This is a genomic window from Mycobacterium sp. 1465703.0 (assembly GCF_001672975.1).
Lineage (GTDB): Bacteria > Actinomycetota > Actinomycetes > Mycobacteriales > Mycobacteriaceae > Mycobacterium.
On sequence record NZ_LZKU01000183.1, the window covers coordinates 1 to 56508 of the forward strand.

Here is a 56508-nt window from a genome sequence, read left to right on the forward strand (position 1 = left end):
TCATGCAGGCCGCGAAGGTCTGGCGCAACATCCCGTCGTGGGAGTTCCATCGCGCCAACGTCGACCCGAGACGGGCACAGGCGGTGGTGACCTGCGCGGCCGGCATGACCCGCATCCCATCCGGTGCCGGTCCCGGTGCCGGTGTCCCGTACTTCGTCACCAGCAGGCGCCACGAACGAAACGAGTCGGCGCCGGGCACCCGCTGCTCGATGATCGCCGGAATCAGCGCCTCCAGCACCAGCCCGGTGCGCCCCAGACGCAAGTGTGGAACCCGTTGATGCGCAGCGGCAACCGTGGGATGGCACGGCACGAAGTCGGAGTCGTCGTCCTCGAACCCCAGCATGGCGGGCAGCATGTCGACGAACTCGGGCGCGCCGCTGCCCCAGGCCTCACAGTGTGCGGCGTTGGGGGCCGCTCGGCTGATCCGGGCCGTGACGGGTCCGGTGGCGAGCAGGCTGGTGCGCCAGATCGAGCCATCGCCCGGGGCCCGGAAGCACGGGTCCCCGAGGCCGCGGCGAAGCGGCGCCAACGTGTGCCCGAAGCTGGCGGCTCCGGGAAACACGACCGTGCGTGTGCTCTGCACCTGATGATTCTCCGACTGCTCTGATTGACCGTGAACTACGTCCCACGTCAATATTGCGTTGTGATGACGCCGTTCGATGACCCGCAGGGCGAACTGGCCTGGATGTTCCTGCAGAGCACCAGCGACGGCGGCGATCTGGACGAGGGTTTCGCGCTGCTCAGTGACGACTTCACCTACTGGTCCCTCTACACGCGTACGCCCTGCGACAAACACATGTTTCGGCGGGGGGTCGAGCGGCGTAAGGAAGAACTCGAGCTGACCATCGATTTGGTGCGCTGCGTCAACGAGGGCGAGACCGTGGTTGTGGAGGCGCAAGCTACCGGCACCACCACCGATGGCGCCGAGTTCGACAGCCCGTTCGTGTGTATCTTCGACACTCGCGACGGGCTGATCGTCTCGATGCGGCTGTACAGCGACACCCGTGCGGTGGCAACCGCACTTCCCGGGTGGATCCCTTACTGAGCCGCGATGCTGATGTCGGCCTTGTCGGGGTAGAACGCGACATGTCCGGCAATCGCCGCGACCGCCGGATACGGCTGCTCGTAGGTCCAGATCACATCGTCGACGGTGTCACCGGCCGAAGTGGTCACGCTGTAGTAGCTTGCGCTGCCCTTGAAGGGGCAGTACGTGCTGGTGTCCGTCGGCGTGAGCCGGTCCTGTACCACGTCGGTGATTGGAATGTATTGCACCGCAGGCAAAGTGGCTTCGCGTAATTCCAGCGCCGCAGTGGTGTCCGCGATCAGTTCTCCGTTGACGCGTACCTGCACCCGTCCCTTGGTCGGCTCGATGGTGATCGGGTGCCCAGCGCTGGGTTCTTTGATTTCCGGGTGGGCCATGATGGTTCCTCCTTAGACGCCTACCGTCGTGCAACGCGCGTCCGCGGTCAAGGCTTCCCGTTTGGCCGACCGAATGCGTAGCGGTGGTATTGCGCCATGTTGGCAACCGAGCGAACCTGGGACATGACCTTGCCCAAGGCTCGGGATGAGCGGGGCAACTGCGCGAAGGTGTACGACTCAAACCATCGTTCCCAGGCCAGCAGCCGCACTCCCGGCACGGCTTGGATGATGTCGTCGGGCCCGTTGATTGCCCAGCGCAGCGTGGATCCGGACCGTCGCACCACCGTGTTCAGCCATTGCGACTTGATCCCGAGCCAATTGAACGCGTCGAACTGCAGCTCACCCGAAGCGAACCGGCCAACCACTCTGCGCAGTAGCGCGATGCCGTCCTGCTCGGTGAGATACATGGTCAACCCCTCCCCGATCATCAGCGTGGGGCGGTCGGCTGGGATGTCCGCCAGCCATCCCGCGTCGGTGACGGAAGCGGCGACGACGCGGTAGTGGTCGCGGCTCGGGTAAAGCTGGGTTCGCAGCGCCGCAACCTCGGGGTAGTCGACGTCGTACCACTCCACGTTCGGGCCGGGCTGCAAGCGGAAGAATCGGCTGTCCAGTCCGCACCCTAGGTGCAGCACGACCGAATGCGGGTGCGCGGCAAGGAATTTGCGCGTCCATTCGTCGAAGTGCGCCGACCGGGTGGTCACCGACGGCGCCCGCCGCGGTGTGATGGTCGTTTTCTTCCAGTCGTAGTCGATGCGCTCGACAATCTTCTTCGCATACCGGTCGCCCAGGATCGGTTTCGGGAAATCGGCGTCCAGCGCCTTGGCGTACAACGTCGCCAGCATGGTCTGCGGCGCCCCGCTCAGATCGACGGAAACTCGCGCGGTAGTCACACCGCGAGGCTAGTCCCACACCAAGTGTCCGCGCCGCGTCCTGAACAGCGGTCGGCGTGGTGTTCAGCCCGGAGTTGTGCTCCTGCCTTTGGCATCTCGCATCGCGGCCCAGAACCGGGCCGCCTCGCGGATCGACTCCTCGACCGGGCGCGGTTGCCAGCCCAGTTCGCGGACGGCCTTGCTGTGGTCGAGGGGAGCTTCGGCACGCATCATGCGCACCGACGCGAGGCTGAGTTCGGCGTCCTTGCCGGTGAGGCGGGCTCGCAGACTACCCAGCGCACCTAGGGCATACAGCGTCGGGACGGAGATCGAGCGCCGCGGCGCGGGCACCCCGGCCTCGTCGGCAGCGATCCGGACCACCTCTTTCAACGCGATCATCCGCTCGGAGATCACATACCGCTCGCCGATGCGGCCGTGTTCGGCGGCCAGGATCATGGCCCGGGCGGCGTCGTCGACGCCGACGACTTCCAGCGCGATGCCCTCCATCGTGAAGGGCAGCTTGCCGAAGACCGCGCCGGCGATGAACGCGCCATGCGGGGTACGGCCCCAGTCGCCGGGTCCATATGTCGTCGATACGCACATCGCCAAGGCGGGCAGCCCGGCCTCGGTGACGTACCGCATCACCAGGTTCTCCGCCTGGACCCGAGATCGGACGTAGTCCGACAACCCGCGGCTGCCGATGACGTCGTCTTCGGTCGCGACGTGTCCCTGGCGCCGGCCGACTGTCGCGTAGGTGCTGGTGAAGACGAACCGCCGCAGGCCGGGTTGGATGATGGCCAGATCGAGAACGTTGCGCAGTCCTTCGACATTGGTCCGAAACAGCGGCGAGGTATCGCGCAGCCACGCGCGGGTGTCGACGACGCAGTAGTAGACGTCGTCGACACCGTCCATCGCCTGCCGCAGGACGGCGGTATCGAACACGTCGCCGTGAAACCGGGTCAGCGCCAGGTCATCGATGGCGCGGGTATTGGCGTTCGGCCGCACCATCGCCCGGACCTCGGCGCCGTCGGCGACCAGTTGGCGGGTCACATGCGAACCCAGAAAACCGTTGGCGCCGATGACGAGTTTCGGTTTGGCGCTCACTGAGCGCCTCCGTACTGCTCCATGAACCGCGCGGCCTCCTCGTCGAGCGTGCCGAGCTGCTGCGCCTTGCGGCACCACTTCAACGTGGCCTGCACGAAGCGCAGCGGGTTGTAGATGTCTTCCTGCCGGCACCACAGGCCGTCGCCGGCGTAAGTGATGATCGAGATGTTCGTGGCGCTGATGACGCTGCCGTCGCCGGGATCTTTCATCGGGTTGTCGAGTTCCATGATGATCCGCCCGGTGGGCTCATCGACCACCGACCACAGCGACGGGAACGCGACCATGTGGCTGCCCGGAAAGCTGCCCATGGTCCGGCCGATCCACTCGCGGACTTCGTCGCGGCCGCGCATGGTGCCCGCCGCGTGTTCGATGTACACGACGTCTGGTGTGTAGTGCTGGACCCAGGCGTCCCAGTCCTGCGATTGCGCGGCCGCATCGACGGTCGCTTCGAATTTTTCGAAGGCGGCGGCCAGTTCGCTCCGGGAAAACTTCGGCGTACTCATACTTTGGCGGCACCGTTGCAGCTCATCGGCGGAGTGTAGCCTGGCGTCATTGTTGCCGGTTATGGAGGACGAACGATGACCAATCAGAAAGCGATTCTGGCCGGCGGCTGCTTTTGGGGAATGCAAGAACTGATCCGCAAGCAGCCGGGCGTCGTTTCCACGCGAGTGGGTTACACCGGCGGTGACGTTCCCAATGCGACTTACCGCAACCACGGAACGCACGCCGAAGCCATCGAGATCGTCTACGACCCAACGGTCACCGATTACCGCACAATGCTGGAGTTCTTCTTCCAAATCCACGATCCGACAACCAAAAACCGGCAGGGAAACGACCGCGGGCCCAGCTACCGGTCGGCCATCTTCTATCTCGACGACGAGCAGAAGCGGATCGCGCTGGACACCATCGCCGACGTCGAGGCGTCCGGACTGTGGCCCGGCAAGGTGGTGACCGAGGTCAGCCCGGCCGGCGACTTCTGGGAAGCCGAGCCCGAACACCAGGACTACCTGCAGCACTATCCCAGCGGGTACACCTGCCACTACATCCGCCCGGGGTGGAAGCTGCCGCGCCGGGCCTCGGCCGCGCAGTAAGTCAGCGCCGGCGCATCACGATCCGGCCGCCGTTCTTCGGGGTGAACGCCACCCCGCGGCAATGCCACGGCTCGTCTGGGGCATCCGTCGGCTCGATTTCCAAGCGGCGCAACACCGTTCGCAGCACCACTTCCATTTCCATGTTCGCGAACGCCGCCCCAACACACCGGCGTGTTCCCCCGCCGAACGGGATCCAGGACAGCGCCGACGGTTTCGTGTCGATGAAGCGTTGCGGGTCGAACCGCTTGGGATCGGGGAACACATCGGGGTTGTCGTGTATCTGCGCGATGCCGACGATGATCGAGTGGCCGCGCGGGATCACCCATTCGCCGAGCTGGAAGGTCTCTGGGTAAACGTGGCGACCGGCGAAATCGATGACAGTCCTTGCCCGTTGGACCTCCAGGATCGTCGCCTGACGCAGCTCGTTTCCGCCGTTGTCGGCCTCCTCGACAAGCCTTGCCAATAGTTCAGGGTGCCGGCTGATTCGCTCGAATGCCCACGCCAGCGTGGACGCGGTGGTTTCGTGGCCGGCGGCCAGCAGGGTGAGGAGCTCGTCGCCAATATCCTTGTGTGACATGGCTGAACCGTCGTCGTAGGTACTGCGCAGCAGCAGGGCCAGCACGTCGGTCCGCTGGGCGAAGTCCGGGTCGGCCCGCTCGGCGGCGATCAGCTTCTCGATGACGTTGTCGTATTGGTGCCGCCACTTGTCCAGCCGGCCCCATGGGCCGAACCGGGGGTAGCGATTCGGCTTCGGCAGCGCAGCAAGGCGTGAGCCCAGGGTGACCCACGGCGGGATGAGCCGGCGCAGCTCGTCCAGCTCGGCGCCTTCGGCGCCGAAAACCGCGCGCAGGATCGCGTTGAGCGTGATTCGCATCATCGGCGGCAACGTCGCGAATGACCTGCCCTCCGGCCAGCCGGCCATCTCGCGCAGTGTCTCTTCTTCGATGATGCGCTCGTAGTTCTTCATGCTCTTGCCGTGAAATGGCGGCGCCAGGAGCCGTCGCCGACGGCGATGGTCGTCGCCCTCGAGTCCGAATACCGATCCGGAGCCGAACAGTCTGCTCAAATTGGGCTGGATGTTGCCCAGTTCGTCTGGGCTGGTGGTGAAGATCTGCTTGGCCAACTGTGGGTCGCTGACCATGATGACGCGCCCCCACATCGGCAGGCACAGCGTGAAGACGCTGCCGTAACGCCGTGACAGTCGTCGCATCATCGTTCGTCGCGACATGGCAAAGCCCATGCCCTGCAACAGCTTCGGGCTCCGGGCCGCAGGAGGCAAGTGGACGGTGGCCGGCGCGGCGGCGACTTGTTGGCTCATGACGATGGCTTCTCTCAACATCTGCCCCGGCACCGGGGCGGTACGGCGATGTACCGCAGCTTATTCCCGGTACGGTACTCTGAAGTACCAAACCTGACAAGGTGCCGCACTCACCGAAAGGGGCGTCCGGGTGACACCAGCGGTGACAGCGACGTCCGCCGACGCGGTTGCGCCCGACGTGGCCGCCGAGCCGGATCCGTTTCGGCAACGGCTGCTCGACGGCCTGGCCACCTCGATCAGCGAGCGCGGTTACCGCGCCAGCACGGTCGCCGACGTGGTCCGCTGTGCACGCACGTCCAAGCGCACCTTCTACGACCACTTCGCCGGCAAGGAAGAGTGCTTTCTCGAGCTGCTTGCCGTCGACATCGAGAAACTGGGCGCGACAATCGCGGCGTCCGTCGATCCCGAAGCCGATTGGCACGTGCAGATCCGGCAGGCGGTCGACGCCTATGTGGGATACATCGAGGCCCGACCGGCCATCACGTTGAGCTGGATCCGTGAATTGCCCTCGCTGGGTGCGGCCGGCCGGCCGGTCCAGCGCCGCGGCCTGCAGTTGTTGACCAGCCTGCTGATCGACCTCAGCGCCACTCCTGGGTTCCGGCGGGCAACGCTGCCCCCGTTGACCGCGCCATTGGCCGTGATCTTGTTGGGCGGTCTGCGGGAGCTGACCGCACTTGCGGTCGAAGATGGAAAACCGGTCCGAGAAATCGTAGAACCGGCCGTGGATGCGTCGGTGGCCCTGCTCGGCCCGCGACATTAAGCTCGCCCGTTTCCGTAACTCAAGGTGTTGCAAGCCATTCCGCACCGCCATAGCGCTAGGCTCTCCGCAGACCCCAACGGTTCTGATATGGAGGATTCTGCGATGCGGCTCTCGGCCCGAAACCAACTCAGGGGAACGATCACCGAGCTCGAACTCGGAACCGTAATGGCGGTCGTCAAGGTGACGCTTGACGGCGGCGATCAGGTTGTCACGTCGTCGGTCACCAAGGAAGCCGCGACCGACCTCGGGCTCGAGGTCGGACAGTCGGCGACCGTGTTCATCAAATCGACAGAGGTCACCATCGGCGTCGACTAGGGTCACCGAAAACCTTTAGAGCGCTTACTTTTCGGCGAGCAAGGCCCGAACCCGATCCAGGACCAGGTCGGGCCGCTGATCGATGATCCAATGGCCGACGTCGTCGACCAGTTCGACCTCGAAATCGCTTATCCGCTCGCCATATCCATCGGTCAGGTCCGGTGTGATCACCGGATCCTTGGTACCGGTCAGCCAGCGGACTGGAACGTCGACGCGGGCATCGCGGTATTCGCCGCGCATCCATTGCCGCATCTCTTTGGTCTGGAAGCTGCGATACCACCGCGAACCGGCCTCCGCGTGGCCGGGCTGGCGCATGCACTCGATGTACATCCGGATGTCCTCATCGGGCAGGGTGAAGCCGCCACCAACCCACGAGCCGAGCAGGCGGACGAACCGGGAGTTGGGATTGCTGATCACCCGCGGACCGATGATTGGCAGCGAAATCGGGATCTGGTACCAGAAACGCCAGATATTCCGGAGCGTGGAAAGGCTCGAGTTCACCCAGGGCGCAACGGTATTCACCCCGAAGAACCCGGTCACCTTCTCAGGGTGGCGCAGCATCATGATGAATGCGACCGGTCCGCCCCAGTCGTGGGCCACCAGCTTGACCGTGGCGATACCCAAGCGGTCCAGCACGCCGGCCAGGTCTTCGGCCATCTCGGCCTTGGTGTAGCTCGAGCGCGGCGCCGAACTCCAGCCCGCGCCGCGCAGGTCCGGGCACAACACCCGGTAGCCGTCGGCGGCCAGCGGCCCGATCAGTTCACGCCATTCCCACCAGTTCTGCGGGAAGCCGTGCACCAGCATCACCGCCGGCCCGTTCGCCGGCCCGGCGTCCGCGACGTGGATCGTGACGTCGGTTCCCAGCTCGATGTACCGGTGTTCGACGCCGTCCAGCGAAGGCATAGTGACCATGTGTTGAAAACGTAGCGGCTCGGCAAGGGTTAGGCCAGAAACCGCTCGACATACGGCGCGAAGCGCTCCCGCAGGTTGTCTTCGTCCAGCCCGAACATCTCGCATGACGTTTCGACATTGCCCAGTCGGCCACGCTGGTGCCCGGTCAGGTAGCCGGTGATGGTCGTGCGCGCCTCGTCGGTGAACGGTTCGTCGGCCAGGGCGTAGACCCGCTCGGCGGCGCCGAGTTCGTCGGCCATGAAGTCGTTGAACCGGATATCGATCGAGCGGTCCGGGCCGATGGTGTCGCGGTCGCGGACGAGTGCGGTGAGCATCTGGTCGAGGCGGTCGATCCAGGAAGTGGCGATCTGCTCCACCGGCACCGGTGCGCGGTGCATGCGGGCCGAATAGGTGATCATCGCGATCATCGACAGCGCCACCGGCACCGGATCACGATGCGTGAACACCACAATGCTGTCTGGGAACACCCGGTCCAGGACCGGCACCTGCTCGAGATGCTGCGGCGACTTGAGCAGCCAGCGCCGCCCGCCGCGCAGGTACTGCATCGCCCGCAGTTGAGTGGCGAGGTACTGATAATGCGGCGTCTGGTCGTGGGCCCGGTAATAGTCACGCCAGCGCGGCACCTCGCCGAGGGTTTCGAACAGCATCGTGGACATGTCGTTGGCCAGCAGTTGGATCTCTTCGTGAACGTGATCGGTGGTCATCTCGTGCATCAGCGGGAAATACGGCATCACCATATTGACCACCCCGACCGCGACGTCCATTCGTGCCCGGCGCGGATCCGGCTCGGCGCCAGCCTCATTCGGTAACGGAAACGGCTCGTTGCTCTCCCAGTAGGGCATGGTGCGGAAGGTGGGTGCGGCCGCCAGCAGGTTGTGTAAGTGTGTGGTTCCGGTGCGAGGCAACCCGGCGATCACCACTGGCGAGCGCAGTTCGATGTCGGCAATTTCGGGATGCCTGCCCAATAGGTCGGTCAGCAACAGCCGGTTCTTGAGCAGCTGGAGCAGTTGTCCATAGAAGTTGACCACTCCGGCGTCGTGCAATCCGTCGATCTCGCGCAGCGCGGCGAGGTAGACCTCGAGTCGCTCACGGTAGTCGTTCGGCCCGAAGTCATGCAGACCCGTGTCAGCGCTGGCTTGCGCGTGCAACGCATCGGAATCCAACGGGCACTGCGGGGCCATCGCGGCCATCATGTCCAGAATCTGCTGACCTTCGACGCTGAATTGGGGCGAGGCGAGGTCGTCAAGGCGAACGGTCACGGCGACTTATGTTACTCTGAGTTTCGTAATGGTAGTGGATTTTGGCAGACCCCGTGATCCCCGAATCGACGCTGCGGTGCTTCGCGCGACGGTCGAATTGCTGGCCGAAACCGGCTATCCGGGCTTGTTGGTCTCAGCCATTGCCGAGCGCGCAGGTACCAGCAAGCCCGCCATCTATCGCCGCTGGCCCAGCAAGGCTCACCTGGTGCACGAGGCGGTGTTCCCGATCGGCGCCGGAACCGCTATCCCCGATACCGCAGCAACGCCCCACGGTCTGCGTGAGATGGTCCGCCGCACAATGGTTTTCCTCACCACACCGGCCGCCCGGGCAGCACTGCCGGGGCTGATCGGCGAGATGGCCGCGGATCCGACCCTGCATTCGGCCCTGCTAGAGCGGTTCTCCGGCGTCATCGGCGGGGGCCTCGCCGACTGGCTCGCGGCGGCCGCGGCGCGCGGGGAGGTGCGGTCGGACGTGACCGCCGCCGAACTGGCCGAGACCATCGCCGGTGTCACCCTGGTAGCTCTGCTCACCCGCGTCACCGAACTCGATGACGCGTGGGTCGATCGCACCACCACATTGCTCCTGAAAGGAATCAGCGCATGACGCACGACTCGACGGAAGCGTGGCAGGAACTGCTGAAAACTCTTGGCGAACTGGGCCATTCGTTCCTCGAGGGTGACCGTGCGGTCACCGACGACCGCCACGTCGCCGACGGTTACCGCATGCTCGCCGCCACACTGGGCGTAGCCCTGGACAGCTATCTGTTTCCCGAGCCGGGGCGACCGCAGTTCGTCGCGGTGAATACACCCTTCCGCCGCGACCGCCGCTGGGGCGGAGACAACACCGACGCCTACTACTTCATGTGCCCGGTCGATCCCGCCCGCCGATACCGAATCAGCGGGAACAAGGGTGACAGCGTGTACTTTTCGGTGACGGCCTATAACGAACCGGCACCGGGCGCCTGGTCCGATCGGGTCGTCGCGATCGTTCGCGACACCGATCTGGATATCGACGCCGACGGCAACTTCACCTTCGAGTTCCCCGCCACGCCCGACGCGGCCGTGCTGATGACCCGTGACTACCAAGCCGATCCGCTGACCGGGCGCCCGGTGACGTGGCGTATCGAGGCACTCGATGCAGCGGACCCCATCCGGCACGGCGACGCCGAAACCGCTGCGAGTTTGCGCGCCGCCGCCACCTGGTTGCGCACCATGTTCGCCATTGTGCCGCTGGCCGTGGGAAATCGGGTCGACCATCAGCATGCGCTCGGGCACGAAACCGCCCACGCCGCTAACGCTTTCGCCGATCCCTATCAGGTACCGGACGCCAACTTCGGCTGGTCGGCGCGCGACGCCTGCTATTCCTACGGCAGTTTCGTGCTCGACGACGACGAAGCGCTGGTCATCACGCACCGGCCCCCGTCGTGCAGGTTCTGGAACCTGGTGGTGTGGAACCAGTTCATGGCGACCTTCGGCGCGCAGGATGCCCGGTGCTCGATCAACGGCCACAGCGCCGTCCTGAACAGCGATGGCTCGGTGACGGTGGTCTTGTCCGCCCGCAACACGGCACACCCGAATTCGCTTACCACGCTGGGCTATCCGCGCGGCAACCTGGCATTCCGGTGGTTTTTGGCCGATGGCGTGCCCCAGCGACCCGAGGTGAAACTCGTCAAGGCGGCCGATGCGCCCACCGAGGTGAGCTGAGTCAGGAAATCCGCTGGACCAGCTCGATCGCCCGGCCCAATGTCTCCAGCTTGGCATCCAGCGTGTCGCCCGCGGGATACAGCCGCACGGTGTTGACCCCGGTATCGCGCCATACCACCAGGCGTGCCGAAACCATCTCCTCGGTCCCGATCAGGGTGGTGGCCAACACCATCTCGTCGGTCACCAGGGCGGCCGCCCCGTCCCGGTCGCCGCGTTGCCAGCGCTCGCGCACCTCGGCGGCGACATCGGCCCAACCTTGCCGGCTATAGGCCTGGTTGTAGAAATTGGTGCTCGACGACCCCATGCCGCCAAGACTGAACGCCAGCTCTTTCTTGCGGCCCGCGACCATACGCCGTAGTTCGTCTTCGTCTGCGGCAAAGGCGACTTCGGCACCCTGACAGATGTCGATGTCGGAGCGAGTCCGGTTCGCGGCGGCCAGTCCTTCATCGAGATGGGAGAAGTAGGCGTCGCCGGCACCTTCTGGTACGAAGCTGGTACCCAGCCAGCCGTCGGCGACCCGCCCGGTCAACCGCAGCATAGCCGGCGACAGGGCGGCCAGGTATATCGGGACAGCGTGCTCAGCCCGCGTCGACAAACGCATCGGCACCGCCTCGCCGCCGGGCCGCGGGATCGCGAATTCCCTTCCGGCATAGGAGATCTTCCCACCCGCAAAGGCCTGCCGCACGATGTCGATCGTCTCGGAGATCCGCGCCACCGGGCGGCTGAACGAGACGCCGTGCAGGCCCTCGATCACCTGCGGCCCCGAGGCGCCCAGACCAAGCAGAAAGCGGCCGTTCGACAAGTTGGACAGGGTGATCGCGGTCTGGGCGACCATGACCGGCGACCGGGTACCGACTTGAAAAACTCCGGAACCCAGCAACATCCGCTCGGTCCGCGCCGCCAGGTAGCCCAGCGCCGATGGCGCATCGGCGCCCCACGCCTCGGCCACCCAACAGACATCGAGACCCAGCTTCTCCGCCTCCACGACCAGCGCGACGACCTCAGCGACTTCGCTCGCGGCGCCGGACAACTCGACCGTCGTTGCGGTCCGCATCAATGCACCCCGTGTTCGGCCAGCCGTTTGATCGCCGCCAGGGTCTTTTCGATCGCGGCCTCGAACTCGCGCAGCCGCACGAAGACGATTTTCTGTTCCTTGTCGGGCATCGACTCGATGGCCACCGACAGGCCCGAGCGTCCGGGGCCCATCTGCATCCAGTAGTTCAGGGCGGTGCCACCGTCGCGGGGCACCAGCCTGAATCGCCACATCGCCGCGGGATTGTCGGGTTCGCCGACGGCCCAGCAGAATTCGTGTGGCTGATCGCAGGCGACGATCTGCGATGTGGTGCTCCATTGCCCGAACGCATCGTGCTCATTGTGCCCCACGAACCGAGCGCCGACCCGGGGTCCGTCCGATCCCTCGGCCCATTCCACGGCCTTCAGTTCGGTGCTGAATGCCGGCATCAGGGCGATGTCGGAGACCAGGCTCCAGACCCGCGCCGGGTCGGCGTCAATCCAGGTCGAGGATTCCACGGTCGGGGTATCCGCATAGCGCGCGCCGGTCCACTCCACGGACCTCATTGTCCCCCTGTCCCGGCGCGAGGCAATGCCGGGACAGGGCGGATTTACGCGGCGACCGGCTCGGGATCGATGGACGCCTGCGTGCCGGCTGTGCGCACCCACGAGTCCGGGAAGGTGAGCCGCACAATCTTGCGGACGACGGTGCCGAACTGGCGCAACAGCGGGCCGCGGTTGTACGGGATGCCGTAGCGTTCGCAGATCTCCTGTACCTCGGAGGCGATCTCGGAATAGCGGCGCGCCGGCATGTCGGGGAACAGGTGGTGCTCGATCTGGTGCGACAGGTTGCCGGACAGCAGATGAAAGAGCTTGCCGCCGGTCAGGTTTGCCGAGCCGAGGACCTGACGGAAGTACCACATCCCGCGCGACTCGTCCTTGGTCTCCTCGACGGTGAATTCCTGTGTGCCGTCCGGGAAGTGGCCGCAGAAGATGATCATGTACGACCACACGTTGCGCATCAGGTTCGCCGTGAGGTTACCGGTGAGGACGAACGGAGCGAAGGGCCCGGCCAGCAGCGGGAAGGCGACGTAGTCCTTGAGCGTCTGGCGGCGGGTCTTTTTCCAGATGGCCCGCAGGACGTCACGCTTGTCCTCGAGACGGATCTCGCCGGCGCGGATGCGCTCGGTCTCCAGCTCGTGTAGCGCGACACCGTACTGGAACAACACCATCAGCATGAACGCGTAGATCGGGTTGCCGAGGAAGTACGGTTGCCACCGCTGGTCCTCGCTCATCCGCAGAATTCCGTAGCCGATGTCACGGTCCATTCCCACGATGTTGGTGTGAGTGTGGTGCATGTAGTTGTGCGAGTGCCGCCATTGATCGGCCGGGCACGCCGTGTCCCACTCGAAGGTGCGACCGGAGATGGCGGGGTCGCGCATCCAGTCGTACTGGCCGTGCATGATGTTGTGGCCGATCTCCATGTTGTCCAAGATCTTTGACAGGCCCAGCATCGCGGTGCCTGCCAGCCATGCCGGTGGCACGAACCCGGCGAACAACAGCGTCCGGCCACCGACCTCGAGCGCGCGCTGTGCTTTGATGACGCGGCGGATGTAGTCGGCGTCCTGTTCGCCGAGTTCTGCCATCACGCGTTCCTTGATGGCGTCGAGTTCACGGCCCAATGCGTCGGCCTGTTCGGGGGTGAGGGTGATTTTGTCGTTCGACATTGCTTGTCCTCCAAGTGTTTTACTGTGTCGAACCACTGCGCCCGGCTTCGCCGCGCTGGCCGATCGCCACGGCGCTGTGATCTCTTGTCGTTACAGGGACAGGTCCACGTCACCCACCGGAACGGACACGCAGATCTGCACGTCTTCCTCGGGAGCGGTCGAGACCGCACCGGTGACCAGGTTGCGCACGGTGCCGGCGGTTTTACGCCGTGTGCAGGTGTGACAGATGCCCATTCGGCATCCGTTTTCGGGTGACAGGCCCGCCGATTCGGCCTGTTCCAATAGCGACCGCCCGTCGTCGACAGTGTCAATGCCGCTGTCGGAGAAGGTGACTCGTCCTCCCGACGGATTCGTTGGCGTGTCGAAGACCGGCGGCACGAAGCTTTCGGAGTACACGTTGTCGCAATGCGATCGGACGGCCTCGATCAGAGCCGTTGGTCCGCAGACGAATACCGCATCGGGTGATGGCATCGCGGCGGCCAGGTGCGCCGGGCCGAAACGCCCGGTGAGGTCGCCGTCATCCGATCGGGTGTAGCAGTGCAGTACCCGTACCGATGGCAATTCGGCCAGCTCGTCGCGGTAGCAGGCCTCGTCAGGAGTGCGCGCGTAGTGGATGAATGCGATCTCGCCGGGATAATCCCGGGCGACCAAGGTGCGCACCATCGACATCACCGGAGTGATTCCACTTCCCCCGGAGACGAAGAGCATGCGCCGCGGGCTCCGCGGTTCGCGGGCCGGCAACGTGAAGTCGCCGCCGGTGCCCGCCAGACCGACCACCATGCCGCGGTGGGCGTGTTCGTACAGATAGTTCGAGACCAGGCCGCCCTCGTGCCGGCCGATGGTCAATTCGAGGGTGGCCGCCCCTTCGGCATTGGCCGGCGAATAGCAGCGGGTGTGCCGTCGGCCGTCGATCTCTACGGTGAGGTTGACGTATTGGCCGGCCTCGAGGTTCTGAGCGGCCAAAAAGGTGTCGTTGGGGGTCAGAGTCAGGGTGACACTGCGGGGTGTGCTCCGGCGCACATCGGTCACTTTGGCGCGGGCTTCGCCCAGCGTCCACGTCGGCGCCACCAGCTCGGTGTAACGATCGACACCATGCGGCCCGGTCAGCAGGTCTAAGAGCTCTGAACCCAACACGCGCTGCCGAAAGGTCCGGGCGAGGACTCGGCCAGAAACGTGAGCGGTTTGAGTGAACATATGTACACCGTGCGACGGCAATGCCCATGCAGTCAAGGGTTTACCGCCTGGCTGTGGTAGGGTTCACACAGTGAACAGCCGTACTCCTAGCTCACGGGGACGGGGCTCTGGTCGCGAGCGGGCACGCGAAAGTCAGTCGCGTGAGGAGCGCAAGGAGGCGACGCGTCGGGCCATCATCGCCGCGGCGCTCAAGCTTTTGCAGGACCGCAGCTTTTCCAGCCTGAGTCTGCGCGAGGTGACGCGTGAGGTCGGGATCGTTCCAGCGGCGTTCTACCGGCACTTTGAATCGATGGAGGCCCTCGGCCTGGTCTTGATCGACGAGTCGTTCAGGAGTCTGCGCGACACCCTGCGTGATGCGCGCGCCGGCAAGCTCGACCCGAACCGGGTGATCGAATCTTCCGTCGAGATCCTGGTGGCCAGCGTCGCGGACCGGCGCGAACACTGGCGGCTCATCGGCCGGGAGCGCAACAGCGGCCTGTCGGTGCTGCGCTACGCCATTCGCACCGAGATCCGGCTGATCACCTCCGAACTGGCCACTGACCTGGCCCGATTCCCCGGGCTGAACAAGTGGACCACCGAGGATCTCAACGTGCTGGCGACTCTGTTCGTCAACGCGATGATCGTCATCGCGGAGGCCATCGAGGACTCCCAGAGCATCGAGGCGACCGAAGACATCCGCAGGCTCGCCGTCAAGCAGTTGAGGATGATCGCGACCGGCATCGCCGGCTGGCAAAGCACGCCCTGACGACGTCGACTGCAGTAAACAGCCGAGCACTGACTCACTCGTCGACGACGTCGTACAACGAGTCGCCGTCTTCCGGGGTGCCATCGATCTGGCCCCGGTGGGCGCGGCGCGGTCCGTCGTCGGCAGGCTCGATCGAATTGGCCACGTCGGGTTCCTCGGCCGCCAGCCGGTCATCGAGGGATTCGCCCTCGCGTTCTTCCCTGGCCGTGACGCCAAACCGGTTGGCCTCGCTCCAGCCCTCCGGGGGGTCGACGACGATGTCGCCGTCGTCGTTGCGCAATTCGTCCGAGTCGGTACCTTCGCTTGCGCTCAGGGTGTCACCCGGACCACCCTCTTCGGGGAAGTCCGCGGGATCGACCAGGTCGTCGGCTTGGGGGTTGTCGCTCATGCGGAAACGGTTCCCGCCGAGTCGGGGGGTTAAACGCGGCCGAGAGCCGTTCCGTCAAGCCGCTACCGCGGCGTCCGCCACATGGCCCACAGGCTCGGACCGCCGTCCGGCAGCACGATCTCACGGGTCACCGTGAAGCCGAAACGCTCGTAATAAGGCACATTTTCGGGCTTGCTCGACTCGAGGTAGGCCGGACAGTATTCGGCGTCACAGCGCTCCAGTCGCGACCTCATCAACGCCTGACCGAATCCTTTGCCGCGGACCGCCGGATCACTGCCGATCACGGCCAGATACCAGTGCGGTTCCTCGGGGTGCACGCTCTTCATCAAGTCCTGTACCGCCCGTCCACGCATCGAGCGCATGCCGAATACCCGGATGAATGTCGGTGTCATCGCCAGCTGCGCGGCGTGCGTCTCCTGCCACCGGTCGGGCGGATCCCACAGAGCCGCCGCATCGACACCCCCACCCGTGTGGGCCACCTCCACGCCACCACGGGCCAGATGGTGGTGGCGCGTCATCGTCGCGAACAGCCGCGACAGGTGGGCGATCCGCTTGTGCTGATCGGGAAGCAGCCAGATCATCACCGGATCGTCGAAGAACGCCCGGGCCAGCGTGTGCGACAGCTCGCGGACATCGGCTTTGATCGCCGGGCGGACCTGCGGCATCATCTGCATCACGCTAGTGCGTGTGAGGCACGGTGTGCCGGGTATGCCGCCCTGGTGACCGGCATCTCGCGGCGAGCTTTCGGGCGAATGGCAGCCGGTACGGGCCTGATCGGGTCTGTTGAGCTGGCAAATGGATGCGCGAAACCGGCCGGTGACCATGGCAAATCCAGCGGTCCACCGCCGCCGGCGAGCAAGGGCGTGGGCCTGGTCCTGTCGCACGAGCAGTTCCGCACCGATCGGCTGGTGGCACAGGCTCAGGCGGCCGAGCGGGCCGGCTTTCAATACGTGTGGGCCAGCGACCACATTCAACCGTGGCAGGACGATGAAGGCCATGCGATGTTCCCCTGGCTGACGCTCGCACTTGTCGGCAGCGCAACCAGCCACGTGTCCTTCGGCACCGGGGTGACCTGTCCGACCTACCGCTATCACCCCGCCACGGTGGCCCATGCATTCGCCTCCCTGGCGATCCTCAACCCGGGCCGGGTGTTTCTCGGAGTAGGCACCGGTGAGCGGCTCAATGAACAGGCCACCACCAACAGTTACGGCAACTACGCCGAGCGCCACGATCGGCTGGTCGAAGCGATCGACCTGATCCGTCAACTGTGGAGTGGTTCGCGAACCTCGTTCTCCGGCCACTATTTTCAGACGAATTCGCTGAAGCTCTACGATGTTCCTGCCACACCGCCACCGATCTTCGTGGCCGCAGCCGGCCCGAAAAGCGTCAAATTGGCCGCACAGCATGGCGACGGTTGGATCACCCAGGCTAGCGACGTCACAAATCCAAAACTGTTGGCGGCCTTCGCTGCCGGCGCGCAAGCCGCTGGCCGTGACGCGGGCACCCTGGGCAAGCGCGCCGAATTGTTCGCGGTCGTGGGCGATAACGCCGAGGCGACCCGGGCGGCCACGCTGTGGCGTTTCACCGCCGGGGCCGTCGATCAGCCCAATCCGGTCGAGATCCAGCGCGCCGCCGAATCCAATCCCATCGACAAGGTGCTGGCCGGCTGGACCGTCGGCACCGACCCCGGCCCGCACATCAACGCCGTGCAGCGGGTTCTCGACGCCGGCGCCGTCCCGTTCCTGCACTTCCCGCAAGACGATCCGGTCGCTGCCGTCGAGTTCTACCGCGCCAACGTCTTACCGAAGCTGCGCTGAGCGGACCTCGGTCACCTATCGTTTCGGCGCGATTAGCCCTGCCTCCTGGGGGTCGAGATCGGGCTGTCGACGCCGGATACCCGGGGCCTTTTACGCCAAACTGCGCATGCGGCAACTTTGTCGACGCTCGACGGCTGGCGCCGCAACGAGGTAGCGGGGGTGACGCATGGGGGCACATCGTGGAGAATCCGGTTTCATGGAGTCCTTAGACGACGCCTCACGGCATCAGCTAGCAACCCGCATGGCGGAGCTTGCCCGAGAGATAGCGGCACCGCGTTCGCTCAATCGGGTTCTCGCCGATGTGACCGCCGCAGCGGTGGAGGTGATACCGGCGGCGGACATCGCGGGAGTGCTGCTGGTGAAAGGGGGCGGAGATTTCGAATCGGTCGCGGACACCGACAGCCTGGTCGCGAAGCTGGACAAGCTGCAGAACGACTTCAGTGAGGGCCCATGCCACGACGCCGCGCTGAAACAAACGATCGTGCGCACCGACGACCTCCGCGACGAACCTCGCTGGCCTAAGTACGCGCCGGCCGCCGTGGAATACGGGGTGCTCAGCAGCCTCTCGTTCAAGCTGTACACGGCGGAGCGCACGGCTGGCGCCCTCAACTTGTTCAGCTTTCGGGCCGGCGTGTGGGACGCCGAAGCCGAGACCATCGGGTCGGTGTTCGCCGCGCATGCCGCCTCCGCGATCATGGCCGGAAGCCACGGACGGCAGATGCAATCGGCCCTGTCCACGCGCGACCGCATCGGGCAGGCCAAAGGCATCATCATGGAGCGCTACGGCGTCGACGATGTACGGGCCTTCGACTTGCTGCGCCGGCTGTCTCAGGAGAGCCAGACCAAGCTCATCGATGTCGCCCAGCGCGTCATCGACACCCGCGGCGACGACTGATCCCCGCTGGCCCGCTCTAGGATGGGGTGGCTTCATCAACGAGTCCGGCGCGGCGTTGCGCTGGGGATTGGTCGGCCACCATGTGGGACTTCGAAACTGACCCCGAATACCAGGCGAAGCTGGACTGGGTCGAAAAGTTCATGACCGAAGAGCTGGAACCGCTCGACCTGGTCGCACTCGACCCGTACGACAAGAAGAACGCCGAAATGATGGCCATCCTGCGGCCCTTGCAGCAGCAGGTGAAGGAACAAGGACTGTGGGCCGCGCACCTGCGCCCGGAATTGGGCGGCCAGGGCTTCGGTCAGGTCAAGCTGGCGTTGCTCAACGAAATCCTCGGACGCTCCCGCTGGGCGCCCTCGGTCTTCGGCTGTCAGGCACCGGACTCCGGCAATGCGGAGATTTTGGCACTGTTCGGCACCGACGAGCAGAAGGCCCGCTACCTGCAGCCACTGCTGGACGGCGAAATCACCTCCTGCTATTCGATGACCGAACCCCAAGGTGGTTCCGACCCAGGGCAATTCGTTACCGCCGCCACCCGGGACGGCGACTACTGGGTGATCAACGGGGAGAAGTGGTTCTCCACCAACGCCAAACATGCGTCGTTTTTCATCGTCATGGCGGTGACCAATGCAGAGGCCCGCACCTACGACAAGATGTCGCTGTTCATCGTCCCGGCCGAGACGCCGGGCATCGAGATCGTGCGCAACGTCGGCGTGGGCGCGGAATCCTCGAAGCGCGCCAGCCACGGCTACGTACGGTACAAGGACGTCCGCGTGCCCGCCGACCATGTGCTGGGCGGCGAAGGACAGGCGTTCATGATCGCGCAGACCCGGCTCGGCGGAGGCCGGATCCACCACGCTATGCGTACAATTGCGTTGGCCCGCAGTGCGTTTGACATGATGTGTGAACGCGCGGTGTCGCGCAAGACTCGGCACGGACGGTTGTCGGATTTTCAGATGACTCAGGAGAAGATCGCCGACAGCTGGATCCAGATCGAGCAGTTCCGGCTGCTGGTGCTGCGCACCGCATGGTTGATCGACAAGCACCACGACTACCAGAAGGTGCGTCGTGACATCGCGGCGGTGAAAGTCGCCATGCCGCAGGTGTTGCATGACGTCGCGCAGCGAGCCCTGCACCTGCACGGCGCGCTCGGCGTCTCCGATGAGATGCCGTTCGTCAAGATGCTGGTGGCCGCCGAGTCGCTGGGTATCGCCGACGGCGCCACCGAGTTGCACAAGATGACGGTTGCCCGCCGTACCCTGCGCGAATACGAGCCTGTGACAACGCCTTTCCCGTCAGCCCATATACCGACCCGGCGTGCCGAAGCCCAGGCACGGCTGGCCGAACGGCTGGAACACGCGGTCGCCGAGTTTTAGAGGCGGCCGGGGCACATCAGGAGACGAAGCGAACGACGCTCTCGGCCACACAGGCCGGCTTGGCCGAGCCATCGATCTCGACGGTCGTCGAGATGGTCGCCTGCACGGCGCCGTTACCCACGTCGTCGACGCTGAACAGCGTACTTCGCGCGCGTACCCGAGAGCCGACCGGGACGGGCGCGGGGAAACGAACCTTGTTGAGGCCGTAGTTGATTGCGAGCTTGATGCCGTTGACGGTGTAGATCTGGTGCTGTAGTCGCGGCAGCAGCGCCAGGGTCATGAAACCGTGGGCGATGGTCTTGCCGAACGGACCTGACGCGGCCCGCTCCGGGTCGACGTGGATCCACTGGTGATCGCCGGTGGCATCGGCGAACAGGTTGACGTCTTCCTGGGTGATGGTCACCCAGTCGCTGTGGCCCAGCTCTTCGCCCGCGGCGGCTGCAAGTTCGGTAACTGATTCGAAAGTGCGCATTGGCGTGTTCTCCTTGGTTTCGGCTGCCAACAATAGCGCCGAGGGTCGATGCGGCGGCCACCCGGCCGATACTCCGCCTGCGCGGCGATGAGTTCACCGCGGCCCTGCTGGAGCTCCTGGCGCGCAAGAAGGTCCGCGTTTCGCTTGAGCTGTCGGGGGAATCCTGCAGCAGCTGCCCACAGAAAAGGACGCAACCATGCCAGATCACAAGGGCCACAAAGCCGAAGAAGACGTGGACGCCGAGACGCACCAGACTCAGTCCCGCGCCGCCGCGGGCGAGGACGACGGCTCCTACGTGGGGGCTGCCGGTTCGGATGACTCGTTTGATACCGGTGAGTCGGGCGCCGAAGCCCGCAGCCAAGACGGTTAGCTGGGCTGCGAGCGATTGCACCTGCGGTGCGCGGAGTGAGCTTATCCGAGCGCGCTGATGGCGGCTTGCAGCTTGGCGGTTGCCTGGTCCGCGACGTCCTGCAATGCCGTCTGCTCGCCGGTCACCTTGACCATGAGCTGGGGATCCATCGCTTCGACCAGAACCTTGTCGCCTTCGCCGGCGGGATCGGACCGCACCACTACGTTGCACGGCAGCAACTGGCCGATCTCGCGGTGGATGCCCAGCGCGCGATGCGCCAGGACCGGGTTGCAGGCCCCGAGGATGAGGTAGTTCTCCATATCCTCCCCGAGCTTTTGCTTCAGGGTGGCTTTCACGTCGATGGTGGTCAGTACACCAAAACCCTGATCGGCCAAGGCTTTTGCGGTTCGGTCCACCGCATCCTCGAACGAGGTGTGCAACGTGGTGCTCAGTCCTGACGTCATTTGTTTCTCCTCTTTGCGCTTTGAACTACCGAAGATTTCGCCGTGTGCCGGCTACGCCTGAGAGCGTGGCCGTTGCAGCTGGGTGAACTGGGGAATTGCGGCCAACGTGGCGACCGCATCGAACAGCGCGGTGGCTGCGTCCGCACCTGGTGGCGCGGTCAGGACGGGCCCGAAAAATGTGTGGTCGTCGATCCTCAGAATCGGGCTGCCCCCGGTGTCACCCAGCGCTTCTTGGGCCGCCTGATGTTGTTCCCGGACAAACTTATCCAGCGTTGTATCAGAGACGGCCGCGGCGAGGGCACCACGAGCACCCACCTCCATCAAAACCTGCGCGACGAGATTGGCGTTGAGTGGCTCGGAACGATCGAAGTATCGCTCGCCAAAGGCGAAATACGCGGCCGTCCATCCGGCGGCGCCGTGTTCGCGGCTTATGGCGGCCATCAGCCGGCCGACTTGTTGGGAGTCACGCATTTGCGCCTGCTGCGGGGGCGGCAGTTCCCGTCCCCCGTTGAGGACTGCCAGGTTCATCAGCCGCCAATCGATGGCCAATCCGGTTTGTTCGGCGACACCGCGCAGCCAACGTGCCGTGTTCCACGAGAACGGACACACCGGGTCCAGCCACAGCGTCACGGTGCGCTTCACGTCAGCGGGGTCCATGTGCTGTCTCCCCTTCCGTAACAGCCGGGCCGTCAGGCCAGGCTCAGGAACAGTTTCTCCAGTTCATCGATCGACATGGCCGGTTGGTCCTCCGATCGCGTGATGCAGTCACGCAGCCCGGAGGCGATGATTTTGAAGCCGGCGCGATCCAATGCCTTCGACACCGCGGCCAGCTGGGTAACGACGTCTTTACAGCTGCGCCCCTGCTCGATCATCGCGATGACTCCTCCGAGCTGGCCCTGCGCTCGACGCAGCCGGGCAAGCACCGCATCGATGTCGCCGGAGTCGTGCCTGAGGGCATCCGCGGTGCGAGGTCCGCTGCCATTACCTTCGATCGTCATGCCTCCTGTATACCATACCCCGTAGGGTATATGCTGCTGCGGCGCTGGTTCTGGTGGTCGCATATCGTCCGGGCGCGCCCGGCCAGCCACACGCTCAGGCCCTTCGGTTCACGCCGCCTCGTTCGTTCCCTACTTCTGGGTGAGGATGTGGACGCGCGGGCGACCAACCGCCAAAACGCGATGACATGAACGGTCCGGCCAACACCGACCCCGGTTGACGCAAGATGGGGCGGTGAGGCTGCTGCTGATCACCGATACGCACATACCCAACCGCGCCCGCGATCTGCCTGCGCCGGTGTGGGACGAGGTGGATGCGGCCGACGTCGTCGTACACGCCGGTGACTGGGTGGCGCCCGAACTGCTCGACCAACTGGAAAGCAGGTCCGCCCGCCTGGTGGCCTGCTGGGGCAACAACGACGGCCCCGCACTGCGCGCACGACTGCCGGAACGAGCGGACGTGACCTTGGGGGGCGTGCGTTTCACTGTCGTGCACGAGACCGGCGCGGCGGCCGGCCGCGAAGCGCGGATGACGCGGCTGTACCCCGACACCCAGGTCTTGGTGTTCGGGCACAGCCACATCCCGTGGGACACCACCGCAGACACCGGGTTGCGGCTGCTCAATCCGGGCTCGCCGACGGACCGCCGCCGCCAGCCCTTCTGCACCTATATGACGGCGCGCATCGACGACGGTGCCCTGACCGACGTGGTTCTGCATAGCCTCCCTAAGTAACGGGTACATACCTCATGCACAGCTTGTCCACATAGATAGCTCGGCTACAGAGGTATTATTGGTGCATATGAAATCGCGCACGGATGTGGCAGGCGAGCTGTTCGGGGTCGTCGGCAGGTTTCGACGGCAACTGCGCAGATCGGCGGGTCGTGGATTCGATTCGTCGCGGCTGTCTGAGTCGCAGTCGGAGCTGCTGTGGCTGGTCGGGCGCCGGCCGGGGATTTCGGTCAGCGCGGCGGCCGCCGAGCTCGGACTGGTGCCCAACACCGCCTCGACCCTGGTCACCAAGCTGGTGTCCGGCGGACTGCTGTTGCGGACGCCGGGGGACGTCGATCGCCGGGTGTGCCAACTGCGGCTTGCCGAACCCGCCCAACAGGTCGTCGACGCATCGCGCGCCACTCGTCGGGCATTGCTGTCCGAGGTGATCGATGAACTCGACGACGAGCAAATCGAGTCTTTGACAAAAGGATTGGAGGTCCTCGAAACGATGACCCGAAAACTGCAAGAGCGGCGATCATGAGCGGATCGCTGCCGATGGCGGTCGACGGTAGGAACCTGACCTACCGTTATGGCCAGTTCACCGCCGTCGATGATGTGACACTGCAGGTACGGCCCGGCGAAACCATGGGCCTGCTGGGGCCCAATGGCGCCGGAAAAACCACCATGGTCCGGATGCTTACCACGCTCACCCCGGTGCAGCACGGTGAACTGCGCATTTTCGGAATGGACGCACGTCGCCAGACCACCGACATCCGAAGCAACATCGGCTATGTGCCGCAACAGCTTTCGATCGAGCCCGCGCTGACCGGCCGGCAGAACGTGCAGTGGTTCGCGCGGTTGTACGGGGTGCCCCGCGCCGAGCGCGCCGACCGCGTCGATCAGGCGCTGGTGGCCATGGATCTCATCGATGTGGCCGACCGGCTGGCGTCGGCCTACTCCGGCGGCATGGTCCGCCGCCTCGAGGTGGCCCAGGCACTGGTCAATCGCCCGTCCGTGCTGGTGCTCGACGAACCAACGGTCGGACTCGATCCCATTGCGCGCGATGGCGTCTGGGCGCAGGTGCAGAAGATGCAGTCGCAGTTCGGCATGACCGTGCTGCTCACGACCCACTACATGGAGGAAGCCGACGCGCTGTGCGACCGGGTCGCACTGATGCACCGCGGTCAGTTGCGGGCGGTCGGCACACCCGACAAGTTGAAGGCCACGGTGTCACCGTCGGCAACCCTCGAGGATGTGTTCCGCCATTACGCGGCATCGGGTTTGGCCGATGAAGCGGATCCCGCGGACGGCAACGGGTCCATCCGCGAAATCCGTTCCAGCAGAAAGGTGGCTCGCCGTGTCGGTTGATAGCGCCATGGCAGGAACACTGATTCGCGCGCCGCGCGGCTGGCAGCGAGTGGGCGCGCTGTCCAGTCGCATCGGAGCATTCGCGATCGTCGAACTGCAGAAGCTGCAGCATGACAGGACCGAACTGGTCACCCGGATGGTGCAGCCCGCGCTGTGGCTGTTGATCTTCGGGACGACGTTCAGCCACTTGCACGTGATTCCCACCGGATCGGTGTCGTATCTGGCGTTTCTGGCGCCCGGGATCATCGCTCAGTCAGCGCTGTTCATCTCCATTTTCTATGGAATACAGATCATTTGGGATCGCGATGCCGGTGTGCTGGCCAAACTCATGGTGACGCCGGCACCGGCGTCGGCGCTGATCACCGGTAAGGCGTTTGCGGCCGGGGTGCGTTCGGTGGCCCAGGTGGTCGGCGTGCTGGCGTTGGCGTATGTGATGGGTGTCGGCCTGACCGTCAATCCGCTGCGAATTGTGGCGGCGATGGCCATCGTCATGCTGGGTGCGGCGTTCTTCGCCTGCCTGTCCATGACACTGGCCGGTTTGGTGCGCAGTCGCGATCGGTTGATGGGCATCGGGCAAGCGATCACGATGCCGTTGTTCTTCGCGTCCAACGCGCTGTACCCGGTCGATGTGATGCCGGCGTGGTTGCACGTGCTGAGCAAGGTCAATCCACTCAGCTACGAAGTGAACGCACTGCGGGCGCTGCTGATCGGCACTCCCTTCAACTCCGCGGACATCGTCGTGCTGGTGGTTGCCGCCGTCCTCGGAATCGTCACGGCGTCAACGCTTTTGCGCCGCTTGGTGGCCTAAGCGATTGCCGGTGTGTAGCGCATGCGCTGTCGCAGCGCAAGGTGGGCGCATGGTTCCGAGAGCCGATTGTGACCCGTCCGTGACGATTCCTCGGCGACTCCCAATCGTTAGCTAACCGCGATCTGTCATCGCGGCCGCGACAACGGAATTCGGCCCTCCCGCTGTGTTTCACTCCCCCAGAACAGATTCGACCGCACCCTGCGGCAGATGAAAGTTGGGATGGGTAGAGAGCTATGTCGTTCTTCGAAAAGTTGCGTGGCGCAGCGGCTACGATGCCGCGCCGACTGGCGATCGCGGCCATGGGGGCCTCCCTGCTGTCCGGTGTTGCCGTTGGCGCCGGCGGCTCCCCTGTCGCCGGGGCGTTCTCCAAGCCGGGGCTTCCGGTGGAATACCTCGAGGTGCCGTCGCCGTCGATGGGCCGCAACATCAAGGTTCAGTTCCAGGGCGGCGGATCGCACGCCGTGTACCTGCTCGACGGCCTGCGCGCGCAGGACGATTACAACGGCTGGGACATCAACACCCCCGCGTTCGAGGAGTTCTACCAGTCCGGCCTGTCGGTGATCATGCCGGTCGGCGGCCAGTCCAGCTTCTACAGCAACTGGTACCAGCCGTCATCGGGCAACGGGCAGAACTACACCTACAAGTGGGAGACGTTCCTGACCCAGGAAATGCCGCTGTGGATGCAGTCCAACAAGCAGGTTTCGCCGGCCGGCAATGCGGCGGTGGGCCTGTCGATGTCGGGTGGCTCCGCGCTGATCCTGGCCGCCTACTACCCGCAGCAGTTCCCGTACGCCGCCGCGCTGTCGGGCTTCCTCAACCCGTCCGAGGGTTGGTGGCCCACCCTGATCGGCCTGGCGATGAACGACGCGGGTGGTTACAACGCCAACAGCATGTGGGGCCCGTCCAGCGACCCGGCGTGGAAGCGCAACGACCCGATGATCCAGATTCCCCGGCTGGTCGCCAACAACACCCGCATCTGGGTCTACTGCGGTAATGGCACCCCCAGCGACCTGGGTGGCGACAACATGCCGGCCAAGTTCCTGGAAGGCCTGACCCTGCGCACCAACCAGCAGTTCCAGAACAACTACGTGGCCGCGGGCGGACGCAACGGCGTGTTCAACTTCCCGGCCAATGGGACGCACTCGTGGCCCTACTGGAACCAGCAGTTGATGGCCATGAAGCCCGACATGCAGCAGGTGCTGCTGGCCAGCAACACCACCGCGCAACCGGCGCAACCGGCGCAACCGGCTCAACCGGCGACCTAAAAACCCTGCGAACCAGCATCGGCAGTAGCGCACCGGTCAGCGCTACTGCCGATGCTTTTTTCACGCCTCGTCGAGCAGGGCCCGCCGATCGGAGTGGAAGTAGGTGTAGCCGGTGGTCGACGCGCAGACGACGGTGGCTACCACCAGCATCCACGTCCCGTTGACCAGCGTGCTGATGAAGCCGCCCACCGTTGCTCCCACCGCGAAGCTGGCGAATAGCAGGAAGTAGCCCAGCCAGTCCGCGGCCGATCCGCCGGCGATATGGCGTTCGATGCCCTGGCCCATCTTGACCAGCGTGCCGGTCACGTAGCTCAGCGGGACCGACACCTCGCCGTCCTTGACGAACGACGTGTTTAAAGCACCAATCCCGAAGGCCACCAACATGATCGGCGCGAAATCGAGCAGATTCTCTTCCCAGCCCTCGTCGATGACGTCGACCACGGTGGCCGCCGCCAGGCTGAACGTGGTCAGCACCGTCGGGCCGTGCGGGTGCGCCACCCAGAAATGGCGACGGCACACCGAGGCAACCACCACACCCGCGACGAAGCACCCGATCAACACCCCCGCCGTCAGCGACAGCACCACGTCACCGCGGAAGTACCCGAGCACCGCGCGCTGGGCGTTGCCGGTCATGAAGGTCACGAAGTAGCCGGCGGAGTGGGTGAAGGCCGTCGCGCCCAGCACCCCAGCCAGCGCGGCCAGCAGCCACGACAACCGCGACTCGCTGTTGTTGATCTCATTCGGCACACGCACATGCTTCCAGACCGCTACGGCACGCGCAGCGCGCGGACGTTGACCCACTAGGCGGCGCTGAGACGAGCGATGGCGCGCAACGGAATTGGCAGCCAGCTCGGCCGGTGTCGTGCTTCATAGCCGGCCTCATAGACGGCCTTGTCGAGCTCGTAGGCGGCCAACAGCTGCGCCGAATCGCGCGGGTCGATCCCGGAGGCCGCAGCGTAGCCGTCGCAGAACGCGGTTCGGTTACGCTCGACCCACTCGCGGGCCCGGGCCGCCAACTGCTTGTCGTCCGCCTGGTCGACCAATGGCCCGTACGCGGCGTATTCGAACGATCGCAGCACGCCGGCCACGTCGCGCAGCGGTGAATCGGGCGCGCGACGCTCCTCGAGCGGCTGGCCCGGTTCGCCTTCGAAGTCGATGAGCAACCAGCGCTCCGGAGTACGCAGCACCTGCCCCAGGTGCAGGTCGCCGTGAATGCGCTGCACGGTGATCGTCTCGGCGTCCAGCTTCTGGAATCGCTCTTCGATCGTCGTCGCGTGCTCCTTGAGCTCGGGAACTAGGGCAACCGTAGAGGACAGCCGCGCCAGCACGTTGTCGACCGGGAAGACGGTCTGCGAGGTTCCGAGGGTCTCGGCCAGGGTGGCGTGCACCGAAGCCACCGCCTCGCCGAGCCGGTAGGACTCTCCGGCGAAGTCGCCGCCGACCTCATACGCGTACAGGTCCCCTTCGGCGAACAGGTCACGAACACTGGCGGTGGCCATCGCCCAGCCTTCGGCGGAGTTGGCGGCGAATTCGGTCACCATGCCCAGCGGCCACACCGCGTCGGCGCCGCCGTCCGAACCGGTCATCTCGTAGGTGCCCAGCAGCCGCGCGACGTGTGGGTTGCCAGCCCGCCCGAGCACGCGGTTCAGCTCGATGTCGGGGTTGATGCCGCTGCTGACCCGGCGGAACACCTTGAAAATGGCGTCGCGGTCGAAGATGACGCTGGTGTTGGACTGCTCGGCGTCGGATACGTGCGCCATTGCCTCCAGCGGAAGCTCGACGTCCGGCTCTTTGGCGAAGGTCACCTCGGCGCCCGACCCCCGGCGCACGGCCGACGAGTCGATCAAGGAGAGCAGGAACTGCGGCGCGTCGGCGTCATACATCGCGTCGAAGCCGGTCCGGTCGTCGGCGGAGCCGATGGTGGCAACGCTGCTGTACTCGGAGACCGGCGCGGCATCCCACCGCACGATCACCTGGTAGCGGTGCCGGGAGCCGTCGGCGTAGTCGGCATCGACGATGACCAGGTCGAGGCCGTCGTCGAGCGGGACGACGACGCTGGACTGGGCGCTGGTCAGTTCCCGGTTACGTCCGGCGTACCAACGTTGCTGCGGAAGCCACTCAGACCAAGGCAGCTTGGCTGGCTGCGTCATTTGCGCCACTCCTCTTCATCGCCTTCAGTCTGCCTCGTCGCGGCGCGCGGGGTTGTCATCCGTCCTCCTCGCACCCGGTCAGCTTGAACCAGTAGAAGCCGTGTCCGGGCAATGTCAGCAGGTAAGGCAGGTGACCGATGCGCGGGAATTCCACCTGCCCGGTCAGCTCGACCGGTATCCAACCGCTCCAATGCTGCAGATTCAATTCGATCGGCTGGGGGAAACGCGACAGGTTGTTGACGCACAGCACGGTGTCACCGTCACCGGATACCTGCCGCACAAACGCCAGCACCGAGGGGTTCGAGCCGCCCAACTCTTCGAAGGTTCCGATCGCGAAGGCCTCGTGGCGGCGCCGCACCGCGAGCATCGTCCGGGTGAAATTGAGCAGCGACGTCGAGGTGTCGCGCTGGGCTTCCACGTTGACCGCCTGATAGCCGTAAACGGAGTCTTGGCTGGGCGGCAGATAGAGCCGGCCCGGGTTCGCCTTGGAAAACCCCGCGTTGCGGTCCGGCGTCCACTGCATCGGTGTGCGTACCCCGTCGCGGTCACCCAGCCAGATCACGTCGCCCATGCCGATCTCGTCGCCGTAATACAGCACCGGCGAGCCGGGCAGCGACAGCAGCAGCGCGGTGAACAATTCGATCTGGTTGCGGTCGTTGTCCAGCAGCGGCGCCAGCCGGCGGCGGATACCGACGTTGGCCTTCATCCGCGGGTCCTTGGCGTACTCGGCGTACATGTAGTCACGCTCTTCGTCGGTGACCATCTCCAGCGTCAACTCGTCGTGGTTGCGCAGGAAGATCCCCCACTGCGCCATATCGGGGATCTCCGGTGTCTGGGCCAGGATCTCCGAAATCGGAAAGCGTGATTCACGGCGCACTGCCATGAAGATGCGTGGCATCAGCGGAAAGTGAAACGCCATGTGGCATTCGTCGCCGCCGGTGGTGGCATCGCCGAAGTACTCGACGACATCGGCCGGCCACTGGTTCGCCTCGGCCAGCAACACCCGGCCCGGGAACTCGTCGTCGATGACCTTGCGGACCTGCTTGAGGAAGGCGTGCGTCTCGGGCAGGTTCTCACAGTTGGTGCCCTCCCGTTCGAACAGGTAGGGCACCGCGTCCAACCGGAAACCGTCGATGCCCAGCTCGAGCCAGAACCGGAGAACGTCGATCATCGCTTCCTGCACGGCCGGGTTGTCGTAGTTCAGGTCCGGCTGGTGGGAGAAGAACCGGTGCCAGTAGAACTGCTTACGCACCGGGTCGAAGGTCCAGTTGGACTCCTCGGTGTCGATGAAGATGATCCGGGCGTCGGTGTACTTCTCGCTGCTGTCACTCCACACGTAGAAGTCGCCATAGGGGCCGTCGGGGTCGTGCCGCGATTCCTGGAACCAGGGATGTGAATCCGAGGTGTGGTTCATCACCAGGTCGGTGATGACCCGGATCCCCCGCTCGTGCGCGGCGTTGAGCAGCGCGACGAAATCCTCGACCGTCCCGAACTCGGGCAGCACCTTGTAGAAGTCCCGGATGTCATACCCGCCATCGCGCAGCGGTGAGTCGTAGAACGGCGGCAGCCAGATGCAGTCGATGCCCAGCCACTGCAGGTAGTCCAGGCGACTCAACAGACCGCGTAGATCACCGGAGCCGTCGGCGTTGGCGTCGAAGAACGCGCGGACCAGCACCTCGTAGAACACGGCGTGCTTGAACCAGGTCGGGTCGGTGGGCAGCGCGGCGGCGTTGTTGAAGTCCTCGGCGTCGGGGTGCTCCACGACGCCGTCCTGGACATGGCTGCCCCCCTCGGGATGGTGCTCGACTGCGTGTTTTGCGTCGTTCATCAAATCCACGATGCCACGGGTACCCTGGGCGCGACTTTCGGAATCACGCCCCTACCTTTACGACGAAACACGCCCGGTGGCAAACGAATTGGCCACCAATCGGGTCTCGTCGGCGCGAATATCAGGCCGGCGGTCCCTCCGCTAGTGTGATGTTCACGGTGCGTTCACCGCCGTCATTGGACCGGTAGTGCACTGCGATGTTGTCTCCCGGGTGATGCGGAACGAGCACCTCGGTCATGGACGTCGCACCGGTGATCGCGACGTTGTCGACGCCAGTGATGAGGTCGCCGGGCGCGATGCCGGCGGCTGCGGCGGGACCGGTGTTGACCACCCGCTGCACCCGCGCGCCGGTGCCGTTGTTGTCCATCACACCCAGGCCCAGGAAGGCGGTGGGGCCGATGTGAACCGTGTTCGAGCCGGCGCCGGACCGGATCTGCCCGGCAACACCCATTGCCCGACCGATGGGAATGGCGAAGCCCTGCCCGCCGGACATCTTGTAGCTGTCGGTCGCAGCGGTGTCCACGCCGATCACCTGCCCGGCGTTGTTGACCATGGGCCCACCGGAGTCACCCGGCTTGATCGGGGCATCCGCCTGGATCAGGCCGCCCAGGCTCTCTTGGGCTCCGGTCAAGGTGTCAGTTGCCGAGACGCTCTGATTGAGCGCGACGACCTTGCCGGTCACCGCGTTGGGCGTGCCGCCCTGGCCGCCGACGTTTCCGAGCGCGACGATCGGTTCGCCCACCGTGGCCTCGCCGCCGATTGCGGCGGTGGGCAGGCCGGCGGCGCCGCGAAGTTGCAGCACCGCGATGTCCTGGGTGCGGTCGTAGCCGACCACGTCAACGGCGTAGGTCTGCCCGTTGCCGACGTCATACGCACTGATGTCGGTGGCGCCGGAGATGACGTGGTTGTTGGTCAGGACGACGCCGTTGGGATCGATCACGATGCCGGTTCCGGCGCCCACCGCATTGTTGTAGCCGAATTTGGTGTCGATGTTGACCACCTGCGGGCCGACCTGACCGACCATTGCCGACGGGTCGAGCGGGGCCTGGGGACGGTCGGTGAACCGGTCCAGCGCCAGGTCGGATGGTGAGGCGGAAGCCGGCGCAAGGCCGACACCGGAGCCCAGGCCGAGGCCCAGTCCGACTACGGTCAGCACGCTGACAATCCATGACCACCAGACCGAGCGGTGGTGCGATTTGCTCATCCCGTCACCCTTCTGCTTCTCGGAAAAGAACAAACTGTCCCGGCCTCAGTGTCTTGGCGGCACAATTGTGTGTATATAACCGTAATGCAGGTAGCTATGCATGGCATGTGACAGGTTCTGGCCGGTCGATCGGCTTCCCGCCTGGGGATTTACCGCAGGTTTTAAGCTGACACGGTGGGCGATTTCGACCCCAAGGCCAGTTTCACCCGGTCTCCGGTAGCGCGACTGGCCACGGTCGCCCCCGGCGGCCTGCCGCACCTGGTGCCGGTGGTCTTCGCGGTTGCCACCGACGCCGGATCCGACGTGGTGTACACCGCCGTCGATGCGAAACCGAAAACGACCCGGCGGCTGCGCCGGCTGGCCAACATCGAGACCAACCCCCAGGTGAGCCTGCTGGTGGATCACTACGCCGAGGATTGGACCCAGTTGTGGTGGGTCCGCGTCGACGGCATCGCCACGGTCCACACCGACGGCGCCGCCGCGGATTTCGGATACCGGCTGCTGCGCGCGAAATACCCTCAGTATCAATCGGTTTCATTAGACGGTCCGGTCATCGCGGTGGCCGTGCAGCGGTGGACCAGCTGGCATCCCTGACCGGTGGTGCCGCGACCCGCGATGCCCGTCGGCACCCGATCTGGCCCGACGGTCTTGTGGTCTACCGAAGTTGGGTGAATGGTAGCTAGATAGGTGCTAACTAGCTCAGCAACGGCGTGCTGGGCAACCTGGAGGAAAGCCATGGCCGACAGGACAAATACTTCCCAAGGAACGGGGAGTGCTCCCACCGCCAGTGGTCCGGATGAAATCCGCAACGTGGTGCTGGTGGGCCCGTCGGGTGGCGGCAAAACCACACTCGTAGAAGCCCTGTTGGTGGCAGCCGGCGTGTTGACCCGAAGCGGTTCGGTGGCCGACGGCAGCACCGTCTGCGACTACGACGACGCCGAGATTCGCCAGCAACGGTCGGTGGGCGTCGCCGTCGCGTCCCTGTCGCACGACGGTGTCAAGGTCAACCTGGTCGACACACCCGGATACGCCGACTTCGTCGGGGAGTTGCGAGCCGGACTGCGGGCCGCGGATTGCGCGCTGTTCGTGATCGCGGCCAACGAAGGCGTCGACGAGCCCACCAAATCGTTGTGGCAGGAATGCAACCAGGTCGGCATGCCGCGCGCCGTGGTGATCACCAAGCTCGACCACACCCGCGCGAATTACCAGGAGGCACTGGCCGCCGCGCAGAATGCGTTCGGCGACAAGGTTTTACCGCTGTACTTACCCACCGACCTGCCCTCCTGCCACGGTCTGATCGGGCTGTTGTCGCAGACGCGCTATGAATACTCCGACGGCAAACGCACGGTGCAGCCGATGAATCCTTCCGACGCCGAGCAGATCGAGGAAGCGCGCGGCGCCCTGATCGAAGGAATCATCGTGGAGTCCGAGGACGAATCGTTGATGGACCGCTATCTCGGCGGCGAGTCGATTGACGAGTCGGTGCTCATCCAGGATCTGGAGCAGGCCGTGGCCCGTGGCTCGTTCTTCCCGGTGATCCCGGTCTGCAGCGGCAGCGGCGTCGGCACCATGGAACTGCTGGAGGTCGCCACCCGCGGCTTCCCGTCGCCGAGGGAGCATCCACTGCCCGAGGTCTTCACGCAGATCGGTGCGCCGCACGCCAGCCTGACGTGTGACGCGGACGCGCCGTTGCTCGCGGAGGTGGTGAAGACGACGTCGGACCCGTATGTGGGCAGGGTCAGCCTGGTCCGGGTCTTCTCCGGGACCATCAGGCCCGACACGACGGTTCATGTGTCGGGCCATTTTGCGTCGTTCTTCGGCACCACCAACGGCGACGGCCATGCCCATCCCGACCATGACGAGGACGAGCGCATCGGGGTGCTGTCGTTCCCGCTGGGCAAGCAACAGCGGCCGGCCGCGACCGTGGTGGCGGGTGACATCTGCGCGATCGGCAAACTCAGCCGGGCCGAAACCGGTGACACGCTCTCGGACAAGTCAGAGCCGTTGGTGTTGAAGCCCTGGACCATGCCCGAACCCCTGCTGCCGGTCGCCATCGCGGCACACGCCAAGACCGACGAAGACAAACTGTCGGTGGGACTGGGCCGGTTGGCCGCCGAAGACCCGACGCTGCGGATCGAACAGAACCAAGAGACCCATCAGATCGTGCTGTGGTGCATGGGCGAGTCACACGCCGGTGTCGTGCTCGACGCGCTGGCCAATCGGTACGGCGTCACCGTCGATACCGTCGAACTACGCGTTCCGCTGCGAGAAACCTTCAGCGGCAAAGCAAAAGGCCACGGCCGGCATGTCAAACAGTCCGGTGGGCACGGTCAGTACGCGGTGTGCGACATCGAGGTGGAACCGCTGCCGGAGGGTTCCGGGTTCGAGTTCGTCGACAAGGTGGTCGGCGGAGCGGTACCGCGGCAATTCATCCCGAGTGTGGAGAAAGGCGTGCGCGCCCAGATGGAGAAGGGGGTGCACGCGGGCTACCCGGTGGTCGATATCCGGGTCACTCTGCTCGACGGCAAGTCGCACAGCGTCGACTCGTCGGACTTCGCCTTCCAGATGGCGGGCTCGCTGGCGCTGCGGGAGGCCGCCGCGGCGACCAAGGTGGCGCTGCTCGAACCCATCGACGAGATCTCGGTGCTGGTGCCAGACGATTACGTCGGCGCGGTGATGGGCGATCTGTCCAGCCGGCGCGGCCGGGTGCTCGGCTCCGACACGGCGGGCAACGAACGCACCGTCGTCAAAGCCGAGGTGCCCCAGGTGGAACTGACGCGCTACGCCATCGACCTACGGTCACTGGCGCACGGCGCCGCCTCGTTCACCCGATCCTTCGCCCGCTACGAACCCATGCCGGAATCCGCGGCCGCCCGGCTGAACGCCACCGTCTAGCGCCTCACTCCCCCGGCGCCGACCGGCTCTCAGGCCTTGCGGCCGAACCGGTTGGCCACCGCCCGGCGGTCCAGCGAACCTTTTGCGGTATGCGGCAATTCACTGGCCAGCTGGAACTCGGTCGGCACCTCGAAGGGCGCCAGGCGATCACGGCAGAACGCCGCCAACTCGTCGGGGCTCGGCGCGGCGGATCCGCGCGCAACGATGACCGCGGCCACCGTCTCGCCGTACAGCGTGTCCGGCATGCCGAACACGCCCACCTCGAGCACGTCGGGGTGACTGGCCAGCACGCCCTCGACTCGCTCCGGTGAAATCTTTTCCCCGCCGCGGTTGATGAGCTCCTTGATCCGGCCGCGGATGACCAGATCGCCGGCTTGCGACAGCGTCCCCAGATCGCCGGTGTGCAACCACCCCTGGGTGAAGTTGGTGGCGGTGATCGAGGGATCGCCGAGGTAGCCACGCACCACGGTCGGGCCGTGCAGCCAGACTTCGCCGACGGTATCGGCGGGCAGTGCCTGGCCGTCGGGTCCGACGATCCGGATCTCGGGCCCGGTCGACCGGCCGACCAGACCCGGTGTGGCGCCTGGGTTTTCGCTATGGCCGGCACCATCGATGGCCGTCGTCGCCACCTGGTGCGTCGACTCGGTCATCCCGAATGCGCACACCACCGGCGCTGAAAACGCGTCGTGCAATGCCTGTGCCGTCTCAGCAGTGAGCGGCGCGCTACAACTGCGGATGAACCGCAACGCGGGCGTGCTGCCCGGCTGCTCGGTTCGGGCACGCTCCAACAAGATTTGATGGATGGTCGGGACGGCGGTGTACCAGGTGGCCCCGACGGACTCGATGTCGTCCCAAAACGTGTGCGCCGAGAATTTGCCGCGGGCCGGCAGCAACACCGCTCCTCCGGACACCAGCGTGCCCAGCAGCGCGGCGAGCAGACCGTGCCCGTGGTACAGCGGCATCACCGCCACCGTCGCGTCCCGCGGGCCCAAACCATACCCGGCGATGATGGCCGCCACCGAGCCGGCGATGTTGTGACGGGTCCAGGGAACCATTTTGGGCACACCGGTGGTTCCGCCGGTGAACATGATCATGGCGTCGTCGTCGCGCAGCCCCTGCGGCGTCGCAACGTCACGCCGGGGTGCCGCGGTGACGTTCAGGATGACCGCCGGGGCGGTGCCTTCCGGCCCGACAGTCACAACGACGGGCCACCACGGCAGACCGTCCGCCTTCTCGCTGTCGCCGACCTGGTCAACGAGTACCGCGCGGGCACCCACCGCATCGCTGCGCACCCGCTGCTCGGCGACGGGCAACGCCGGATCCAGAGGAACCACAACGAGATCCGCACGCGATGCCGCCAGCAGTCCGACGACGAACTCCGCGTTGCTGCCGGCCCGCAGCGCGACCCGATCACCCGGTAGCAGACCACCGGCCTTCAGCTGTGCGGCCAGGTCATCGACCAACCGCATCAGATCGCGGTAGTTGACCGGGAGCCGCCCGGACGTGACGACCAGCGCCCGTGCCTTCGGCCATCGGCGGGCCACTGCCTCGACCACATCGGCGATGCGGGGGCTTGCGGCTTCCGTCGTCCCGGTGACCTCGCCGCCGGTAATCGCGTCAGACCTCATCGCCACACTCCTTCCACTGCTTCGAATGCCACCATGCCGGGCGGTCTTCTCGCCCGTCCAATATCGATCCGCTCACGGTTCATAATCGTTAACTATTGAACCGCAGTTTCGGCGCGCTGACCTGGCACGATAGCTAGTGCAAATCATCGGATAGTGCCCGAGTCTTGGACACCCGGCGTGCGCTGGGGTCACAGTGATGGCCGAGGCAGTACCCGCACCGGCCTGCAATCGCATCATCCGAGGAGTCGCGACATGTCCACAGCTTCGGCCTCTGGGAACTCGGCGCCCGAGCCGACGATCGACGGCTTTCACCTGGTGGTGGACGCGCTCAAGGCCAATGACGTCGACACCATCTACGGCATTGTCGGCATCCCGATCACCGACCTCGCCCGCGTTGCGCAGACGTCGGGAATCCGCTACATCGGCTTCCGTCAGGAGGCGTCGGCCGGCAACGCCGCAGCCGCCGCCGGATTCCTCACCCGGCGGCCCGGCGTGTGCCTCACGACGTCGGGGCCCGGTTTCCTCAACGCGCTACCCGCGCTGGCCAACGCCACGACGAATTGCTTTCCGATGATCCAGATCTCCGGCTCCAGCAATCGAGCGCTGGTAGATCTGCAGCGCGGCGACTACCAGGATCTCGACCAACTCGCCGCCGCAAAGCCATTCGCGAAGGCGGCCTATCGGATCGGCCGGATCGAGGACATCGGGCGCGGAGTAGCCCGAGCGATTCGCACCGCGGTCTCCGGCCGGCCCGGCGGAGTCTACCTGGACATCCCCGGAGAGGTTCTGGGACAGGCCATGGACGCCGTCGCGGCGGGCGACACCGTCTGGCGGGTCATCGACCCCGCGCCGCGGCAGCTGCCGGCGCCGGACGCGGTCGACCGCGCCCTGGGCGTGCTGACCCAGGCGCGGCGGCCACTGGTCGTGCTCGGCAAGGGCGCGGCGTATGCCCAGGCCGACAATGTAATTCGCAGATTCATCGAGGACACCGGGATTCCGTTCCTGCCGATGTCGATGGCCAAAGGGCTGCTGCCGGACTCGCACCCGCAGTCCGCTGCGTCCGCACGCTCGCTGGCGATCGCCCGCGCCGACGCGGTCCTGCTGGTCGGCGCCCGACTGAATTGGCTTCTGGGCCATGGGGAATCGCCACAATGGAGCCCCGACGTCAAATTCGTGCAGGTGGACATCGCCGCGTCCGAGTTCGACAGCAACCAGCAGATCGCGGCGCCGCTGGCCGGTGACATCGGCTCGGTGATGTCGGCGCTGTGTGACGGCGTGGCCGCCCGGCCGTTCGCCACGCCCCCGGAATGGACCAGCGAACTGGCCGATCGCAAAGTGCGCAACGACGCCAAAATGCGCGAGCGGCTGGCCGAAGACCCACACCCCATGCGCTTCTACAACGCCCTCGGTGCGATTCGCGCTGTGCTGCAAGACAACCGCGAGGTATACGTGGTCAACGAAGGCGCCAATGCGCTCGACCTGGCCCGCAATGTCATCGACATGGCGGTGCCGCGACACAGGCTCGATACCGGAACCTGGGGGGTCATGGGCATCGGGATGGGTTACGCCATCGCCGCCGCCGTCGAGACCGGAAAACCGGTGGTCGCGATCGAAGGCGACAGTGCATTCGGCTTCAGCGGCATGGAGATCGAGACCATCTGCCGCTACCGGCTGCCGGTAACCGTCGTCATCCTGAACAATGGCGGCGTTTACCGCGGCGACGAGGCCACACCCGGCACTGCCGAGCCGGCATCCGACCCGGCCCCGACCGTATTGAACGCCCGGGCCCGCCACGAACTGCTCGCGGAAGCGTTCGGCGGCAAGGGATATCACGTCACCACTCCGTCAGAGCTGCGCGCGGCGCTGACCGAGGCGATCGGTTCCGGGACACCGTCCATCATCGACTGCGAACTCGACCCGGCAGCGGGAGTGGAGAGCGGACATCTGGCCAACCGGAACCCGGCCAGCGCGGCCACACCACCACCGGCCGCGGTCAGCGCCGGCGGGTAAGCCCGACCAGTTGCGCGTCGAAGAACTCGTCGAGCGTCAACTGCGCGGCGGACGTGGCCAACGCGCGAGCGATCGGCGACCCCGGGCCGCTCGAGTTGGTGGCCAGGGCGACATCGGCTTTGAGGACCGGATCGACGAGTTGCACCGCCCGGATGTCGGGGCCCAACGACGACGTCCACAGCCATGTGTGCGGCACGATGGACGCCCAGTTGCCCGCCGACGCCTGCGCGAATAATGATGCGACGGAATCGGTTTCCACCTGTGGACTGACGGTGATGGAATGTTCGGCGAAGGCTTTGTCGATGATCTGGCGATCCCGCATGTCCGGGGTGAGCAACGCCAGCGGCAACTGCGCGGCCTGCACCCAGGTGATCGTGGCCGCAGCGGATCCCACCATGTCCGCCGGCGACAGCAACACGTAGCGCTCTTGGTACAGCGGAACCAAGTTCACGTCGTGTGCCTCGTCGGGCGCCGCATGCACGATCGCGGCATCGAGTTCGAACTCCCGCAGCCGCCGGTACAGTTCGGTGGCTGCCAGCCGGGAAAGAATCTGTACCTTCACCAACGGGTGTGCCGAACAGAACGCCGAAAGCACCAGGGACGCCGTCGTGGAGGCGGTCGGAACGGTACCCAGCCGAAGCGTCCCATGGATGCCCGAGCGCACGGCGTCCACTTCGGATTTAAAGGCATCGTGCTCGGCGAGAATCCGCCTGGCCCACACCACCAACCGCTCGCCTTCGGGGGTAAGGCCCTCGAAGCTGTGTCCACGGTTGATCAGTGTGACGTTCAATTCCCGCTCCAGCTTGGCGATCGCGGCCGACAGCGCGGGCTGGGATACGAAGCACTTTTCGGCCGCGCGGGCGAAGTGGCGTTCGGACGCGACCGCAACGAAGTACTCCAGCTGACGGAAGAGCACTCGCACTCCTCGTGTTCGGATTCGGCCTTAGGGCGCCGATCTCGCTGAGGCTAACGCGTCGCCGGCGACGGGCCAAGTTCGTAAGCCGCAGTCGGCCCGGCTGGTCCGACAGTTCGACGCCCTAGCCGACTCGGGGTTGCAGACCCGTGAAAACCGAAGCATCGGTGCCGCTTTCACGGGGCCTCCCGCCCGCACTGCTGCCCACCGGGTTTCGTCCCTGACGCAACTGAACTGCATCGGTTATTGGATCGTTACCGCGGTGACGGGGCAAGGTGCCATTGTTTGCTGAAACCGGTAATTAGTGGGTAACCAGTAGAATATGCGTGTGTTGATCGCACCATCTCGAAGGGTGGACGCTATGCGTCGAGGTGTTCGTTATCTGTCTGTTATGGTCGCGATCACGCTGATGGGCCTGATGGGGCCGGTCGCGCGCAGCACCGCCGCTATCCCGCTACCGCAACCCGCCCCCCAAATCGCCTCGATTTTGCCCGCTAACGGCGACGTGGTGGGCGTTGCCCACCCGGTCGTGGTGACGTTCACCGCTCCGGTGGCCGATCGGGGCGCCGTCGAACGGTCAATCCACGTCACTTCGCCCAGCGGCACCCCCGGGCACTTCGAATGGGTCCAGAACACGGTCGTGCAGTGGGTCCCCAACCACTACTGGCCAGCCCACACTCACGTATCTGTCGGTGTGCAGGCCCTGTCCACGGGCTTTGACACCGGCGATGCGCTCCTCGGCGTAGCCAGCATCTCGAAGCACACCTTTACCGTCAGCAGAAACGACGAGGTGCTGCGCAGCATGCCCGCGTCGATGGGCAAGCCCAGCCGCCCCACCCCGATGGGTAGCTTCAGCGCATTGGAAAAGGAGCGCACCGTGGTGATGGACTCGCGGACCATCGGTATCCCGCTCAGCTCCCCCGAGGGATACAAGATCACCGCCTCATACGCCGTTCGCGTCACCTGGAGTGGCGTCTACGTGCACTCAGCTCCGTGGTCGGTTGATTCGCAGGGCAACGCCAACGTGAGCCACGGCTGCATCAACCTCAGCCCCGACAACGCCGCCTGGTACTTCAACCAGGTCAACGTCGGCGACCCCATCGAGGTCGTGGCCTGAGCGGTACGGCCGGCTGCCCCGTCTGATCAAGGGCTCGCAACCGCACACCTACAGTGGTGTGATTACCGTCACAACCCTTGAACGGAAGTCTGGCCCGAAAGGGTTGGTTCTCGTAGACGGTTGATACGAATCGAGAGGCGGGCCATGACTGATGCAGCGACGGACGCCAAAGTTAGCTCCGCAGGCCCGATAAGCGCGGCGCGCCAGCAGGTAGCCGAACGCATCCGCACATTGGATGCCCACGACGAACAGTTCCGCACCACCAAACCCGATTCGGCCTTGCAGCGCGCGGCACGCCAACCCAACCTACGGTTACCGCAGATCCTGGAAATCTTCGCCGAGGGCTATGCCGATCGTCCTGCCTTGGGCTGGCGGGCCCGCTCCCTGAGCACCGATCCCGCGACCGGCCGCACCAGCGTGCAGTTGCTCCCTCGGTTCGACACGATGACTTATCGCCAGCTGTGGGCCGATGTCGGTGCCATCGCCAGCGCATGGCGGCACGACCCCTCGAATCCGGTGGCGCCCGGAGACGTCGTCGCCACTGTGGGTTTCGCGAGCGCAGAGTACCTCACCATCGATCTGGTGTGCGGGTACCTGGGGCTGGTGGCCGTCCCGCTGCAACACAACACCACGGCGTCGCGGTTGAAGCCGATCATCGACGAGGTCGAGCCAACGATATTGGCCTCGGGCGTGGGCTATCTGGATATCGCCGTCGAAGCGGCACTGGCAAGTTCATCGTTGCGGCGGCTGGTGATTTTCGACTACTTGCCCGAGGTCGACGAGCAGCGCGAGGCTGTCGAACGCGCGCGGGCGAAGCTGGCGAGTGCCGGCATGGCGGTCACCATCGAGACTCTCGATGGGGTGATAGAACGCGGTCAATCGCTGCCACCCGAACCGATGTTCACCGGCGACACCGATGAGCGGCTGGCCATGATCATGTACACGTCGGGCAGTACCGGATTGCCCAAGGGCGCCATGTACACCGAGCGGATGCTCTGCAAGTTTTGGACCAACGAACTGATGCCGGACTTCCCGGACACGCCGGTGATCAACGTGAATTTCATGCCGTTGAATCACCTGGGCGGGCGGATTCCGTTGTTGACGGCGTTCCAAGCCGGTGGTACCAGCTATTTCGTCCCGGAGAGCGACCTGTCCACCCTGTTCGACGACTGGAATCTGGTGCGCCCCACCGAAATGGGGCTGGTGCCCCGAGTGGCGGAAATGCTCTACCAGCGCTACCAGAGTGCCGTCGATCGACTTGAAGCCTCGGGCGTCGAGAGCGGCGCCGCCGAGGCGCAGGCGCAAGTCGAGTTGCGCGAGCAAGTCCTCGGTGGACGCATCGTGACCGCCTTTTGCGGCACGGCACCACTTGCGGCGGAGATGCGCAGTTTCATCGAGACCTGTTTGGACGTCCACGTTGTCGACGGTTACGGTCTGACCGAGGTCGGCATGGTGACCAAGGACGGCTGGATCATCCGGCCCCCGGTGCTCGACTACAAGCTCCTCGACGTGCCCGAGTTGGGCTATTTCCTTACCGACAAGCCATATCCGCGTGGCGAACTGCTGGTGAAGTCACTGACCGCCACGCCCGGGTACTTCAAGCGACCCGATGTCACCGCCAACGCCTTCGACGCCGACGGGTACTACCGCACCGGTGATGTGATGGCCGAGCTGGAGCCGGGTCGGCTCGCCTATGTCGATCGCCGCAACAACGTGTTGAAGCTGGCGCAGGGCGAGTTCGTCGCGGTAGCGCGCCTGGAAGCGGTGTTCGCCAGCGCGGCTTTGGTTCGCCAGATCTTCGTCTACGGCAACAGCGAACGGCCCTACCTGCTGGCAGTGGTCGTCCCTACCGACGATGCGGCCGAGAAGTTCGCCGGCGACACCGACGGCCTGAAGGCGGTCCTGAACGAATCTCTGCGCCAGTCAGCAAAACTCGCCGAGTTGCAGTCCTATGAGGTGCCGGTCGACTTTCTGGTGGAGACCGAGCCGTTCAGTGAGGACAACGGTCTGCTCTCCGGGGTGGGCAAGCTGCTGCGGCCAAAGCTGAAAGAGCACTACGGCGCCCGGCTCGAACAGCTCTACGCGGATCTGGCCGAAAACCGGGTGACAGAATTGCGTGCGCTGCGCGAAGGCGCGGCCGACCGCCCGGTGATCGTCACCCTGACCCGAGCAGCCGAGGCACTGCTAGGCCTGGCCGGTGGCCCGCCGGCGCCCGACGCGCTGTTCACCGAACTCGGCGGCGATTCGCTGTCGGCGCTGACCTTCTCCAATCTGTTGCGTGACATCTTCGACGTCGACGTGCCGGTGGGAATGATCACCGGCCCGGCGACCGATCTGCGTCAGCTCGCGGATTATATTGAGTCCGAACGTGAATCGGGATCCCGGCGGCCCACCTTCGCGACGGTGCACGGTCGGGAGGCGACCAAGGTCCAGGCAGCCGAGCTCACATTGGACAAGTTCATCGACGCGGCCAGCCTGGCGCAAGCGCCGACACTGCCGCGCGCCACCGGTACACCGCACACCGTTCTGCTCACCGGCGCCAACGGCTACCTCGGCCGCTTCCTGACACTGGAATGGCTCGAGCGGGTCGCCGAAACCGGCGGAAAGCTCATCTCCATCATTCGTGCGACGGACGCCGAGGCCGCCACCAGACGCCTGGAGGCGGTGTTCGACAGCGGGGATCCGCAATTGCTGCAGCGATTCCGCACCCTTGCCGCCGACCACCTGGAGGTCATCGTCGGCGATATCGGCGAGCCCAATCTCGGCTTGGAGCAAGCGATCTGGGATCATCTCGCACATAGTGTGGACCTGATCGTGCATCCGGCCGCCCTGGTCAACCACGTGTTGCCCTACGACCAACTTTTCGGCCCGAATGTGGTGGGCACCGCAGAGTTGATTCGGCTGGCGATAACGACCCGAATCAAGCCGGTCACCTACATGTCGACCGTCGCGGTGGCCCTGTCGGTGGATCCCGACAAGTTCGTCGAGGACGGTGACATCCGTACCATCAGCGCGGTACGGCCGCTCGATGACAGCTATGCGAACGGGTATGCGAACAGCAAGTGGGCCGGTGAGGTATTGCTGCGCGAGGCACACGACCTGTGCGGGCTGCCGGTCGCGGTTTTCCGGTCCGACATGATCCTCGCGCACAGCCGGTATGCCGGCCAGTTGAATGTGCCAGATGCGTTCACCCGGTTGATATTCAGCTTGCTGACCACCGGTATCGCACCGGCTTCGTTCTATCAGGCCGATGCGCAAGGACACCGGGCGGTGGCCCACTACGACGGGCTTCCCGCCGACTTCGTCGCCGCGGCGGTCACCACGCTTGGCGAGCAGATCGCCACCGCCGCTGACGATTCCGGTGACTACCGGTCCTTCGACGTGATGAACCCACACGACGACGGCATCTCGCTGGATGTCTTCGTCGACTGGTTGATCGCCGCCGGGCACGACATCCGGCGTATCGACGACTATGACGAGTGGCTGGGCCGGTTTAGCACGGCCCTGCGTGCCTTGCCGGACAAGCAGCGTCAGCATTCGGTGCTGCCATTGCTCGATGCGTACCGGGAACCGGAGACGCCACTGCGCGGCGCGCCGGCCCCGACCGACGTCTTCCGCAACGCCGTGCGAGCCGCGAAAATCGGTGCGGAGAAGGATATTCCGCATTTGTCGGCGGCGTTGATCGACAAGTACGTCGCGGATCTTCGCTTACTCGGCCTGGTGTAGCCGCCGCCGGGCTAGCCGGGCAGCCCGCTCTTGATCGCCGCGTCCTGCTTACGACCGACATCGAGGGCGAAGGCCGGATCGATCGGATCGTTGGGCGCGGTGTCGAATTCCAGGGTGACCAGTGCCTTGCCTTCGGTGAACAACAAGACGGTCATCGCTTGGGAGTTGTCCGCCGCGGTGCCCGAAATCGTCGTCCCGTTGGTCCCGATGGCAAGCGGTTGCCAATTGCCGGTCACCTTGCCGGCGTAAGTGCCTCGGCTGGTGGCCAGTTCAGCTGCGGCGGCTGCCGGATCGGCGGCGACCACGATGGTGTCCCATAGCCGACGGCTGCTGTCGGGATTGGCGAACAGCTGGGCGACACCCGGCGCATTGTTGGGGTTGAGCATGGGTGACTGCGGAGCGGTCAGACCCCCGCCGACGTCGTTTGGCTTGATCAGCAAGAAGCCGTAATCCGAGGGCTGCCCAGACGGTGGGCCGGTGACCGCGCTCGAACTGGTCGTCGCGGGCGCACTCGACGCCGAGGGCGGCGAGGCTTGCTGCGCACTGCCGCACCCGGCGCTCACGGCGCCGACCACGAGGGCGGTAACGGCCCAACCGGCGGCACCGATCCGAGCTTCTTCCACGCACGTTCCTTCCACGTGTTATCGGTATCCGGCTTTCACCGCGGCTCCCGACGCCGCCGACGAAATGCTGGTGCACACCAGGCAACCGCTACGAACATATGCCCACCGCGCCCCCGGTGGGTACCCATTTTGATGCCTATGCTGGCGTGGGTGAGAGCATCTTCGCGCGATGAGGAGATCAGTATGGCGGCTGCAGCGGCGCGCGCAGTACGGTTCGACCGTTACGGGGGGCGCGAGGTCTTGTACGTCGCCGAGATCGAGATGCCTTCGGCGGCTCCCGGCGAGGTGGTTGTCGAGGTACGTGCCGCCGGGATAAATCCCGGCGAGGCCGGCATCCGGTCCGGCGCGATGCACGAGATCTTCCCGGCCACCTTCCCCTCCGGTGAGGGCAGTGACCTCGCCGGCGTCGTCACCGCGGTGGGTCCCGGGGTCACCGAGTTTTCGGTCGGTGACGAAGTCTTGGGATTCAGCATGCGCCGGTCCAGCCATGCCACCCACACCGCGGTTCCGGTGAACCAATTGATCCGTAAACCGGCCCAACTCAGTTGGGAGGCAGCGGGTTCGCTCTACGTGGTCGGCGTGACGGCCTATGCGGCGGTGCGCGCGGTGGCGCCTCAACCGGGTGAGACGATCGCCGTGTCGGCGGCCGCGGGCGGAGTGGGCGGCGTGGTCGTGCAACTTCTGGTGCTACGCAAGGCGCGGGTGCTCGGCATCGCGGGCCCCGGCAACGCCGATTGGCTACGCGCCCATGGTGTCGTCCCGATCGCCTATGGCGACGGACTCGCTGAGCGGTTGCGTGAGGCAGCGCCGGACGGCATCGACGCGTTTATCGACCTGTTCGGCCCGGACTACGTACAACTGGCTGTCGACCTCGGCGTGGCACCCGAGCGGATCAACACCATCATCTCCTTCCAGAAGGCCGGTGAGGTGGGCGCCAAGACCGAGGGCAGCATGGAAGCCTCGACGCCCGAGGTGCTCGCCGAAATGGCCGACCTGATCGTGTCCGGCGCGGTGGAGTTCGATATCGCCGCGACCTATCCGCTGGACCGGGTCGCCGACGCCTACGCGGAACTCGAGCGGCGGCACACGCACGGGAAAATCGTTCTGCTGCCCACTAACTCACAGTGACGCGGCGGGCCCGACCACACCGGCCTGCACGATTTTGACGATGACGAATGCGACGGCAACCACCAGGTAGCCCCGCAGGGTGAACAGCCCCGCCCGGCGCATCGATGACATCGTCGGCCGATCGAGCAGCGCGAGGTTCGGGGTCTGCCAGGCGGCCCGGTCCTGTCGCCGAACGGCCCGCCGCTCGTCGCGCGTAAGCGACGACGCCTCGTCGAGTTCTTCGACCTCCTCCGGATCCAGGCCGCCGCCGAGCGTGCGGACGATGGCTTCGGCGTCGGTCATGTTGCGGTGCCGCCGGCCGGCGATGATCATTGCCGCGCCGCCGACGATGCCTAACACCGCTCCGCCGGCAAGGCCCTCCTCGAGCGTGGCGGCGGACAGGTGCGGGAAGAATGTGGCGGCCGTCAACGCCAGCGACAGCAACACCAGACACCACACGATGGTCCACGCAATGATGTTCTGCCGCACTGTGTTCACCCATGGTCCCAGCACCGCCCGGTCGTTGCACAGCAGCACTAGAAACACGGTGGCCGAGGGAAGCAGGACACCGGCAAGCGCCTGGACACCCTGCGTCACCAGGCCCAGGATGTGGTCGGGGCTGAAGGAGACGGCCGCCGAAACCCCGAGTAATACCGCGTAGCCAGCGTAGAACAACGGGGCCTCGCTGATCTTCCAATGCAGCGAGTGCCGCTTGCCCATCGCATCACCGACCGCATAGGTGGTCGCCAGGCCGACGGCGTTGGCGCCGATCAGCGAGGCGTCCAGCAGGATGATCGCGAACAGCACGCCCAGCGTGCCGCCTCGGTGCTTCGACAATCCCGCGGCGACCGCGCCCGCATCGGTGAAGTGACCGGCGTCGGCGGTGCCGGTCAGTCCGAACGCCGCCACCGCCATCAACGCCGTCGCGCCGACCATGACCACGACGATTCCGATGGCCAGATCCGCTCGGCCGTATGGGATCCAGCGGGCGGTGATGCGCTTGTCCACCACGTTGGACTGCTGGAAGAACAGCTGCCACGGCGCGACCGTGGTGCCCACGATCGCGACCACCAGCAGCAGCACCGTCGAGTTGAGCCCACCCGGGAACTGCGGGATCAGGCCCGCCACCGTCGCTTTCGGGGTCGGATGCACCAGCCACACCAGCGGGAAGATCAGCACGTTCACGGCAATCAGCAGGAACATCAGCCGCTCCCAGCGGCGGAACGAACCGCCGGCCACCACCGCGAACAGCAGTACGGCCGCGGCTGGGACGGCAAACATTCTGGGGCACCCCAGGAACCCGAGAGCCATTGAGACACCGATGAATTCGGTCACGATCGTCAAGGCGTTCAGGATTAACAGATCACCGACGCTGAAGGCGCCCCAGAATTTGCCGAACCGCTCGAATATCAAGCGCGCGTGGCCAACCCGGGCCACCGCACCCAGCCGCAGCACCATCTCCTGGTTCACGTACAGCACCGGAATCAGCAGCGCCAGCGTCCACAGCAGGCCCATGCCGTAATTCTGGCCGGCCTGCGCGTAGGTCGCGACGCCACCGGCGTCGTTGTCGCCCACCATGACGATCAGCCCCGGACCGGTGATGACTGCCAATGTGCGCAAGCGGCGCCAACGTCCACTGAACGCCCCGTAGCCACCGTGCCCGTCGCGCCGGATGCGCCCGAACGCGCCGACGATGTCGCCGACGTGCGCAGAATCCAGCACCGTCGGGCTTTGCGCCTCGCGGCGTGCGTCATGCGGCGTGGCGGCGGCGAACCCCGAGTCGCGGCGGCCGCCGCCGGTGTCGATCGAAGACATCGAATCCTCGCTATCTCGAGCAGTTCTCACCTCGCGGTGAGGCAGTCGTGGTTGCGGCACTCAACGCGCCGGCGGCGACGGGCGGCGCTGTGACGCCCGTCGCCGAGGCAGTGGTTCAGCGGTGGTTGCTGTCCGAACCCGAGGCGTGGCCACCCAGCGATGCGGTGACCATTGCGATCGGCATCCTCGACACGTACAGGTTGGCCCGTTCTTGCGGCGTCAGGCGGGCCCGCCGGTGAACCCTGTTGGCCAGCAACCGGCCCGCACGCAGCATCGAGACCCCACGCACCCGGGAGACAGTGGAAAGACGGTGTGTAACAACAAAAGCCATGATCTTCTCCTGGCGGCAGACCGATCGGCAGCGACACGACCTGTCAGACGCGCAGGACCAAGAGAGGTCAGGCGGTGAAGGAAATGCCGGAACCGGATCGGGACAAGACGGATTTCGGATAGGGACTATCGCCGGGACTCATCTCGCCCTCACCTCCTCACGGCCAAGACACACGCGGGTGTCACCACATTCACCTGGACGAAAGAGGCAGGAATGACCCGCGACACATGCCGCGGGTCGCACCCCTCTCGTCGGAGCTTCGGCACTGCACGGCGTATCCGGAACATTCCAGAAGCCACTTGGGCTCAACCCTTGGGTCCGGGAAGAGCTGTCCTGACCCGGGGCGTCTCTCGACGTTCGGGGTCAGTGGCCTGTATCCATGCAGACGCCTCACCTACCGAGGTGCTTGCGGGCTCCATAGTGGCACCGGGGCCATAGCCTCGTCAAACTCTCAGCGAAGCGCTGACGCCCGCCCGCGCTCTCCCAGCGCCCGCCCAGCCGGCGCGCCTAGGCTCGACGCCATGACCACAACGTTGCAGGATCCGCGGGTCGCGTCGACGCTCGACCGCATGTATACCGAGTCGAAGAACCAGATGTCGCTGCTGCGCGAGCGGCGCGGCACCTTCGACCGGCCGATGACCACGCAGGAACGCACCGAGGCGATGAGCGAGTTCTACATCCCGGTGACGCCGGAAGCCGGACGGCTGCTGTACTCACTGGTGCGCGCCACCCGCCCGGCCACCGTCGTCGAATTCGGCATGTCGTTCGGGATCTCCGCCGTTCACCTGGCCGCCGCGGTGCGCGACAACGGCACCGGCCGGGTGGTGACCACCGAGCTCAGCGACACCAAGATCGCCGCGGCCAAGCAGACGTTCTCCGAGACCGGCCTGGACGACCTGATCACCATCCTCGAAGGCGATGCCCTGTCCACGCTGGCGGACTTGGCGGGACCGGTCGATTTTGTCTTGCTGGACGGCTGGAAAGACCTGTACTTGCCGATCATCGAGCTGCTCGAGCCCCGTCTGTCCACGGGTGCGTTGGTCATCGCCGACAACGCCAGCTCGGCCGATATGGCGCCCTATCTCGATCGGGTGCGTAACCAGGACAACGGCTACGTGAGCTTCAACTTCCTGGTCCGCGACAGCGACAGCATGGAGATCAGCTGCCGCACAAGCGGTTAGGGACTATCTCAGCGATTCCTCGAGCCACGGCGTCAGCCACTTCACCCCTTCAGGGGTGAGGTGGACGCCGTCGCTGCGCACCTTGATGCCGTCGACCTTGGCGGTATAGACCCCGTCCGGACACAACTTCTTGTTCAAGTCGAGGATCGCCACGTTCGGATGATGGCTAACCGTCTTGCGCAGCATGCTGTTCCACAAGTTGACCCGATCCGGCTGGTCCTCCGGATACAGCCGGCCGTCCGGCTTCTCACCGCCCCGGCTGTAGGGCACCGTGGCGACCACCACGTGGACACCGGTCGCACCGACGACGGTCAACGCCCGCTCCAGCTCACCGTTGAGATAGGCGTCGAAGGTCGGGTCGCCGATGTGGGTCCACTGTCCCTCGTTGACCCGGTCCACCGTTTCCCAGCGTCCGATGACCAGCAGCGCGACATCTGGCTGGTCCTGGCTGACCTGCCTCGACCAGCGGATCGGCCACCCGTCGCATTCGGACCTTTGCTCCAGGGTCTGGCCGATGTAGCGATAGGGCGTGCCGCGCACCAGGCTGCATCCGATGACGGTGTGGTCGAGGAAGGCAAACCCCGGCGTCGGTGGAAGGTAGTGCATCCAGGTCCACCCGATCGAATCACCGAACACCGAAACGGTGAACGGCCGGTTCGTATCTCGGGGCCGGCTTGCGGCGGGTGGCGACTGCGAGACGGCCGCGACCGCCGAGACGCCGGGCGGTAGACCGGCCTCACGTAAACCGGGGCCGGTCCCCACCGGGACCACCAACAACGTCACCGCGGCCGCGCTGGCCACGGTCGCCGCCGCCAGCGGCAGCAACGGCACCCGTGCCGGCCGCCAGCGCCGGATGGGTTGTTCGAGTAGCCAATACGATGCGGCGGCCACTGCCAGCGTGGCGGCGCTCCGCGCGGCGAACAACGGCAGCCCGGACCATCCTGTGCGTTCGCCGTTGAGCGCCAAGAAGATTGGCCAGTGCCACAGGTAGACGCCGTAGGAGATGGTGCCGAGCCACACCAGCGGTCGCAACGCGAGGGCGCGGGCCACCAGTCCGCGCTGTTCCAACGCGACCGGGGCGATCACGACGACGGCCGCAATCGCGACCCCGATCAACAGGCCGTGGCGAAATTCGCCGCTGGCACCGGTGGCGTAGTGCGTCGCCGCCGCCAATCCTGCCAGACCCAACAGCGGCAGAATTCGGGCGATCCGGCGTCCCCACCGGCTGCGGATCATGCACCAGCCGCGGTTCATCGACGGCCAGTCCCGCACCAGCAGCGCCGCCGACGCGGCGCCGATCAGGAGAGCCTGCGCGCGGGTGTCGGTGCCGAAGTAGATCCGGTCCCGAGTGCCGTCGGTTGCCATGACGATGGTGAGCGCCGCGGAAATCGAGGCGCCCACCGTGGCGATCAGGAAGGTGGTGAACCGCACGCCGCCGACGGTGGCCCGGGTGCCGCGGCGCCGCGCTCGCGCGGCCAGCAGCAGCGTGGCCGCGATGAGCAGCACCGGCCAGACGAAGTAGTACTGCTCCTCCACCCCGAGAGACCAGGTGTGCTGTAGCGGCGAGGGCGGGGCGCCCTGGGTGAAGTAGTCGGTTTTCTGGGAGACGAACCGCCAGTTGGCCATCCACACAAACGCGGCGATGGCGTCGTCGCGCAGGCCGGTGAGGGATCGGTCGGGCAGCAGCTGGCGGGCCGCGGCCACGGTGAGCACCATCAACACCAGCGCCGGCAGCAGCCGCCGCGCGCGACGGATCCAGAAGCCGGTCAATTCGATACGACCGCTGCGCCCCAGCTCGTCCAGCAGCAGCGAGGTGATCAGGAATCCGCTGAGCACGAAAAAGACGTCGACGCCGATGAATCCGCCGCTGACGCCGGGAATGCCGCCGTGTCCGATGAGCACCAGCGCAACCGCGATGGCGCGGAGTCCGTCGAGTGCCGGGATTCCGCTGACCCGCTCCGGCCGGTCCCAGATCGCCAACCGGCCGACCCGGCGCACGGGAGCGACCCATCGGGGCCGAACACGACGAGCCGGTGCGGGGTGAGACCCGCCCGGCCCGGTGCTTACTGTTAGCGCGCCGTGACTACCGTCTCGCCCGGCGCCAATGTCGATGCCGATACGTCGCTGCCCCTCCTGTTGATCGGGGCCAGCTTAAAGGCGGGCGAGCAGGATTCCGTGGAGGACACGCAACCGTTTTTGACGCCGTGGATAGTTCGGTTCTGGGCCTGACGCTTTAGGCCTTGTCGGGCGCGTAGCCCAGCGTGCTTTTGACTTCCAGGTACTCGTGGAAACCGAAGTCGCTCCACTCGCGGCCGTTGCCGCTGCGCTTGTAGCCGCCGAACGGCGCGTTCATGTCGAAGGCGTGGTTGATCGTCACCCATCCCGCGCGGATCTTGCGGGCGACATCACGCGCCTTGTCGAGGTCGGCGCCCGAAACAAAGCCGGCCAGGCCGTATTCGGTGTCGTTGGCGATCTCGACGGCGTGGTCGATGTCGTCATACCCGAGGATGCACAGCACCGGCCCGAAGATCTCCTCGCGCGCGATCGTCATGTCATTGGTGACATTGGCGAAGACGGTCGGCTTGACGTAGTAGCCCGTGTCCAGCCCGGCCGGCCGGCCCGGGCCGCCGACGACTAGGGTTGCGCCCTCGTCGATGCCTTGCTGGATCAGGCGCTGGACCTTCTCGAACTGTGCCTTCGAGGCCACCGGGCCGATCGCCGTCGCGTCGTCGCTGCCCACCTGGACTTGCTCGGCCGCCTGGCGCGCGATCGTAATAGCCTCGGCCATCCGCGAGTTCGGGACCAGCATGCGAGACGGCGCGTTACAGCTCTGCCCCGAGTTGGGCATCATGTTGGCGACGCCGGCGCTGACGCCCTCGGCGAAGCCGTCGTCGTCGAGGACGATGTTGGGGCTCTTACCGCCCAGTTCTTGGGTCACTCGCTTCACGGTGGAGGCGGCATTCTTGGCCACCTCGACACCGGCGCGGGTGGAGCCGGTGAACGAGACCATGTCGATATCGGGATGGCTGGCCAGGGCCACGCCCACGCCCGCGCCGTCGCCGTTCACCAGGTTGAACACCCCGGCCGGTACGCCCGCGGCGTGCAGGATCTCGGTGAAGATGTAGGGCGAATACGGTGCGACCTCACTGGGTTTCAGGATGACGGTGCACCCGGTCGCCAATGCGGGGTAAACCTTGACCGCGACCTGGTTGATCGGCCAATTCCACGGCGTGATCAAACCGCAGACCCCGATCGGCTCCTTGGCGATCAGGGTTGCCCCTTTTTGTTCCTCGAATGGGAAGTTCTTCAGTGCGTCGATGGCCGTGGTCAGGTGACCGATCCCGAGAAAGACCTGCGGTCCGGCGGCCAGTGAGGGCGGTGCGCCGATCTCTTCGGTGACGGCTTCGGCGAGGTCATTCGCGCGCTTCTGGTATTCGGCGAGGATGGCCTGCAACAGATCCAGACGCTGTTCGCGGGTGCTTTGCGACCAGCCGGCGAAAGCCCGCCGGGCGGCCTGGACCGCGACGTCGACGTCGGCCGCCGACCCCAGCGAGATCTTCCCGGAAACCTGCTCGGTTGCCGGGTTTTCCACCTCGAAGGCGTTGGGCCGCACCGGGTCGACCCATCGGCCGTCGATGTAGAACTTCAGGTATTCGCGCATCAGACCATCCTTTTCTTACAGCGTGCCTTACTGCGTGCCTTCGGCGTACCAGGTGCGGAATCGGTCGTACTTGGGCATCTCTTCGGAATTGGCCTTCGGGTCGATGCACACGTGCACCACACCGACTTTGCCACTGGCGTAGGCGCGGGCGATGGCCGGCCCGATCTCGTCTTCCTTCTCGACATATTCCCCGTGGCAGCCGAAGCCCTCGGCGACCTTGTCGAGGCGGACGTCCTTGCTCCAGTGCACGCCGGGCTGCGGTGACGGCTGCTCGAAGGTGCGCTTGTAGACGCCCACCTCCAGCCCCCATTGGTGGTCCACGCCCACCACACACACCAGCGGAAGGTTTTGCCGCGCAGCGGTTTCCAGTTCGGCGATGTGAAAGAGGAATGCCGAATCGCTGGTCAGCAGCATCACCGGGCGCTTACCGCCCTCGGCGACCGAGGCACCAATTGCATAGGGCAGCCCCGTGCCGAGGTGGCCGAAGTTCTGGTTCCAGATCACGTCGCGCGGCTTGGACTGCGAGTAGGTCCAACCGAAGATGACGGTCGCCCCACCGTCGCGCACCATGATGCCGTCCTTGAGGTCGTTGAAAGCCTTGGTGGCCTCAACGACATAGCGCGCCGGATGGATCGGTGAACGTCCCGACGGTGCGCTTTCGGCAAGCTGCGAAAGTTCCTCGGCGTCGGCCTTGACCAACTTCTCCAGGTTGGGCGACGGGTCGCGCGGGGTGTCCCGGAGCGCTTCGACGAGCTGCGGCACGACACCGCGCAGGTCGCCGACCAGTGGCACGTCGAACTGGCGGTTGACGCCGATGGCGGTCGGGTCCTGTTCGACGTACACCCATTTGCGGTTCGCATCGTTGCCTGCCCAATGCTGGGTGCGGCCGTAGTGCATGGGCTCACCGAGTTCGGTTCCCAGCGCGACGCACAAGTCGGATTCCTCGACTGCCTCGTTGGCCGCCGGGGAGAACAGGTAGGGGAATGTCCGATCCTGTAGTCCCGGGATGTACGAGGTACCCCCGGAGGTCTGGATGACCGGGCAGGCCATCAAGTCGGCGAGCTCCTTCACCGCAGCACCGGTGCGCGATGTGTGCACGCCGTGGCCCACCAACAGAATCGGGCTCCTCGCCTCGCGAATCAGCTTCGCGGCCTCGGCGATTTCCGGGGCACCCGCCCCCTGGTTGACCAGGCGGTACCGATGCGGTGGCAGCGGATCCGCAACGTCGAGTTCCTCGAGGATGACGTGCGATGGGTACTCGATGTAGGCCGGGCCCGGCGTGCCGGACATGGCCCGGCGGAGCGCCTCGTGGATGATCTCATCGGTCTGGTCGGCGTACTCGATCGAGCTGCTGTACTTCACCGACGCGGCGAAAAGCGGCTCCTGCTGGACGAATTGGATGCGTCCGCGCCGGACCCGGCGCTCGGTGATGCGGGCGCGCTGGCCGCCGAGGAAGATCACCGGCGAGTTCTCCACCAGTGCGCACTGGATCGCTCCGGCGATGTTGGCCATGCCGGGGCCGAGCGTGCCGATGCACAGGCCGGGCTTGCCCGTCATCCGCGACGCCGCCTCGGCCATGAACCCCGCGCTCAGTTCGTGATGCGGCGCGACCACCGACCACCCGCGCGCGTCGGCCTCGGCGAACATGTGCACGAAGTTGGGGTCCGGGATACCGAACAGGGTGTTGACGCCCTCCGCCTCGAACAGGTCGAGGATGCGTTTGTAGACGGGCACGGCCATGGTCGGAAACTCCTTTACTAGCAATAAACTTCAAATGAGCAAGCGCTATCCGGGGTTCGCGTCGACTGCCAGACCCAGCTCGTCGAGGACCGCCGCGGTGTCGGCGCCGAGTTCTGGTGCCGGCCCCGCGACGCGACCCGGTGTCCGCGAGAACCAGGTTGGGACGCCCGGAAAGCGCACCGGTCCATGCGGGGTGTCCACCGTCTCGAACATGCCGACGGCGTTCAGATGCGGATCGTCGAAGAGCGCTCCGGGTGTGTTCAGCGGTGCGGCCGGGATCTCGAGTTCGCGAAGCAGCGCCAACCACTCCGCGGTGGGACGTTCTTTCATCGTCTCGGCGACCAACCCGTAAACGGTGTCGATTTCGCGGGCGCGTTGTTCCAGCGTCGAATACAGCTCGCTTTCCCAGGGTGGTTGGACGGCTTTGATGAAGGCGTTCCAGTGCTTGTCGTTGTAGATCAGCGCGGCAATGTAGCCGTCGCTGGTGCGATACGGGCGGCGGTTGGGCGCCACGGTGCGCGGATAGACCGCGGGCCCCAGCGGGGGGTCGAACATCGCGCCGTTGGCATGTTCGACGAGCATGAACGAGGCCATCGTTTCGAACATGGCGACCTCGACTTCTTGGCCTTGCCCGGTGCGTTCGCGATGGAACAGCGCCATGGTCGTCGCGTACAGCGCCGTCAGCCCGGCTACCTTGTCGGCCATGATGGTGCCGACATAGTCGGCCTCGCCGGTCAATTGCTGCTGCACCGCCGGCAGGCCGCACTCGGCCTGGATGGTGTCGTCGTAGGCGGGGCGGTCGCGATCGGGTCCGCGTCGCCCGTACCCGTAGCAATTGGTGTAGATGACGGCCGGATTGATCGCCGCGACGTCGTCGTAGCCGAAGCCCAGCTTGGCGATTGCCTTGGCGCGCATGGAGTGGATGAACACGTCGGCGGTTTCGACCAGAGCGCGCAACGCACGCGTTCCGGCGTCCGTTTGCAGGTCCAGCACGATGCTGCGCTTGCCCCGGTTGACGTTGACGAACACCCCACTCATCCCCGGCGCCGGGCCTACCGAGATGTAGCGGGTGTTATCCCCTTGTGGTGGTTCGACTTTGATCACGTCAGCACCCATGTCGGCCATGATCTGGGTGCAGTACGGGCCCATCACCATCGCGGTGAGGTCGATCACGCGCAAGCCGGCCATCGGGCCCGTCGGGCTAGCCATTGAGCGCTCCTTGGTTTGTTGAGCGGTGAGCCAGCTCGAAGCTGTAGCGGATGTGCTCGTTATGCCCGTCCGGGACGACCGGAAAGATCAGTGGCGCATCGACGTATCGGATCGCGTCCAGATGGCTGCCGACGTCCTCGATGGTCCACGATGCGCGGCATACACCCGGGCTCTCCGCGATGACCGCCCGCGCGACCCGGCCCGCAAGCGCGATGAACAGCTCACCGGTCACTGAACAGGATTCGTGTGCGAGCCAGCCCACCACGGGCGCAACAAGTTCCGAACCCATCGGCGGATAGGTCGAGGTGTCGATGCCTTCGGCCATGCGCGTCACCGCGGCCGGCACGATCACGTTGCAGCGCACACCCTCGGCGGCGCCTTCCAGCGCAGCGACATTGGACAACCCGATCACGCCGGCCTTGGCGGCCGCGTAGTTGGCCACGTTGTGGTTTCCGTACAGGCCACCGATCGATGAGGTCAGCACAATGCGGCCGTAGCCTGCCTCGCACATGATCGGGAACGCCGGCCGCACCACGTTGAACGCGCCGCGCAAATGCACGTCGAGCACGGCGTCGAAATCCTCGTAACTCATTTCCTTCAGCGAGCCGCGACGGACGTTGCCGGCGTTGTGCACCAGGATGTCGACCCTGCCGTAGTGCTCGAGCGCGGTCGCGATGATCGCCTCGCCGCCCTGGCGGTCGGCCACCGACGCGGTACATGCGACGGCCTCTCCCCCGGCCGCGGCGATCTCAACGACCACCTGCTCGGCCGGACCGGCGTCGGCCCCGTCGCCGTCGAGGCCAACGCCGGCGTCGTTGACGACCACCTTCGCCCCGCGCGAAGCGAGCAGGTGTGCATAGGCGCGGCCCAACCCGCGACCGGCTCCGGTCACCACGGCGACGCGGCCGTCGAATCGCAGTTGCGCTGCAGGGGTTTCGCTCAAGCGCCGAGTACCAACCCTTCCAGGTCGCCCTTGTCCCGCCATTGCCTCAGCAGGTCGTCGAACGCGTAAAAACCGGGCGAGTAGGGCTCG

55 protein-coding genes, 1 pseudogene and 1 riboswitch (1 of these 57 only partly in view) are annotated in these 56508 nt (G+C 65.6%); of the genes and pseudogenes, 23 read left to right on the forward strand and 33 right to left on the reverse strand.

Going from position 1 to position 56508, the window contains the following annotated elements; translation table 11 throughout:
- A pseudogene (locus A5625_RS16450) lies at positions 1-583 on the reverse strand (DNA-3-methyladenine glycosylase 2 family protein); the annotation flags it as partial.
- Between the two features lie 63 nt (positions 584-646).
- Between A5625_RS16450 and A5625_RS16455 the strand changes: the two are divergent.
- The gene (locus tag A5625_RS16455; RefSeq protein ID WP_066995925.1) at positions 647-1045 is read left to right on the forward strand and encodes a nuclear transport factor 2 family protein; all 399 of its coding nucleotides are present in this window, start codon (positions 647-649) and stop codon (positions 1043-1045) included.
- On the opposite strand, the gene A5625_RS16460 is transcribed toward A5625_RS16455, so the two are convergent.
- The 4 genes from A5625_RS16460 to A5625_RS16475 all read right to left on the reverse strand — a co-directional run bounded on the left by A5625_RS16460 (position 1039) and on the right by A5625_RS16475 (position 3895).
- Entirely contained in the window at positions 1039-1419 is a 381-nt protein-coding gene (locus A5625_RS16460) for a DUF427 domain-containing protein (protein WP_066995927.1), read from the reverse strand. The two genes, A5625_RS16455 and A5625_RS16460, sit on opposite strands and share 7 nt — an antisense overlap.
- A gap of 47 nt (positions 1420-1466) precedes the next feature.
- A complete protein-coding gene (locus A5625_RS16465; RefSeq protein WP_066995929.1) occupies positions 1467-2261 on the reverse strand; it encodes a class I SAM-dependent methyltransferase in 795 nt (264 codons plus the stop codon).
- A 111-nt stretch (positions 2262-2372) separates the two neighbouring features.
- Positions 2373-3392, reverse strand: a complete 1020-nt coding sequence (locus A5625_RS16470) for an NAD-dependent epimerase/dehydratase family protein (protein WP_066995934.1) — start codon at positions 3390-3392, stop codon at positions 2373-2375.
- Positions 3389-3895: a nuclear transport factor 2 family protein gene (locus A5625_RS16475; RefSeq protein WP_066995937.1), complete on the reverse strand. Its 507-nt coding sequence runs from the start codon at positions 3893-3895 to the stop codon at positions 3389-3391. The genes A5625_RS16470 and A5625_RS16475 overlap by 4 nt, the downstream gene beginning before the upstream one ends.
- A 75-nt stretch (positions 3896-3970) precedes the next feature.
- On the opposite strand from A5625_RS16475, the gene msrA reads away from it, so the two are divergent.
- The gene (gene msrA, locus A5625_RS16480; RefSeq protein WP_066995942.1) at positions 3971-4483 is read left to right on the forward strand and encodes a peptide-methionine (S)-S-oxide reductase MsrA; all 513 of its coding nucleotides are present in this window, start codon (positions 3971-3973) and stop codon (positions 4481-4483) included.
- Between the two features lies 1 nt (position 4484).
- Here the strand turns inward: msrA and A5625_RS16485 are convergent, their stop codons facing one another.
- Positions 4485-5801, reverse strand: a complete 1317-nt coding sequence (locus tag A5625_RS16485; RefSeq protein WP_066996085.1) for a cytochrome P450 — start codon at positions 5799-5801, stop codon at positions 4485-4487.
- Positions 5802-5979: 178 nt separating this feature from the next.
- On the opposite strand from A5625_RS16485, the gene A5625_RS16490 reads away from it, so the two are divergent.
- A complete protein-coding gene (locus A5625_RS16490) occupies positions 5980-6561 on the forward strand; it encodes a TetR/AcrR family transcriptional regulator (protein ID WP_369830020.1) in 582 nt (193 codons plus the stop codon).
- Between the two features lie 102 nt (positions 6562-6663).
- Positions 6664-6876, forward strand: a complete 213-nt coding sequence (locus A5625_RS16495) for a molybdopterin-binding protein (protein ID WP_066996088.1) — start codon at positions 6664-6666, stop codon at positions 6874-6876.
- Between the two features lie 24 nt (positions 6877-6900).
- On the opposite strand, the gene A5625_RS16500 is transcribed toward A5625_RS16495, so the two are convergent.
- Complete coding sequence (locus A5625_RS16500) at positions 6901-7788, reverse strand: alpha/beta fold hydrolase (RefSeq protein WP_066995947.1); 888 nt, start codon at positions 7786-7788, stop codon at positions 6901-6903.
- Between the two features lie 29 nt (positions 7789-7817).
- Positions 7818-9047 (reverse strand): sulfotransferase, encoded by a 1230-nt coding sequence (locus A5625_RS16505; RefSeq protein WP_066995950.1) that lies wholly within the window; start codon positions 9045-9047, stop codon positions 7818-7820.
- Between the two features lie 28 nt (positions 9048-9075).
- On the opposite strand from A5625_RS16505, the gene A5625_RS16510 reads away from it, so the two are divergent.
- Entirely contained in the window at positions 9076-9651 is a 576-nt protein-coding gene (locus A5625_RS16510; RefSeq protein WP_066995953.1) for a TetR/AcrR family transcriptional regulator, read from the forward strand.
- Positions 9648-10751, forward strand: a complete 1104-nt coding sequence (locus A5625_RS16515) for a DUF1214 domain-containing protein (RefSeq protein WP_066995956.1) — start codon at positions 9648-9650, stop codon at positions 10749-10751. Before A5625_RS16510 ends, A5625_RS16515 begins: the two co-directional genes overlap by 4 nt.
- A gap of 1 nt (position 10752) precedes the next feature.
- Here A5625_RS16515 and A5625_RS16520 read toward each other — a convergent pair whose 3' ends face one another.
- The 4 genes from A5625_RS16520 to A5625_RS16535 all read right to left on the reverse strand — a co-directional run bounded on the left by A5625_RS16520 (position 10753) and on the right by A5625_RS16535 (position 14683).
- The gene (locus A5625_RS16520; RefSeq protein WP_066995958.1) at positions 10753-11805 is read right to left on the reverse strand and encodes an LLM class flavin-dependent oxidoreductase; all 1053 of its coding nucleotides are present in this window, start codon (positions 11803-11805) and stop codon (positions 10753-10755) included.
- Positions 11805-12329 carry an SRPBCC family protein gene (locus A5625_RS16525; RefSeq protein ID WP_197516133.1) on the reverse strand — a complete coding sequence of 175 codons (525 nt, stop codon included), beginning with the start codon at positions 12327-12329 and terminating at the stop codon, positions 11805-11807. The genes A5625_RS16520 and A5625_RS16525 overlap by 1 nt, the downstream gene beginning before the upstream one ends.
- 44 nt (positions 12330-12373) lie before the next feature.
- Positions 12374-13489, reverse strand: coding sequence for an acyl-CoA desaturase (locus A5625_RS16530; protein WP_066995965.1), 1116 nt, complete (start codon positions 13487-13489; stop codon positions 12374-12376).
- A 90-nt stretch (positions 13490-13579) separates the two neighbouring features.
- Complete coding sequence (locus A5625_RS16535; protein WP_066995968.1) at positions 13580-14683, reverse strand: ferredoxin reductase; 1104 nt, start codon at positions 14681-14683, stop codon at positions 13580-13582.
- 70 nt (positions 14684-14753) lie between these two features.
- Between A5625_RS16535 and A5625_RS16540 the strand changes: the two genes are divergently transcribed.
- The gene (locus A5625_RS16540) at positions 14754-15428 is read left to right on the forward strand and encodes a TetR family transcriptional regulator (RefSeq protein ID WP_066995971.1); all 675 of its coding nucleotides are present in this window, start codon (positions 14754-14756) and stop codon (positions 15426-15428) included.
- Positions 15429-15462: 34 nt separating this feature from the next.
- On the opposite strand, the gene A5625_RS16545 is transcribed toward A5625_RS16540, so the two are convergent.
- The gene (locus A5625_RS16545) at positions 15463-15816 is read right to left on the reverse strand and encodes a hypothetical protein (RefSeq protein WP_066995974.1); all 354 of its coding nucleotides are present in this window, start codon (positions 15814-15816) and stop codon (positions 15463-15465) included.
- Between the two features lie 62 nt (positions 15817-15878).
- Positions 15879-16484 (reverse strand): GNAT family N-acetyltransferase, encoded by a 606-nt coding sequence (locus tag A5625_RS16550; protein WP_066996091.1) that lies wholly within the window; start codon positions 16482-16484, stop codon positions 15879-15881.
- Between the two features lie 51 nt (positions 16485-16535).
- Here A5625_RS16550 and A5625_RS16555 point away from each other — a divergent pair, with 51 nt between their 5' ends.
- From A5625_RS16555 to A5625_RS16565, 3 genes are all read left to right on the forward strand, one after another.
- Complete coding sequence (locus A5625_RS16555) at positions 16536-17633, forward strand: F420-dependent hydroxymycolic acid dehydrogenase (RefSeq protein WP_066995977.1); 1098 nt, start codon at positions 16536-16538, stop codon at positions 17631-17633.
- 196 nt (positions 17634-17829) lie between these two features.
- Positions 17830-18528: a GAF and ANTAR domain-containing protein gene (locus A5625_RS16560; protein WP_066996095.1), complete on the forward strand. Its 699-nt coding sequence runs from the start codon at positions 17830-17832 to the stop codon at positions 18526-18528.
- Between the two features lie 80 nt (positions 18529-18608).
- Positions 18609-19904, forward strand: coding sequence for an acyl-CoA dehydrogenase family protein (locus A5625_RS16565; RefSeq protein ID WP_066995980.1), 1296 nt, complete (start codon positions 18609-18611; stop codon positions 19902-19904).
- Between the two features lie 16 nt (positions 19905-19920).
- On the opposite strand, the gene A5625_RS16570 is transcribed toward A5625_RS16565, so the two are convergent.
- Positions 19921-20376 carry a MaoC family dehydratase gene (locus A5625_RS16570; protein ID WP_066996098.1) on the reverse strand — a complete coding sequence of 152 codons (456 nt, stop codon included), beginning with the start codon at positions 20374-20376 and terminating at the stop codon, positions 19921-19923.
- A 196-nt stretch (positions 20377-20572) separates the two neighbouring features.
- On the opposite strand from A5625_RS16570, the gene A5625_RS29660 reads away from it, so the two are divergent.
- Positions 20573-20746 carry a hypothetical protein gene (locus A5625_RS29660; RefSeq protein WP_197516134.1) on the forward strand — a complete coding sequence of 58 codons (174 nt, stop codon included), beginning with the start codon at positions 20573-20575 and terminating at the stop codon, positions 20744-20746.
- 41 nt (positions 20747-20787) lie between these two features.
- Here the strand turns inward: A5625_RS29660 and A5625_RS16575 are convergent, their stop codons facing one another.
- Genes A5625_RS16575 through A5625_RS16585 form a run of 3 tightly spaced genes read right to left on the reverse strand, consistent with a single transcriptional unit; the run spans position 20788 to position 22187 of the window.
- Complete coding sequence (locus tag A5625_RS16575; protein WP_066995983.1) at positions 20788-21189, reverse strand: DUF302 domain-containing protein; 402 nt, start codon at positions 21187-21189, stop codon at positions 20788-20790.
- A gap of 51 nt (positions 21190-21240) precedes the next feature.
- Positions 21241-21846 (reverse strand): DsbA family protein, encoded by a 606-nt coding sequence (locus tag A5625_RS16580; protein ID WP_066995986.1) that lies wholly within the window; start codon positions 21844-21846, stop codon positions 21241-21243.
- 32 nt (positions 21847-21878) lie between these two features.
- Entirely contained in the window at positions 21879-22187 is a 309-nt protein-coding gene (locus tag A5625_RS16585; protein WP_066995988.1) for a metal-sensitive transcriptional regulator, read from the reverse strand.
- A 232-nt stretch (positions 22188-22419) separates the two neighbouring features.
- Between A5625_RS16585 and A5625_RS16590 the strand changes: the two genes are divergently transcribed.
- From A5625_RS16590 to ag85C, 5 genes are all read left to right on the forward strand, one after another.
- Positions 22420-22917 carry a metallophosphoesterase gene (locus tag A5625_RS16590; RefSeq protein ID WP_066995991.1) on the forward strand — a complete coding sequence of 166 codons (498 nt, stop codon included), beginning with the start codon at positions 22420-22422 and terminating at the stop codon, positions 22915-22917.
- A 67-nt stretch (positions 22918-22984) separates the two neighbouring features.
- Positions 22985-23437 carry a MarR family winged helix-turn-helix transcriptional regulator gene (locus A5625_RS16595; protein ID WP_066995994.1) on the forward strand — a complete coding sequence of 151 codons (453 nt, stop codon included), beginning with the start codon at positions 22985-22987 and terminating at the stop codon, positions 23435-23437.
- A complete protein-coding gene (locus tag A5625_RS16600) occupies positions 23434-24264 on the forward strand; it encodes an ATP-binding cassette domain-containing protein (RefSeq protein WP_066995997.1) in 831 nt (276 codons plus the stop codon). Before A5625_RS16595 ends, A5625_RS16600 begins: the two co-directional genes overlap by 4 nt.
- A complete protein-coding gene (locus tag A5625_RS16605; RefSeq protein WP_066996001.1) occupies positions 24254-25072 on the forward strand; it encodes an ABC transporter permease in 819 nt (272 codons plus the stop codon). The genes A5625_RS16600 and A5625_RS16605 overlap by 11 nt, the downstream gene beginning before the upstream one ends.
- A gap of 233 nt (positions 25073-25305) precedes the next feature.
- Positions 25306-26337, forward strand: a complete 1032-nt coding sequence (ag85C, locus tag A5625_RS16610) for a diacylglycerol acyltransferase/mycolyltransferase Ag85C (RefSeq protein ID WP_066996004.1) — start codon at positions 25306-25308, stop codon at positions 26335-26337.
- A gap of 60 nt (positions 26338-26397) precedes the next feature.
- Here ag85C and A5625_RS16615 read toward each other — a convergent pair whose 3' ends face one another.
- The 4 genes from A5625_RS16615 to A5625_RS16630 form a co-directional block, all read right to left on the reverse strand.
- Positions 26398-27084, reverse strand: a complete 687-nt coding sequence (locus A5625_RS16615; RefSeq protein ID WP_066996101.1) for a YoaK family protein — start codon at positions 27082-27084, stop codon at positions 26398-26400.
- A gap of 53 nt (positions 27085-27137) precedes the next feature.
- Entirely contained in the window at positions 27138-28487 is a 1350-nt protein-coding gene (locus A5625_RS16620) for a maltokinase (RefSeq protein ID WP_066996007.1), read from the reverse strand.
- Between the two features lie 55 nt (positions 28488-28542).
- Entirely contained in the window at positions 28543-30315 is a 1773-nt protein-coding gene (treS, locus tag A5625_RS16625) for a maltose alpha-D-glucosyltransferase (protein ID WP_066996104.1), read from the reverse strand.
- 121 nt (positions 30316-30436) lie between these two features.
- Positions 30437-31519 carry a S1C family serine protease gene (locus A5625_RS16630; protein WP_066996010.1) on the reverse strand — a complete coding sequence of 361 codons (1083 nt, stop codon included), beginning with the start codon at positions 31517-31519 and terminating at the stop codon, positions 30437-30439.
- Between the two features lie 174 nt (positions 31520-31693).
- Here A5625_RS16630 and A5625_RS16635 point away from each other — a divergent pair, with 174 nt between their 5' ends.
- Together A5625_RS16635 and A5625_RS16640 are read left to right on the forward strand one after the other, a co-directional pair.
- Positions 31694-32113 carry a TIGR03668 family PPOX class F420-dependent oxidoreductase gene (locus A5625_RS16635; protein WP_066996013.1) on the forward strand — a complete coding sequence of 140 codons (420 nt, stop codon included), beginning with the start codon at positions 31694-31696 and terminating at the stop codon, positions 32111-32113.
- A 141-nt stretch (positions 32114-32254) separates the two neighbouring features.
- Positions 32255-34414 (forward strand): elongation factor G-like protein EF-G2, encoded by a 2160-nt coding sequence (locus tag A5625_RS16640; RefSeq protein ID WP_066996016.1) that lies wholly within the window; start codon positions 32255-32257, stop codon positions 34412-34414.
- Between the two features lie 29 nt (positions 34415-34443).
- On the opposite strand, the gene A5625_RS16645 is transcribed toward A5625_RS16640, so the two are convergent.
- On the reverse strand, positions 34444-36042 hold the full coding sequence (locus tag A5625_RS16645) for a FadD7 family fatty acid--CoA ligase (RefSeq protein WP_066996019.1): 1599 nt from the start codon (positions 36040-36042) through the stop codon (positions 34444-34446).
- A 252-nt stretch (positions 36043-36294) separates the two neighbouring features.
- Here A5625_RS16645 and oxc point away from each other — a divergent pair, with 252 nt between their 5' ends.
- Complete coding sequence (oxc, locus tag A5625_RS16650) at positions 36295-38052, forward strand: oxalyl-CoA decarboxylase (protein WP_066996022.1); 1758 nt, start codon at positions 36295-36297, stop codon at positions 38050-38052.
- Here oxc and A5625_RS16655 read toward each other — a convergent pair.
- Complete coding sequence (locus A5625_RS16655; RefSeq protein WP_066996025.1) at positions 38036-38968, reverse strand: LysR family transcriptional regulator; 933 nt, start codon at positions 38966-38968, stop codon at positions 38036-38038. The genes oxc and A5625_RS16655 overlap by 17 nt on opposite strands.
- Before the next feature lie 358 nt (positions 38969-39326).
- Here A5625_RS16655 and A5625_RS16660 point away from each other — a divergent pair, with 358 nt between their 5' ends.
- Positions 39327-40082, forward strand: a complete 756-nt coding sequence (locus A5625_RS16660) for a L,D-transpeptidase family protein (RefSeq protein WP_066996027.1) — start codon at positions 39327-39329, stop codon at positions 40080-40082.
- Positions 40083-40226: 144 nt separating this feature from the next.
- Positions 40227-43808, forward strand: coding sequence for a carboxylic acid reductase (gene car / locus A5625_RS16665; protein WP_082984431.1), 3582 nt, complete (start codon positions 40227-40229; stop codon positions 43806-43808).
- A gap of 11 nt (positions 43809-43819) precedes the next feature.
- On the opposite strand, the gene A5625_RS16670 is transcribed toward car, so the two are convergent.
- Entirely contained in the window at positions 43820-44431 is a 612-nt protein-coding gene (locus tag A5625_RS16670; RefSeq protein WP_066996030.1) for a hypothetical protein, read from the reverse strand.
- Positions 44432-44614: 183 nt separating this feature from the next.
- Between A5625_RS16670 and A5625_RS16675 the strand changes: the two genes are divergently transcribed.
- On the forward strand, positions 44615-45559 hold the full coding sequence (locus A5625_RS16675; RefSeq protein WP_066996110.1) for an NADP-dependent oxidoreductase: 945 nt from the start codon (positions 44615-44617) through the stop codon (positions 45557-45559).
- On the opposite strand, the gene A5625_RS16680 is transcribed toward A5625_RS16675, so the two are convergent.
- On the reverse strand, positions 45551-47353 hold the full coding sequence (locus A5625_RS16680; protein ID WP_066996033.1) for an NRAMP family divalent metal transporter: 1803 nt from the start codon (positions 47351-47353) through the stop codon (positions 45551-45553). The two genes, A5625_RS16675 and A5625_RS16680, sit on opposite strands and share 9 nt — an antisense overlap.
- Positions 47354-47468: 115 nt before the next feature.
- Positions 47469-47684, reverse strand: coding sequence for a hypothetical protein (locus A5625_RS29190; RefSeq protein ID WP_156748297.1), 216 nt, complete (start codon positions 47682-47684; stop codon positions 47469-47471).
- 236 nt (positions 47685-47920) lie between these two features.
- A riboswitch (M-box (ykoK) riboswitch) is annotated at positions 47921-48093 on the reverse strand.
- A gap of 112 nt (positions 48094-48205) precedes the next feature.
- On the opposite strand from A5625_RS29190, the gene A5625_RS16685 reads away from it, so the two are divergent.
- Entirely contained in the window at positions 48206-48865 is a 660-nt protein-coding gene (locus A5625_RS16685) for an O-methyltransferase (protein WP_066996036.1), read from the forward strand.
- Between the two features lie 3 nt (positions 48866-48868).
- Here A5625_RS16685 and A5625_RS16690 read toward each other — a convergent pair whose 3' ends face one another.
- The 6 genes from A5625_RS16690 to A5625_RS16715 all read right to left on the reverse strand — a co-directional run.
- Entirely contained in the window at positions 48869-50863 is a 1995-nt protein-coding gene (locus tag A5625_RS16690; RefSeq protein WP_066996039.1) for an acyltransferase family protein, read from the reverse strand.
- A 235-nt stretch (positions 50864-51098) separates the two neighbouring features.
- A complete protein-coding gene (locus A5625_RS16695) occupies positions 51099-52526 on the reverse strand; it encodes an aldehyde dehydrogenase family protein (protein ID WP_066996042.1) in 1428 nt (475 codons plus the stop codon).
- A gap of 27 nt (positions 52527-52553) precedes the next feature.
- Positions 52554-54266: a thiamine pyrophosphate-binding protein gene (locus A5625_RS16700; RefSeq protein ID WP_066996045.1), complete on the reverse strand. Its 1713-nt coding sequence runs from the start codon at positions 54264-54266 to the stop codon at positions 52554-52556.
- A gap of 45 nt (positions 54267-54311) precedes the next feature.
- Positions 54312-55454, reverse strand: a complete 1143-nt coding sequence (locus A5625_RS16705) for a CaiB/BaiF CoA-transferase family protein (RefSeq protein ID WP_066996048.1) — start codon at positions 55452-55454, stop codon at positions 54312-54314.
- A gap of 13 nt (positions 55455-55467) precedes the next feature.
- Positions 55468-56418 carry an SDR family NAD(P)-dependent oxidoreductase gene (locus A5625_RS16710; RefSeq protein ID WP_066996050.1) on the reverse strand — a complete coding sequence of 317 codons (951 nt, stop codon included), beginning with the start codon at positions 56416-56418 and terminating at the stop codon, positions 55468-55470.
- On the reverse strand, positions 56415-56508 hold the 3' end of the coding sequence (locus A5625_RS16715) for an NAD(P)/FAD-dependent oxidoreductase (RefSeq protein WP_066996053.1). Its footprint extends 1754 nt past the window's final position; the window shows 94 of its 1848 coding nt (coding positions 1755-1848); its start codon lies off the right edge, out of view — the gene reads right to left on this strand; the stop codon is at positions 56415-56417. Before A5625_RS16715 ends, A5625_RS16710 begins: the two co-directional genes overlap by 4 nt.

What these genes read in the sequence shown, in the direction of transcription:
- A5625_RS16455 (WP_066995925.1), top strand. Translation starts at nt 647, where the DNA reads ATGACGCCGTTCGATGACCCGCAGGGCGAACTGGCCTGGATGTTCCTG.
- A5625_RS16460 (WP_066995927.1), bottom strand. Translation starts at nt 1,419, where the DNA reads ATGGCCCACCCGGAAATCAAAGAACCCAGCGCTGGGCACCCGATCACC.
- A5625_RS16465 (WP_066995929.1), bottom strand. Translation starts at nt 2,261, where the DNA reads ATGCTGGCGACGTTGTACGCCAAGGCGCTGGACGCCGATTTCCCGAAA.
- A5625_RS16475 (WP_066995937.1), bottom strand. Translation starts at nt 3,895, where the DNA reads ATGAGTACGCCGAAGTTTTCCCGGAGCGAACTGGCCGCCGCCTTCGAA.
- msrA (WP_066995942.1), top strand. Translation starts at nt 3,971, where the DNA reads ATGACCAATCAGAAAGCGATTCTGGCCGGCGGCTGCTTTTGGGGAATG.
- A5625_RS16485 (WP_066996085.1), bottom strand. Translation starts at nt 5,801, where the DNA reads ATGAGCCAACAAGTCGCCGCCGCGCCGGCCACCGTCCACTTGCCTCCT.
- A5625_RS16495 (WP_066996088.1), top strand. Translation starts at nt 6,664, where the DNA reads ATGCGGCTCTCGGCCCGAAACCAACTCAGGGGAACGATCACCGAGCTC.
- A5625_RS16500 (WP_066995947.1), bottom strand. Translation starts at nt 7,788, where the DNA reads ATGGTCACTATGCCTTCGCTGGACGGCGTCGAACACCGGTACATCGAG.
- A5625_RS16510 (WP_066995953.1), top strand. Translation starts at nt 9,076, where the DNA reads ATGGTAGTGGATTTTGGCAGACCCCGTGATCCCCGAATCGACGCTGCG.
- A5625_RS16515 (WP_066995956.1), top strand. Translation starts at nt 9,648, where the DNA reads ATGACGCACGACTCGACGGAAGCGTGGCAGGAACTGCTGAAAACTCTT.
- A5625_RS16520 (WP_066995958.1), bottom strand. Translation starts at nt 11,805, where the DNA reads ATGCGGACCGCAACGACGGTCGAGTTGTCCGGCGCCGCGAGCGAAGTC.
- A5625_RS16525 (WP_197516133.1), bottom strand. Translation starts at nt 12,329, where the DNA reads ATGAGGTCCGTGGAGTGGACCGGCGCGCGCTATGCGGATACCCCGACC.
- A5625_RS16530 (WP_066995965.1), bottom strand. Translation starts at nt 13,489, where the DNA reads ATGTCGAACGACAAAATCACCCTCACCCCCGAACAGGCCGACGCATTG.
- A5625_RS16535 (WP_066995968.1), bottom strand. Translation starts at nt 14,683, where the DNA reads ATGTTCACTCAAACCGCTCACGTTTCTGGCCGAGTCCTCGCCCGGACC.
- A5625_RS16545 (WP_066995974.1), bottom strand. Translation starts at nt 15,816, where the DNA reads ATGAGCGACAACCCCCAAGCCGACGACCTGGTCGATCCCGCGGACTTC.
- A5625_RS16550 (WP_066996091.1), bottom strand. Translation starts at nt 16,484, where the DNA reads ATGATGCCGCAGGTCCGCCCGGCGATCAAAGCCGATGTCCGCGAGCTG.
- A5625_RS16560 (WP_066996095.1), top strand. Translation starts at nt 17,830, where the DNA reads ATGGAGTCCTTAGACGACGCCTCACGGCATCAGCTAGCAACCCGCATG.
- A5625_RS16565 (WP_066995980.1), top strand. Translation starts at nt 18,609, where the DNA reads ATGTGGGACTTCGAAACTGACCCCGAATACCAGGCGAAGCTGGACTGG.
- A5625_RS16570 (WP_066996098.1), bottom strand. Translation starts at nt 20,376, where the DNA reads ATGCGCACTTTCGAATCAGTTACCGAACTTGCAGCCGCCGCGGGCGAA.
- A5625_RS29660 (WP_197516134.1), top strand. Translation starts at nt 20,573, where the DNA reads ATGCCAGATCACAAGGGCCACAAAGCCGAAGAAGACGTGGACGCCGAG.
- A5625_RS16575 (WP_066995983.1), bottom strand. Translation starts at nt 21,189, where the DNA reads ATGACGTCAGGACTGAGCACCACGTTGCACACCTCGTTCGAGGATGCG.
- A5625_RS16580 (WP_066995986.1), bottom strand. Translation starts at nt 21,846, where the DNA reads ATGGACCCCGCTGACGTGAAGCGCACCGTGACGCTGTGGCTGGACCCG.
- A5625_RS16585 (WP_066995988.1), bottom strand. Translation starts at nt 22,187, where the DNA reads ATGACGATCGAAGGTAATGGCAGCGGACCTCGCACCGCGGATGCCCTC.
- A5625_RS16595 (WP_066995994.1), top strand. Translation starts at nt 22,985, where the DNA reads ATGAAATCGCGCACGGATGTGGCAGGCGAGCTGTTCGGGGTCGTCGGC.
- A5625_RS16600 (WP_066995997.1), top strand. Translation starts at nt 23,434, where the DNA reads ATGAGCGGATCGCTGCCGATGGCGGTCGACGGTAGGAACCTGACCTAC.
- ag85C (WP_066996004.1), top strand. Translation starts at nt 25,306, where the DNA reads ATGTCGTTCTTCGAAAAGTTGCGTGGCGCAGCGGCTACGATGCCGCGC.
- A5625_RS16620 (WP_066996007.1), bottom strand. Translation starts at nt 28,487, where the DNA reads ATGACGCAGCCAGCCAAGCTGCCTTGGTCTGAGTGGCTTCCGCAGCAA.
- treS (WP_066996104.1), bottom strand. Translation starts at nt 30,315, where the DNA reads ATGAACGACGCAAAACACGCAGTCGAGCACCATCCCGAGGGGGGCAGC.
- A5625_RS16630 (WP_066996010.1), bottom strand. Translation starts at nt 31,519, where the DNA reads ATGAGCAAATCGCACCACCGCTCGGTCTGGTGGTCATGGATTGTCAGC.
- A5625_RS16640 (WP_066996016.1), top strand. Translation starts at nt 32,255, where the DNA reads ATGGCCGACAGGACAAATACTTCCCAAGGAACGGGGAGTGCTCCCACC.
- A5625_RS16645 (WP_066996019.1), bottom strand. Translation starts at nt 36,042, where the DNA reads ATGAGGTCTGACGCGATTACCGGCGGCGAGGTCACCGGGACGACGGAA.
- oxc (WP_066996022.1), top strand. Translation starts at nt 36,295, where the DNA reads ATGTCCACAGCTTCGGCCTCTGGGAACTCGGCGCCCGAGCCGACGATC.
- A5625_RS16660 (WP_066996027.1), top strand. Translation starts at nt 39,327, where the DNA reads ATGCGTCGAGGTGTTCGTTATCTGTCTGTTATGGTCGCGATCACGCTG.
- car (WP_082984431.1), top strand. Translation starts at nt 40,227, where the DNA reads ATGACTGATGCAGCGACGGACGCCAAAGTTAGCTCCGCAGGCCCGATA.
- A5625_RS16675 (WP_066996110.1), top strand. Translation starts at nt 44,615, where the DNA reads ATGGCGGCTGCAGCGGCGCGCGCAGTACGGTTCGACCGTTACGGGGGG.
- A5625_RS16680 (WP_066996033.1), bottom strand. Translation starts at nt 47,353, where the DNA reads ATGTCTTCGATCGACACCGGCGGCGGCCGCCGCGACTCGGGGTTCGCC.
- A5625_RS29190 (WP_156748297.1), bottom strand. Translation starts at nt 47,684, where the DNA reads ATGGCTTTTGTTGTTACACACCGTCTTTCCACTGTCTCCCGGGTGCGT.
- A5625_RS16685 (WP_066996036.1), top strand. Translation starts at nt 48,206, where the DNA reads ATGACCACAACGTTGCAGGATCCGCGGGTCGCGTCGACGCTCGACCGC.
- A5625_RS16695 (WP_066996042.1), bottom strand. Translation starts at nt 52,526, where the DNA reads ATGCGCGAATACCTGAAGTTCTACATCGACGGCCGATGGGTCGACCCG.
- A5625_RS16700 (WP_066996045.1), bottom strand. Translation starts at nt 54,266, where the DNA reads ATGGCCGTGCCCGTCTACAAACGCATCCTCGACCTGTTCGAGGCGGAG.
- A5625_RS16705 (WP_066996048.1), bottom strand. Translation starts at nt 55,454, where the DNA reads ATGGCCGGCTTGCGCGTGATCGACCTCACCGCGATGGTGATGGGCCCG.